This is a genomic window from Mesorhizobium sp. M1D.F.Ca.ET.231.01.1.1, from assembly GCF_003999155.2.
Taxonomy (GTDB): Bacteria; Pseudomonadota; Alphaproteobacteria; order Rhizobiales; family Rhizobiaceae; genus Mesorhizobium.
Genome location: NZ_RZOZ02000001.1, coordinates 1224516 through 1279501, shown reverse-complemented (window position 1 = coordinate 1279501; position 54986 = coordinate 1224516). Strand labels below are relative to the sequence as shown.

General features: G+C 63.0%; 58 protein-coding genes (2 of these 58 cut by a window edge). 32 read left to right on the top strand and 26 right to left on the bottom strand.

Translation table 11 applies throughout. The features are described 5' to 3' along the window. On the top strand, positions 1-2177 hold the 3' portion of the coding sequence (locus EN874_RS06395) for a NosD domain-containing protein (protein ID WP_127424490.1). It extends 475 nt beyond the left edge of the window; the window shows 2177 of its 2652 coding nt (coding positions 476-2652); its start codon lies beyond the left edge, outside the window; its stop codon occupies positions 2175-2177. Between the two features lie 66 nt (positions 2178-2243). On the opposite strand, the gene EN874_RS06390 is transcribed toward EN874_RS06395, so the two are convergent. The 4 genes from EN874_RS06390 to EN874_RS06375 all read right to left on the bottom strand — a co-directional run bounded on the left by EN874_RS06390 (position 2244) and on the right by EN874_RS06375 (position 7459). Next, the gene (locus EN874_RS06390; RefSeq protein WP_127424489.1) at positions 2244-3347 is read right to left on the bottom strand and encodes an acyltransferase; all 1104 of its coding nucleotides are present in this window, start codon (positions 3345-3347) and stop codon (positions 2244-2246) included. 128 nt (positions 3348-3475) lie between these two features. Next, on the bottom strand, positions 3476-4270 hold the full coding sequence (locus EN874_RS06385) for a hypothetical protein (RefSeq protein WP_127424488.1): 795 nt from the start codon (positions 4268-4270) through the stop codon (positions 3476-3478). Continuing rightward, positions 4270-6324 carry a glycosyltransferase gene (locus EN874_RS06380; RefSeq protein WP_127424487.1) on the bottom strand — a complete coding sequence of 685 codons (2055 nt, stop codon included), beginning with the start codon at positions 6322-6324 and terminating at the stop codon, positions 4270-4272. Before EN874_RS06380 ends, EN874_RS06385 begins: the two co-directional genes overlap by 1 nt. A gap of 25 nt (positions 6325-6349) precedes the next feature. Next, positions 6350-7459: a class I SAM-dependent methyltransferase gene (locus EN874_RS06375; protein ID WP_168247376.1), complete on the bottom strand. Its 1110-nt coding sequence runs from the start codon at positions 7457-7459 to the stop codon at positions 6350-6352. 876 nt (positions 7460-8335) lie between these two features. Here EN874_RS06375 and EN874_RS06370 point away from each other — a divergent pair. From EN874_RS06370 to msrA, 7 genes are all read left to right on the top strand, one after another. Further along, positions 8336-9046, top strand: a complete 711-nt coding sequence (locus tag EN874_RS06370) for a glycosyl hydrolase 108 family protein (RefSeq protein WP_127424485.1) — start codon at positions 8336-8338, stop codon at positions 9044-9046. Further along, entirely contained in the window at positions 9043-9246 is a 204-nt protein-coding gene (locus tag EN874_RS06365) for a hypothetical protein (protein WP_127417028.1), read from the top strand. The genes EN874_RS06370 and EN874_RS06365 overlap by 4 nt, the downstream gene beginning before the upstream one ends. Positions 9247-9350: 104 nt before the next feature. Beyond that, positions 9351-9590 carry an ABC transporter permease gene (locus tag EN874_RS06360; protein ID WP_127424484.1) on the top strand — a complete coding sequence of 80 codons (240 nt, stop codon included), beginning with the start codon at positions 9351-9353 and terminating at the stop codon, positions 9588-9590. Next, positions 9575-9769, top strand: coding sequence for a hypothetical protein (locus EN874_RS06355; protein WP_127424483.1), 195 nt, complete (start codon positions 9575-9577; stop codon positions 9767-9769). The genes EN874_RS06360 and EN874_RS06355 overlap by 16 nt, the downstream gene beginning before the upstream one ends. Next, on the top strand, positions 9769-10092 hold the full coding sequence (locus tag EN874_RS06350) for a hypothetical protein (protein WP_127424482.1): 324 nt from the start codon (positions 9769-9771) through the stop codon (positions 10090-10092). Before EN874_RS06355 ends, EN874_RS06350 begins: the two co-directional genes overlap by 1 nt. Before the next feature lie 147 nt (positions 10093-10239). Next, positions 10240-10449: a hypothetical protein gene (locus EN874_RS06345; RefSeq protein ID WP_127424481.1), complete on the top strand. Its 210-nt coding sequence runs from the start codon at positions 10240-10242 to the stop codon at positions 10447-10449. Positions 10450-10613: 164 nt separating this feature from the next. Then, positions 10614-11132, top strand: a complete 519-nt coding sequence (gene msrA / locus EN874_RS06340; protein ID WP_127424480.1) for a peptide-methionine (S)-S-oxide reductase MsrA — start codon at positions 10614-10616, stop codon at positions 11130-11132. Between the two features lie 126 nt (positions 11133-11258). Here msrA and EN874_RS06335 read toward each other — a convergent pair whose 3' ends face one another. Next, positions 11259-11453 carry a hypothetical protein gene (locus tag EN874_RS06335; RefSeq protein ID WP_095778310.1) on the bottom strand — a complete coding sequence of 65 codons (195 nt, stop codon included), beginning with the start codon at positions 11451-11453 and terminating at the stop codon, positions 11259-11261. A gap of 168 nt (positions 11454-11621) precedes the next feature. On the opposite strand from EN874_RS06335, the gene EN874_RS06330 reads away from it, so the two are divergent. Then, positions 11622-11891, top strand: coding sequence for a hypothetical protein (locus EN874_RS06330; protein ID WP_127424479.1), 270 nt, complete (start codon positions 11622-11624; stop codon positions 11889-11891). A gap of 23 nt (positions 11892-11914) precedes the next feature. Here the strand turns inward: EN874_RS06330 and EN874_RS06325 are convergent, their stop codons facing one another. Continuing rightward, a complete protein-coding gene (locus EN874_RS06325) occupies positions 11915-12460 on the bottom strand; it encodes a hypothetical protein (protein ID WP_127424478.1) in 546 nt (181 codons plus the stop codon). On the opposite strand from EN874_RS06325, the gene EN874_RS06320 reads away from it, so the two are divergent. After that, positions 12459-12719 carry a hypothetical protein gene (locus EN874_RS06320; RefSeq protein WP_127424477.1) on the top strand — a complete coding sequence of 87 codons (261 nt, stop codon included), beginning with the start codon at positions 12459-12461 and terminating at the stop codon, positions 12717-12719. The two genes, EN874_RS06325 and EN874_RS06320, sit on opposite strands and share 2 nt — an antisense overlap. A gap of 296 nt (positions 12720-13015) precedes the next feature. On the opposite strand, the gene EN874_RS06315 is transcribed toward EN874_RS06320, so the two are convergent. The 3 genes from EN874_RS06315 to EN874_RS06305 form a co-directional block, all read right to left on the bottom strand. Further along, on the bottom strand, positions 13016-13468 hold the full coding sequence (locus EN874_RS06315; protein WP_127424476.1) for a GFA family protein: 453 nt from the start codon (positions 13466-13468) through the stop codon (positions 13016-13018). A gap of 93 nt (positions 13469-13561) precedes the next feature. Continuing rightward, entirely contained in the window at positions 13562-13849 is a 288-nt protein-coding gene (locus tag EN874_RS06310) for a hypothetical protein (RefSeq protein ID WP_127424475.1), read from the bottom strand. Between the two features lie 50 nt (positions 13850-13899). Continuing rightward, positions 13900-14067: a Thivi_2564 family membrane protein gene (locus tag EN874_RS06305; protein ID WP_127424474.1), complete on the bottom strand. Its 168-nt coding sequence runs from the start codon at positions 14065-14067 to the stop codon at positions 13900-13902. Positions 14068-14671: 604 nt separating this feature from the next. Between EN874_RS06305 and EN874_RS06300 the strand changes: the two genes are divergently transcribed. From EN874_RS06300 to EN874_RS06275, 6 genes are all read left to right on the top strand, one after another. Then, positions 14672-15898 carry an anion transporter gene (locus EN874_RS06300; RefSeq protein WP_127424473.1) on the top strand — a complete coding sequence of 409 codons (1227 nt, stop codon included), beginning with the start codon at positions 14672-14674 and terminating at the stop codon, positions 15896-15898. 160 nt (positions 15899-16058) lie between these two features. Next, positions 16059-17132: a LacI family DNA-binding transcriptional regulator gene (locus tag EN874_RS06295; protein WP_127424472.1), complete on the top strand. Its 1074-nt coding sequence runs from the start codon at positions 16059-16061 to the stop codon at positions 17130-17132. After that, the gene (locus EN874_RS06290) at positions 17129-18646 is read left to right on the top strand and encodes a sugar ABC transporter ATP-binding protein (protein WP_127424471.1); all 1518 of its coding nucleotides are present in this window, start codon (positions 17129-17131) and stop codon (positions 18644-18646) included. The genes EN874_RS06295 and EN874_RS06290 overlap by 4 nt, the downstream gene beginning before the upstream one ends. Beyond that, entirely contained in the window at positions 18646-19698 is a 1053-nt protein-coding gene (locus tag EN874_RS06285; protein WP_126084559.1) for an ABC transporter permease, read from the top strand. The genes EN874_RS06290 and EN874_RS06285 overlap by 1 nt, the downstream gene beginning before the upstream one ends. Positions 19699-19784: 86 nt before the next feature. Next, the gene (locus tag EN874_RS06280) at positions 19785-20771 is read left to right on the top strand and encodes a substrate-binding domain-containing protein (protein WP_127424470.1); all 987 of its coding nucleotides are present in this window, start codon (positions 19785-19787) and stop codon (positions 20769-20771) included. 149 nt (positions 20772-20920) lie between these two features. Beyond that, positions 20921-21151, top strand: coding sequence for a hypothetical protein (locus EN874_RS06275; protein ID WP_127424469.1), 231 nt, complete (start codon positions 20921-20923; stop codon positions 21149-21151). A 401-nt stretch (positions 21152-21552) separates the two neighbouring features. Here EN874_RS06275 and EN874_RS06270 read toward each other — a convergent pair whose 3' ends face one another. Further along, positions 21553-22575 carry an aminopeptidase gene (locus EN874_RS06270; protein WP_127424549.1) on the bottom strand — a complete coding sequence of 341 codons (1023 nt, stop codon included), beginning with the start codon at positions 22573-22575 and terminating at the stop codon, positions 21553-21555. 416 nt (positions 22576-22991) lie between these two features. On the opposite strand from EN874_RS06270, the gene EN874_RS06265 reads away from it, so the two are divergent. From EN874_RS06265 to EN874_RS06240, 6 genes are all read left to right on the top strand, one after another. Next, positions 22992-23591, top strand: coding sequence for a LysE family transporter (locus EN874_RS06265; RefSeq protein WP_168247393.1), 600 nt, complete (start codon positions 22992-22994; stop codon positions 23589-23591). Between the two features lie 116 nt (positions 23592-23707). Then, a complete protein-coding gene (locus EN874_RS06260; protein WP_127424467.1) occupies positions 23708-25813 on the top strand; it encodes an ABC transporter ATP-binding protein/permease in 2106 nt (701 codons plus the stop codon). Positions 25814-26104: 291 nt separating this feature from the next. Continuing rightward, a complete protein-coding gene (locus tag EN874_RS06255) occupies positions 26105-27523 on the top strand; it encodes a polysaccharide biosynthesis/export family protein (protein ID WP_127424466.1) in 1419 nt (472 codons plus the stop codon). Positions 27524-27563: 40 nt separating this feature from the next. Continuing rightward, the gene (locus tag EN874_RS06250; RefSeq protein WP_127424465.1) at positions 27564-28277 is read left to right on the top strand and encodes a hypothetical protein; all 714 of its coding nucleotides are present in this window, start codon (positions 27564-27566) and stop codon (positions 28275-28277) included. Between the two features lie 386 nt (positions 28278-28663). Further along, on the top strand, positions 28664-29071 hold the full coding sequence (locus tag EN874_RS06245) for a DOPA 4,5-dioxygenase family protein (RefSeq protein ID WP_127424464.1): 408 nt from the start codon (positions 28664-28666) through the stop codon (positions 29069-29071). Between the two features lie 327 nt (positions 29072-29398). Beyond that, positions 29399-30280: a metal-dependent phosphohydrolase gene (locus EN874_RS06240; protein WP_127424463.1), complete on the top strand. Its 882-nt coding sequence runs from the start codon at positions 29399-29401 to the stop codon at positions 30278-30280. An 88-nt stretch (positions 30281-30368) separates the two neighbouring features. Here EN874_RS06240 and EN874_RS06235 read toward each other — a convergent pair whose 3' ends face one another. Together EN874_RS06235 and EN874_RS34800 are read right to left on the bottom strand one after the other, a co-directional pair. After that, a complete protein-coding gene (locus tag EN874_RS06235; RefSeq protein ID WP_281061394.1) occupies positions 30369-30797 on the bottom strand; it encodes a cysteine hydrolase in 429 nt (142 codons plus the stop codon). A gap of 4 nt (positions 30798-30801) precedes the next feature. Beyond that, positions 30802-30999, bottom strand: a complete 198-nt coding sequence (locus tag EN874_RS34800) for a hypothetical protein (RefSeq protein WP_281061397.1) — start codon at positions 30997-30999, stop codon at positions 30802-30804. Positions 31000-31392: 393 nt separating this feature from the next. Between EN874_RS34800 and EN874_RS06230 the strand changes: the two genes are divergently transcribed. Beyond that, positions 31393-31983 carry a hypothetical protein gene (locus EN874_RS06230; RefSeq protein ID WP_128261463.1) on the top strand — a complete coding sequence of 197 codons (591 nt, stop codon included), beginning with the start codon at positions 31393-31395 and terminating at the stop codon, positions 31981-31983. Between the two features lie 86 nt (positions 31984-32069). On the opposite strand, the gene EN874_RS06225 is transcribed toward EN874_RS06230, so the two are convergent. From EN874_RS06225 to EN874_RS06205, 5 genes are all read right to left on the bottom strand, one after another. Then, positions 32070-32315: a MoaD/ThiS family protein gene (locus tag EN874_RS06225; RefSeq protein ID WP_126094485.1), complete on the bottom strand. Its 246-nt coding sequence runs from the start codon at positions 32313-32315 to the stop codon at positions 32070-32072. After that, a complete protein-coding gene (locus EN874_RS06220; protein ID WP_127424461.1) occupies positions 32315-34588 on the bottom strand; it encodes a xanthine dehydrogenase family protein molybdopterin-binding subunit in 2274 nt (757 codons plus the stop codon). Before EN874_RS06220 ends, EN874_RS06225 begins: the two co-directional genes overlap by 1 nt. 1 nt (position 34589) lies before the next feature. Beyond that, a complete protein-coding gene (locus EN874_RS06215) occupies positions 34590-35066 on the bottom strand; it encodes a (2Fe-2S)-binding protein (protein ID WP_126084545.1) in 477 nt (158 codons plus the stop codon). Beyond that, a complete protein-coding gene (locus EN874_RS06210) occupies positions 35066-35926 on the bottom strand; it encodes a xanthine dehydrogenase family protein subunit M (RefSeq protein WP_127424460.1) in 861 nt (286 codons plus the stop codon). The genes EN874_RS06215 and EN874_RS06210 overlap by 1 nt, the downstream gene beginning before the upstream one ends. A 227-nt stretch (positions 35927-36153) precedes the next feature. Continuing rightward, positions 36154-36738, bottom strand: coding sequence for a TetR/AcrR family transcriptional regulator (locus EN874_RS06205; protein WP_168247375.1), 585 nt, complete (start codon positions 36736-36738; stop codon positions 36154-36156). A gap of 247 nt (positions 36739-36985) precedes the next feature. Here EN874_RS06205 and EN874_RS06195 point away from each other — a divergent pair, with 247 nt between their 5' ends. Further along, on the top strand, positions 36986-37717 hold the full coding sequence (locus tag EN874_RS06195; protein ID WP_127424459.1) for a class I SAM-dependent methyltransferase: 732 nt from the start codon (positions 36986-36988) through the stop codon (positions 37715-37717). A 61-nt stretch (positions 37718-37778) separates the two neighbouring features. On the opposite strand, the gene EN874_RS06190 is transcribed toward EN874_RS06195, so the two are convergent. The 6 genes from EN874_RS06190 to EN874_RS06165 form a co-directional block, all read right to left on the bottom strand. Next, positions 37779-38093, bottom strand: a complete 315-nt coding sequence (locus EN874_RS06190) for a cupredoxin family copper-binding protein (protein ID WP_127424458.1) — start codon at positions 38091-38093, stop codon at positions 37779-37781. Next, complete coding sequence (locus EN874_RS06185) at positions 38090-38614, bottom strand: DUF4142 domain-containing protein (protein ID WP_127424457.1); 525 nt, start codon at positions 38612-38614, stop codon at positions 38090-38092. The genes EN874_RS06190 and EN874_RS06185 overlap by 4 nt, the downstream gene beginning before the upstream one ends. A 127-nt stretch (positions 38615-38741) precedes the next feature. Next, positions 38742-39440: an RNA polymerase sigma factor gene (locus tag EN874_RS06180; RefSeq protein ID WP_127424456.1), complete on the bottom strand. Its 699-nt coding sequence runs from the start codon at positions 39438-39440 to the stop codon at positions 38742-38744. 84 nt (positions 39441-39524) lie between these two features. Beyond that, complete coding sequence (locus EN874_RS06175) at positions 39525-40610, bottom strand: HPP family protein (protein ID WP_127424455.1); 1086 nt, start codon at positions 40608-40610, stop codon at positions 39525-39527. Positions 40611-40828: 218 nt separating this feature from the next. Then, the gene (locus EN874_RS06170) at positions 40829-41116 is read right to left on the bottom strand and encodes a hypothetical protein (RefSeq protein WP_127424454.1); all 288 of its coding nucleotides are present in this window, start codon (positions 41114-41116) and stop codon (positions 40829-40831) included. A gap of 161 nt (positions 41117-41277) precedes the next feature. After that, positions 41278-42120: an alpha/beta hydrolase gene (locus EN874_RS06165; protein ID WP_127424453.1), complete on the bottom strand. Its 843-nt coding sequence runs from the start codon at positions 42118-42120 to the stop codon at positions 41278-41280. 313 nt (positions 42121-42433) lie between these two features. Here EN874_RS06165 and EN874_RS06160 point away from each other — a divergent pair, with 313 nt between their 5' ends. Beyond that, positions 42434-43057 carry an ABATE domain-containing protein gene (locus EN874_RS06160; RefSeq protein ID WP_127424452.1) on the top strand — a complete coding sequence of 208 codons (624 nt, stop codon included), beginning with the start codon at positions 42434-42436 and terminating at the stop codon, positions 43055-43057. 27 nt (positions 43058-43084) lie between these two features. On the opposite strand, the gene EN874_RS06155 is transcribed toward EN874_RS06160, so the two are convergent. Continuing rightward, the gene (locus EN874_RS06155) at positions 43085-44257 is read right to left on the bottom strand and encodes a cystathionine beta-lyase (protein ID WP_127424451.1); all 1173 of its coding nucleotides are present in this window, start codon (positions 44255-44257) and stop codon (positions 43085-43087) included. A gap of 558 nt (positions 44258-44815) precedes the next feature. Between EN874_RS06155 and EN874_RS06150 the strand changes: the two genes are divergently transcribed. From EN874_RS06150 to EN874_RS06130, 5 genes are all read left to right on the top strand, one after another. Further along, a complete protein-coding gene (locus tag EN874_RS06150) occupies positions 44816-45844 on the top strand; it encodes an amino acid ABC transporter substrate-binding protein (protein WP_127424450.1) in 1029 nt (342 codons plus the stop codon). 62 nt (positions 45845-45906) lie between these two features. Continuing rightward, the gene (locus EN874_RS06145; protein WP_127424449.1) at positions 45907-47094 is read left to right on the top strand and encodes an amino acid ABC transporter permease; all 1188 of its coding nucleotides are present in this window, start codon (positions 45907-45909) and stop codon (positions 47092-47094) included. A gap of 4 nt (positions 47095-47098) precedes the next feature. Then, positions 47099-48256: an amino acid ABC transporter permease gene (locus tag EN874_RS06140; protein ID WP_127424448.1), complete on the top strand. Its 1158-nt coding sequence runs from the start codon at positions 47099-47101 to the stop codon at positions 48254-48256. Positions 48257-48270: 14 nt separating this feature from the next. After that, the gene (locus EN874_RS06135; protein WP_126084530.1) at positions 48271-49074 is read left to right on the top strand and encodes an amino acid ABC transporter ATP-binding protein; all 804 of its coding nucleotides are present in this window, start codon (positions 48271-48273) and stop codon (positions 49072-49074) included. A 103-nt stretch (positions 49075-49177) separates the two neighbouring features. Continuing rightward, positions 49178-49843, top strand: coding sequence for a TIGR02117 family protein (locus EN874_RS06130; protein ID WP_127424447.1), 666 nt, complete (start codon positions 49178-49180; stop codon positions 49841-49843). A gap of 97 nt (positions 49844-49940) precedes the next feature. Here EN874_RS06130 and EN874_RS06125 read toward each other — a convergent pair whose 3' ends face one another. Both EN874_RS06125 and EN874_RS06120 read right to left on the bottom strand, forming a co-directional pair. Continuing rightward, positions 49941-51176 (bottom strand): FAD-dependent monooxygenase, encoded by a 1236-nt coding sequence (locus tag EN874_RS06125; RefSeq protein WP_127424446.1) that lies wholly within the window; start codon positions 51174-51176, stop codon positions 49941-49943. Between the two features lie 29 nt (positions 51177-51205). Beyond that, positions 51206-51451: a zinc-finger domain-containing protein gene (locus EN874_RS06120; protein ID WP_126084527.1), complete on the bottom strand. Its 246-nt coding sequence runs from the start codon at positions 51449-51451 to the stop codon at positions 51206-51208. A 240-nt stretch (positions 51452-51691) separates the two neighbouring features. Here EN874_RS06120 and EN874_RS06115 point away from each other — a divergent pair, with 240 nt between their 5' ends. Together EN874_RS06115 and ppx are read left to right on the top strand one after the other, a co-directional pair. Then, positions 51692-53887 carry an RNA degradosome polyphosphate kinase gene (locus EN874_RS06115; RefSeq protein ID WP_127424445.1) on the top strand — a complete coding sequence of 732 codons (2196 nt, stop codon included), beginning with the start codon at positions 51692-51694 and terminating at the stop codon, positions 53885-53887. Further along, positions 53884-54986 carry the 5' portion of an exopolyphosphatase gene (gene ppx, locus EN874_RS06110; protein WP_127424444.1) on the top strand. 433 nt of this gene lie beyond the right edge of the window, so only the first 1103 of its 1536 coding nucleotides appear in the window; the start codon lies at positions 53884-53886; its stop codon lies beyond the right edge, outside the window. Before EN874_RS06115 ends, ppx begins: the two co-directional genes overlap by 4 nt.

Genomic DNA, 54986 nt, shown 5'->3' with positions numbered 1-54986 from the left:
GGAACGAGGGCGGGCGGAACGGTATCTTTGTGTTTGATGCCTCCAATCAGGCCGTGAATGTCACAAACGATCCCTGGCAGGGTGTGCTGGTCGCGCCGTCCTCCGACGCCAGCGGGGCCTCAGGCGCATGGCGCCGCATCGATCTCGTCTCCGGCTCAGGCGCGGTAAGGGCCATATCGCCGCTGTGGTTCGGCGTCACCTTGAATGGCGCCGACAGCGCCGCCGCGTTCTCGGCCTTCCTGGATTTCCTCGTCTACACCGGCATCGCCGGGGAACTCCCTGCGGGCACCATCACGCTGGGGTCCAGGATCACCAAGTACATCGGCGCGGCTGGCCTGGCTCTTGGCGGGCAGGGCGAGGACATTTCGATCCTCGTTTGGACCAGCAGCGACGGCGGTCTGGACATCACCTCCACCCACGCCGCCGGAAAGGTCCAGTGGTCCCGCCAGGTCGAGCTGCACCATTTCAGCATCAAGACCAGCCAGGCAAGCGGCGGCACGGCGATCTCGCACACCATCAGCCCTATCAGCGCTTCTTCCACCTCCATCATGTTCGACTACCATGACCTGAGCATCCAGGGGCTGGATGTGGACGCCGACTACTGGGACAACTGCATTGTCGTTACGGATGGATGGAACGGCACGATTGAGCGATGTAGCATCAAGGGCATTGCCGGGGATAACCAGTCGCCATTCGAAATGAACGACGCCATCAAGCTGTTGCGGTGCAATGATTGCCATGTGACTGGCAACCACATCTACCACGCCAAAGTCGGCGTCCACTGCACGTCTGACTTATCCTCCTACGGAGATGGATTTGTCGTTTCCGACAACCGTATCGTGGGGGTGGACAAAGGGATTCTCGCAGACAGCAGCGTGGCTAACGCTTGGTTCGGGATCTGCAACAACCATGTGAATGCCTATGTTCGCGGTATTGACCTCACCAATGTCGTCTATACTCCGATCGCCGATAACACGGTGTTTAAGACCAATTTTTCGTCACAGGCTGATTGGCCGGGCATCTACATGTCCAACGCCCACTTCAACATCGTGACGGGCAACACGATCTCAACGCCAGATGCTCCCTCGGGGGTCAACAACTTCGGCATTTTCCTGACCGGCGGTGCAGACAACATCATCGCCGACAATTCATTCAACAACACGACTGGTGGGTTCTTCTGCATCTACCAAGCGTCAAGTACCACTCGAAACACCATTCATGGCAACATTGGGGACGGCACCGTTGACGCGATCGTTGGTGGCGACGGCAGTGCTGGCCAGAGCTACATTAGTGACAACCACCCAGTGACGAACCTCACTACGGCAGCCAGCAACGACACTACGCCTTCCGTTGGGCAAGCCATTAATGGCGTTCTCGTTACAGCCAATGCCATTGCGACCGGCATCACCAACTTTGATGACGGCTACGAAGGGCTTGAGCTTGAGGTCCGCATCGGCGATGCGAACACCACTTTCGTGAATAGCGCATCCCTAGCCTTGCGTGGCGCGCAGAATACGTCGCCACCAAACGGGGCTATACTGACGTTCCGCAAGGTGGGAAGTGCGTGGATTGAGACCGGACGCAGCTATCCTGTGGGCAGCGTCATCATCGGCAGCTACGTCAAGACCGCCCAAAGCCCGATCCATGCGTATGCCTCTGCCAACTCCCTGCAGATCGTGCAAAGGTTGGAGAACGACAGTGGTGCCTCGCCAACTGCGGCGCTGGGCTTTCAGGTCACAAACTCCGGCTCCGAAACGCGCTCCGCCAAAGCCGGCTTTGGGCTCACCCGCAATGCGGCCAACGGGCGGGGACAACTCGGCGTCTATCTCAGGGCCACCAACGATAATTCCGATTTCAATTTGGCCGACCTAAAATCCGGATGGAACGCTGCAGGCCTATTCCATAGCTTCATGGGAACCACGGTGGCCAGCGCCTCAATTATTGTGCCGACCGGCAACCTCTTCCACGTGTCGGGTACAACCAATATCACCACGATTGACGGCACGGGTATTATCGCCGGCACGACAATCCGCATGATCTTCGACGGCATCCTCACGGTCACCACGGGCAGCAATCTGAAGATGGCCGGAAACTTCACCACCTCCGCATCTGACATGCTTCTTATGACCTGGGACGGCACCAATTGGTATGAGGAAGGCCGGTCGGCGAACGCATGATTCTGCCGACTGAAGGATTTTCCGTCATCAAACTTGTCGCCGATCAATATGCGCGCTCACAGTGGACTAGAACAGTGTCCCCGCTAGGCAGATTAGCAAGAATGCGGCGATGTAGGCCGTTCCCCATGCTCGCCTTGTCGCATCGCTTGCAGAGTTCACTCGACGGCGCAGGAGCCTATAAGCTGCAACGTCGAGCGAGCCGAACAGCCAAGTGACGAGAGCGACTGACACAAGGGAAAGCAGCCATATCCGCGTCGGATGCTGATAGCCGGCGAAGGTCTGAAACAGTAGCCACAACACAGTGCAGTGGAGAAGATAGGTGGCGTAGCTCCAGTCTCCGAATTTGATAGCTAGATGGGAAAGCCAATTTTTCCCTTCGATCTGTGGCAACTGAGCGACGGCACCTACCAGTAGGACACAAGCCAACCCGCCCGCCCACCTGAGCGTTGCCTGATTATCGTGGATCGTGACCACCACAAGCGGCAGTCCGATAAGCAGCGTAAGCGGCCAGAAGGCGACTGTTTTCATCAGCCGTGGCAAAAACAGGCCGGCGGCGAATGCTATGTTCATGGACGACAACAACACGGTCGTAAGCGGCGGATTGATCGATTCCTGCCAAGCTGGCGCGAACACAGTCGTTGCGAGCACCGCCGCCAACCAGGCGCCAGCGAACCACTCGACCCATTTCGCGAGTTCCGCCCAGGACAGAGCGAACAAGACGACATAGAATGCCGTTTCGAAGACCAGCGTCCATTCGATGCCTAATGTTCCGGGCGCAAAACCGGGAACCAGGGTCATTCCCAACATGTCAATCTCTGGCCGCCACGGCATGAAGCAGAGCAAGGTTATCGAGAGTGTCGCGGCCATATAGTACGGCGGATAGATCCTCACGGCTCGATGCAGGATGAACGTCCAAGCATCGTTCCGATGGATTAAGTCACCCATGAGGAACCCGGATATCGCGAAGAAGATGGCGACGCCGTAAAAACCCCATTGGCCATCGAACGCGTCGGCAGCGATGCTCGGACCAACAAAAACCTGCAAATAATGTTGCGAGTGATAGAGGGCGACAAATCCTGCAGCGACAGCCCTTAAGACTTGGATGTTATTATATTTTTGTTTTGCCGCTTGTTGGGCTTTAGAGGTTCTTTCCCAAAGTACTTGATCCATTGAAATGCAGGCTGCCTCACTTCTGGCAACGGCCACTAGCACACCCGTCCCCGCAGCCCAAGGGCTACCAAATGGCTAGGTCCATTTGCCCAACAGTTTTGCTCCCATTACCCACAAGTCCGCATCCCCTATATCCAATCATCGGGGAAAATCCCAAACCCCGGCTTGATATAATCGCCCCACGTCGAGCCAGATATCTCTTTTTTACGCTCGAAACTCATTGCGTTATACATCCGCGTGACGTTGTCATGCACCAAGAGGTTCTCTTGCAGCCCTTGGCGGAATGTTTTGCTGTCCGGCCATCGCGGCACCGGATAACCGCGACCATCGCCGCCGACGACGAGAACGGACATACCGCGCTCGAAGAATTGTCGAGTGAAACTATTAGGGCCGCTTTCGACATGGAAGGCGCTTAGCTTATCCGGGATGCGGTTGGGAAACAGGTGTAAAAGATCCAAGCGCCGCATGATCAGCGCGGTTGACCTGAGGTGCACATTGGGGAAAGGCGGGATTCTGGAGTCCAATCCATTTAGCGATTCGAACGATCCAGTTGCGCCAACCGCACCTATGTTCGGCCCCAGATTATTGAAAAGCTTGGCCATCCAGGCATCCGAGTTGGGTTCTGAATTCGAGTTGAGCAGTCCTACATATTCGTGCGTCAGACCCTCTGCGGCGACTCGGTAGGCCCCAAGGTCGAAATTGTCGTCATCGGTCGAGATCGCTTCGTGCCGGATGTTGCTGAAAATTGCCTTGGCATCGCCAAGGTCGGCGTCGTCATCGAATCCCTTGAAGATTATGAACAGGTCATGGTCAGCGCCAGGGTGATGCTTTTTGTACGCTGCCACAAAGCGCCTGAACTTTGACAGCGAGTCAACATCCCGACCTCGGGCGACATAGAAGAACGCAAGTCTACCGTTCGACATCATAGCTGCCTTGGGTTCATGGCGATTCGGTAACTCGCCGGTAATGTGTCGAAGGGTTCTTCGTTATAATAGGGGTCGAACGCCGCCATCGCACCCCATCGATCGCCGAAATAATCAGCCTCTGACGGTTCAAGCTTTGCATCTCGCGACTGGGACTCGAAATGTGTTAGTTCAGCGAATGGGGTATAAACAGCCGTCAGCCCTAAACTGCGGACTTTCAAACAAAAATCGACGTCATTGTAACTGATAGCCAGATCTTCGGTGTAGCCGCCGACCTTTCTATAGACATCGGTGCGTGTCATCATGCAGGCGCCAGTCACGGCCGAATAGTTTCTGACTGCGCAGGTGCTAAAGAAGTAACCGAGGTCGTCGCGCACCATTTTTCGCCGCACGTGGTCAGGACGCCCAGAGTTGATGACTACGCCAACGTGCTGCGTGGTTTCGTCCGGATAGAGCAACTTTGCGCCGACTACGCCAACATGCGGCTTAGCAAATTGATCAAGCATCCGATCTATCCAAACCGGCACCAATGGCTCGATATCGTCGTTCATCAAAAGGAGGTATTCGCCCTGGGCCTGGTCAGCGCCGAGATTCAATTTGGCCGCAACGTTGAATTCCGGTTCGGTGAAGGTGGCCATCTTGCAATTGAATTGCGCAAGCGTCCGGAACTGGTCGCCGGAGAGATCGCCGTTGTCGACTATGATGAACTCGATGTTCTTGTAGTCTGACTGAGCTATCCGCTCGACGCAGTTCACAATGAGGTCAATGGAGCGGCCTTCGACAGTCACCACATTGCCCGCGGTCGGGATTACGATGGAAATGAGCGGCTTTTCGGCCCATGTCAGCTCAGACCTGTAGGCCCCGATGCCATTGCTGATCGCGCGAACTACACCCTGCCGACCGGTTCTCCTTAGTCGCCCTTGGATCGCCGCGACATCTTCTTTCTCATCTACATCGTTGTATCGCGTATGCAACAGCACCCGACGCAAATGCTCGATGTGCTTCGCAGTTTCTGTAAATCGTAGCACGAAGTCGTAGTTTCCCGCCGAGCGTTTGAAAATTTCTATCGCCAGCGGTAGCCGGAAGCATGCAGCGCGGCCAATATAGTTGAAGGACTCAATATAATCAGGGCTCCAGTCCGGCTTGAAGAATGGGTTGAATCTGCGGCCGCCTTCAAGGTGGTCCTCGTCAGCGTAAAACATATCCGCCTTGGGTTGGGCATTGATAGCAGAGGCAAACCGGTAAAGTGCCGTTTTATGGAGCTCATCGCCAGCGCGCAGCCAAATTAGGAATTTCGGGTCCGGCGGGTCGGTTTCGACCGGAAGCAGATTGGCAACGCCGTTGGCGACCGCGAAGCGGTCGTAAACTTGGTTGCGAAGGGATTTTATCGTCATCTCGCGCGAGTCGCTGTCATCACCTTCGATGTAGACAATGAACTTCGGGCGGTAGACCATAACGTCTATATGCCGTCGAAACTCTTCGATCTCATAGGGCAGTTGCTGGGCCTCACGGAGCAGCGAGCGTCGATAATGCCGACCCGGGTCGGCCGGGGGAAGGCCCTGAAACCGACCCACCCGAAGATAATGGGCTAGCGGGAGCTCATCGCCAAGCTCTTCCTTTCCGATCTGATCAGCGTACCAACCGGTATCGAAAGCCGGCGATGGGTTTCGCCTCTCGAGCGATCCGTATTCGACGTAGTGGATGAACGGGTTGACTCCGGCGCGTGGCACATCGGGATACTTGTCCATATACCAAGACGGACTGAAGTATTCATTTGGCTGGCGATGATCCCGAATGCCGCTTGTCCCGTAATGCTCAACAGGATCGATGCCCGACCGGGCAACGTCCGGGTAGGCTATCAGATACCAATCTTTGTCGACCAATCCTGCCTCCCGGAAGCGCGGGTAAAAGCCGGCCAGAACACCAGATGGTTTCCATCGAGACCCGATGGCACGACGGATGACGCGTTTTAATTCGTCAGGCATCGCAGCCCACGTTACCCGCACCGCCGCCCTCGTGGCGCGACGTAGAACATGTTTCAACTTGCCAAGCATTTCCGTCCCTAAAAATCGGAATGGGTTACGTTGACCGCCGACGGATTGCCGTCAGTGCTCGTCGGATCGGCGCGGTTATCTTCCAGGACGTGCTGTTTCTTAAGGCGGCGATCTCGCCTTGCAGCTTCTGCAGCGCCTCGCTGGCAGATTTCAACTCGGAATTGGATAACTTCAACGCCTCGCCGGCGGACCTTAGCTCGGCATTGGATGACTTCAATGATGCATGAAGTTTTTCCATCTCGCGCCGGCCGTCAGAAACCTCGGATCGCAGTCGTTCGATCTCGCCGATGTTATCCAGCGCCGAGGCTGTGACGTTCACGAATTGCTCTTGTTTTTCCGTCGCGCCCGTCAGTCTGTCAGCGATATGAAGGTCCGCAACCAACTCAGGGCCTCCTGAGCGAAAAGCAGCCGCGCCGCCGTTCACTTTGAAAATATGGCCTGCGATGTGGCGCCTGTTCTCTTTGCGCCCGACGCCTTTGCGAACAATGCAGATCGAATTGGCGAAGGCGATCTCATCGATGTCAAGATCGACATCGCTCAAGGCGATACTGTAGCGCTCGGCATAGCTCTTCAGCAGGTTGAAATCGGTGCGGCTGTTTCGCCAGAACTCCTTGTTCACGACATCGGCAAGGAGCTTGAAAAAACCCATGGAGCTGAGTTCGAGATCAGAGCTGCCACCAAAGTCTTCCCAATAGGACGTGTGAAGGTCTTCCACCACGTAGGCGCCGCCAGGCTTGATGCTGGGAAAATACAAGGCGAATGATTGGATGACATCGCTCACCATATGTGAGCCGTCGTCCACTATGATATCGAAGGTCGCCGTATCGGCAAGGATCGCCTCCCTGGTCTCGACAGAGTTCGCGTCACCGATAAAGACAGCTATCCGGTCATCCTGAAATGTGAGTTCGCTGCACCTGTCGTCGATGTCGCAGCCCAAAATACGCGTGGCGCTTTTAAAGTACTTTCCCCAGATTTCCAGGGAGCCGCCGTTCTGCACGCCTATCTCCAACAGCGTGATCGGCTGCTGCCGATAGCGAGCAAAATGACTGTCGTAAGTGGCAAAATATGTGGCCCACTTGTCTGAGCCCAACCCATCGTGAGCGTCGAAAATTTCCTGAAGCGTCGGCAGCTTCATATTCTCTCCCATCTGAGTAAGGGCGACCCTGGAGCCAAGCCGCAGCCCCGCTTAGAACCAAAACCTGGCGCTAAAGCAACCCCGAACGGTTATCAAATCTGACGATCTGGGTCCGCGCTAGTGGTCGATCGATTCCCATTTGACAAGAACTGCCGGTGGATCCGGGCGGGAAGGACACGTCATCGACTGTTCGAATCCGAAGATGGTTGGTCGGGCGACTCCGCAAAAGCGTTGCCTTCAACCGCCAAGGCCGATGCACCAGGCCGATCCGGGGAAGATCACGGGGTGCGCAGATCGCGGCCGTCTATCGGTGCTTGAACCGGGAGGGGATGGCCGGCACTCGAGCTGCCCATGGCGGTTTCAGGCGGTTGCGCCCCGCTCGACCAGGTGTGTTGGAGCCCAAAGTGTGGAAATGCTCTCGGGCGCGTCTGTTTACCCCTGAGAGCTATTCGATGTTGAATTTTGCCGGCGCGGCAGGACCTATCCTTGGGTCACGCTTTCGATCGTACATTCCTCGACCATTCGTGATCCGCCCGTCCCCTCGCACTCGACGCAGCGCACGCTGGTGCCTGGGCATCTAAGCCGATGCGTGCCCGCCGGGCAGCACTGGCCGTTCGAGCTTCGCCATCTCGGGCATTCGAATATCGTGCCGGTGCCGCCGCAGTCTTGGCACTCGCCTGTTTCGAAAAACGCCAAACCCATTTTGCCCAACCCCCAGGCCTTGCAACGCCGCTGCCCATTCAACCCGGCGGAGCCCAACCGCCATTTTCAGACATTACCATGCGGCAATTAAGGCTTTTCTAAAAAGCTAAATCCACGCGAACGCAATTCGCCGGCAAACTTTTTCCACCCCAATCTGCATCCCAGGAGCCTCCCATGAACCGCAATTTCGCGCGCTCGCTTGCGCTCGTGCTCGAATCCGAAGGCGGCTGGTCGGACAAAAAAGCCGATCCCGGCGGCGCCACCATGAAGGGCGTCACACTCGCCAACTTCCGCCGCTACGTGAAAGCCGACGCCGGCAAGGCCGGCCTGAAGAAGATCACCGATGAACAGGTCGCCACGGTCTATCGGCGTTTCTACTGGGAAGCCGTGCGCGGCTCCGAACTCCCCGACGGCGTCGACTACGCCGTCTTCGATTTCGCCGTGAACAGCGGGCCGCGCCAAGCGGCAAGATCCCTGCAGGCCGTGCTCGGCGTTGCGCAGGACGGCTGCGTCGGGCCGGCCACGCTCGCCGCGGCCAGGGCGAAACCCGCCGGCGCCGTCATCGACACGCTTTGCGATGCGCGTCTCGCCTTCCTGCAGCGGCTGTCGACCTGGCCGACGTTCGGCAAGGGCTGGAGCGCGCGCGTCGCCTCGGTGCGAAGCGAGGCGCTGCTCATCTCGGCGCGGCTTGAGGCGCCCGCCCGGCCGCCGCAGACGCCGACCTCCGCCGCGGGGCAGCCGGCCGTCAGCGCCTCTGGCGGCGACGACCGGCCTTCGCCCCGCAAGGCCGTCGGTGTCCTCGCCCTGGTCGCGCTGGCGTTCGGTTCGGCCGCCGCTTGGGCCGCGCATCTTCCCTGCAATCTCCTTGGAGTCCTCTGCCAATGATCGCCGTCATCATCCGCATCGCGCTGCGCTATGGCGCCGGCGTCCTCGTCGCGCGCGGCCTGCTCGGCGCCGGCGACGCCGCGGCGTTTTCAGCCGATCCCGACATCCAGATGGCGCTCGAAACCGCCGTCGGCCTGGCGCTCAGCCTCGCCGCCGAGGCTTGGTATGCGCTCGCCCACAGATTCCACTGGTCGAAATGAGGTTACAAAATGGTCGAGGTCTTCACCGAACTGCTACGCCAGGCTTTGCCCTGGGTCATCGGCGCGCTGCTCCTTGTAGGCGCGCTCGCCGTGTGGTGGCTGGCATGACGGCGTTCCTGTCCTTCCTCTCCGGCAATCCCGCCATCCTGGGCGTGGTCGCGTCCCTCATTGCGGCTCTCGGCTGGGGCTTTCACCAGAGGCGCGCCGGCGCCAGCGCCGAGCGCGACCGGCAGGCGGCCAGCGAAGCGGCGGCCCGCGATATCGCCGACCAGGTCGACAACGATATCGGCGCGCTGCCCGCCGATGCGGTCAAGAAGGAGTTGAAGTCATGGGCAAGGGACTGATCGCCGCCGCCATCGTCGCAGCGCTCTGCGGCTGCACCACGGCCAAGGGCGGCTTCTGCGAGGTTTCCTCGCCGCTGCGTCTTTCCGGCAGGGCTGTCGATACGCTGTCGGACCAGGAGGCGAGGGCGCTCCTTGCCCACAACCGTAAGGGCGAGAAACTCTGCGGCTGGAGGCCTTGATGCACGACATCTTCGATCTGCTCGGCGTCAAGGGCCAGGTGGTGGCCGCCGGTCTCGCCGGCGGGGTGCTGAGGGCGCTGTCGCGCCATCGCTACAAACTGCGCGAGATGGTGGCCTCGCCGATCTGCGGCGCTTTGGCCGCCGCCTATCTGACGCTGCCCGTTGTCGCCTGGGTTCAGGCGAGCGGCCTGCCGATGCCCGACGCCGCCGACGACACCACCACTTTAGCCGCCGCCTTCCTCATCGGGGTGTCGGCCATGTGGATTTCGGACATCGTCTTCGAGGTGATGGCGCGGAGATTCAAGACGATGAGAGACGAGTGACTGGCGACGCCGCCGTTACAGTAAGCAAAAGAAGCTGAAACATCGAAACCCACAGGCCGGCATTTTTTTGAAACCTCCGTGAACCATTTCATGTCCCCAGGCGACACATCGCTGCGAATAGACACCATTCACTCGTGGAGATTCCAGATGACTGCAATTCTTCGTAATACGCTTCTTGCCTTCGTTGCCGCTTCTGCTTTCGCCGGCTCGGCCATGGCTGACCAGACCGTCACCAACGAATGCAACAACACCTCCACCAACAAGCTCTGGGCTGGACGCTGCTGCGGCACCGGTGACAGCAGCTGTCTGGGCGGCGGCCACGATCAAGATCACGGCCGCGACGGTCGCAAGCGCTGAGGCGCCGAATACCGAAGGCCCGCGGGCTTTCTGCCGGCGGGCCTTTACCTTGAAGGATCCTCCACGACCACCGGTTCGTTGCGGGTTTGGGTTTCCAATCGCTTGAGCGGCTGGAAGAAGCAGGCCACAATCCCCATTTATGGAGAAATCCAAGGAGGTTTGATATGGCTTCTTCCGAACGCGCGGTCCTTGCCGGCGGCTGCTTCTGGGGCATGCAGGATCTGATCCGCCGCTTTCCGGGCGTAATCTCCACGCGTGTCGGCTACAGCGGCGGCGACGTGCCGAACGCAACCTATCGCAATCACGGCACCCATGCCGAGGTGATCGAGATCGTCTTCGATCCGGCCAGGACCAGTTTCCGCACGCTGCTCGAATTCTTTTTCCAGATCCACGACCCGACGACCAGGAACCGTCAGGGCAACGATGTCGGCATGAGCTACCGCTCGGCGATCTTTTACACCAGCGACGAGCAGAAGCGGGTGGCCGAGGATACGATCGCCGATGTGGACGCCTCGGGCCTCTGGCGGGGCGTGGTCGTCACCGAGCTCGCTCCGGCCGGTCCCTTCTGGGAGGCCGAGCCCGAGCATCAGGATTATCTGGAGCGCTACCCAAACGGCTATACCTGCCATTTCGTCCGGCCGGGCTGGAAGCTTCCGGTCCGTGAAAAGGCCGCCGCATCATAAGATAGCGGCTACGCAATAGGTTCTCATGCATGATCGCGCCCGCCGTGCCGAAAGGCATGGCGGGCTTTTTGCGTTTCGGGCGCCGGCCGATACCTTGGCGGCACGCTCCCGGCCGGAACAGTGGCCTCAGCCTTTGGCCCGGCGGTTCTCGTTTTCATGGCTGCCGATCCAATGGGCGCGGATGCGGTCGCTGGCTTCGAGATAGGCCATGTCGATGAGATAGGTCAGAAGCTTTTCGCCATCAGCCTCAGCCTTCTGGCGAAGCTCCCGCAAGATCCCCTGCGCAAACTGCAGGTTTTCCATTTTGCTTGGCTGGTCCATCGGTGCCCCCAATGTCTGCATGGGAAGTTTGGCTGACTATACTTGTACGAAGGTTATGGGTCCGACTCACGGTTAGGCTGTACCCGGTTGCACCCACGCTCGATCAACGAAGCTGTTGGACAACACCCGGAAATGTCGATATTTTACGCCCCCAATCGGATAGTGACCATGCACGAAGACGAGGGCAGCACTCCTGACACGTTGCAAGCCATGCTTGACGTGATTGCCAGGAGCGAGCCCTCTAGTGGGAGCGCACAGGCCGATGTGGGAAGGCTGCAGGCCGACGCCGCCAAAGCCGCCAATGTGCTGATCGAGTTCTATGGCGACGCCGCCCTCGAGCGAGCCAGGCTTATCGAGCGCCGCTCGCCCCAGTCGCATTTCGCACGCTTGGTGACGGCCGAGATCGGCCGGCGCGGCAGGCTTCCGCCTAGAAGCTAGCCCAAGACCTGTCAGAGATCGCCTCAGGAAGATTTGCACCTCCTCGATTTCTCTCCAAGCCTCTGCTGGATCTCTTCCTGGATGTTGTCCAGGAGGTAGGACAGCACGTCGTGCCCGCTCGACTGCGCGATTTCCTTGGCCTGCTCGACATGGTTGTGGATTTCGCGCAGCGAGTGCTCCTCGCACGTGGCGTCCTGCGTCAGGTCGACGAACCAGCCGGGATAGAGCGCTGCCTCGCCCATGCCGTCGACATAGCATTGGCCTACGGCCAGGATCTTGCGCAGCCCCATCTTTTCCGAGCGGACCTTGTAGACCTCGCGGAAGCCTGACCTGCGCTCGATTGCCTTGCGGATCGCCAGGCGGACCCTCGGCTGGTCTTCCCGCTCTATGCTTTGCATCCACCGTTCCAGCGGCGCACCGTGCGAGAATTCGTCGAGTGTCAGGTCGAAATAGGCGGACAGATTGGCGTCGCCATAGACGCGATCGCGCTTGATGTCCCAGGTCCAGAACCCGTCGATCGGTGGATACCGCATATGCATGTTGCGGCTGCGTTCAGGCGCCGGCGTCATGAAAACCGCCCCGTTCGGTTTCAAGATTCGCCAGTACTATGTCGCAAAACTCAAAAGAAACAAAGTTGGCCTTTTGTACGAGATCGGAAATCATAAGGCCTGCTGCTGCTTACATGGCCCTGGCCGCCTATTTGACATGACCAGAAATGCGGATTATGAAAGATTTTCTTTTGCCGAAACAATTTTAACTTCTCTGTCGCAACTGAAGCTTGGTGCTTCATGCGATAAGAAAAAACCTTTGAATTTGAAACAACCTTAAAAGTTGTACTCGTTCGGACGCAACGCCGAGGCCGGGCATTCTATCGTTCTTGCAAGGCCGGCGCGGCAATGCTGATGTGTTGCCTGAGCCGCGCCGGCCGAAGCGGCCTCCAAAAGGTTTCGCCGCGCCGAAGATGCTAGCGGCCGTTGCCATACTGGCAAACCGACCGGTGGTTGAAAATGCGCGACATCAAGAAGAAGATGAGGTCCACGCGGCCGGCGTCCGGCCATTTCAGGGCATATTGCCGGGACCGATGGCTCTTGGTCTGGACTTAAGCCTTGCTGCGTTCTGGGAATTTAGGCTGACCTAAGATACGACTCCTGTCCCGTCTCCGGTTCGCCACGATCGGCCGCCGAATCGGCGACGGTCCGGTCATGCTCGAACTGGCGCGCATCAGGCAGGGGATGCAACCATTGCTCGCGTCGACTGATCCACAGTTCGTAACTGGGTTCCAATCCTTCGGTCGGCGCGACATCCAGGCTGCCGATCATCACCTCGACCTCATCCTCGCGGACCGTCGGCAAGCGGCTGCCGCAGGTCGGACAGAAGCTTCGTCCGCCATAGGTGCTGGTGATTCCCTCGCCTTCGAATGCCTGTCGCGGCCATATAGCAAAGGCCTGATAGGCCGATCCGCTGGTCTTGCGGCAGTCCTTGCAATGGCAAAGGCCGACCCTCAGCGGCTCGCCGGTCACCCGGAACTGGACGCCGCCGCACAGGCAACTGCCGCTGCGCATGATATCGTTGGACATGGCCGTTCCTCCTGCAGCCGGGATATTGATATCACCAGTCGCTACAATTCGCGTGCCACCGCAACGGTTCCGCAACGCGGTTGGAAGCGTCGCTCAACCAGGGAAGTCGAAGACCGGTTCCTCGCAGCGGTAGACGCGGCACGGACCGTCACGGGTCGCCGCGACCGACATCGGGACATCCGGCCAGTCACACTCATTGCCGAATTGGCTCACGAAACGATCATAGGTGTTGGGTCCCGTGGTCAGCACTGCGGCGTGCCGGCCCTGAAACAGCGCCTGCGTCTCGGTACAGGTCATGGTGCGCGTGTCGGGCCGCGCATCGGCGGCACCGGCGGTCCACAACATCGTGCCGGCAACAAGGGCGATCCACAGACTTTTCATCGAGGCACCGCTTCCAGTCATGGCTTTGCGGTGACAGATATGGATCGCCGCTAGAACACCGCAAGGTATCTGAGCAGCGAGAGAATGCCGATGATGATGACGATGACCTGGGCGATCTGCCTTGTGCGGCCGTCGAGCGGCAGGCGCTGGATGAGATAAAGCACCAGGATCACCACAAGGAAGGTGATCAGGATGCCGATGAGGATCGACACACCCATTTGCCTGCCTCCAGTTGGCCCAGGTGGGCTGGTTCCAACGTTGCGGATGCTGGAATGGTTCCAGATCCGAGGAAGACGCGTTCACGCGACGACCGAGAACAGGGCAGAGGTGATCAAGCCATAGGGCGGCGGCCGCTTGCGGGCCGGCCCTGCTGGCAAGCTCCCTGAAACGTGACCCGTCAGGTGTTGCGGCCGTCGCGTCCGGCGCATTCCACACAGACGACGCTATGTCCTGGGCAACTCAGGCGATGCGTCCCTTCCGGGCAGCAATGGCCGTTGGAACCGATCCAGCGGGCGCAAAGGAAGACTTTCCTGGCGCCGTGGCAGCGCAGGCATTCCGTTGAGGGCGTCGGATTCCTCCTGGGCGAGACGCGATGGTCCCCGTCAACGACCGTGTTCATCCGTTTGGTCCCCAACGACTGGATTGCCGGTCCGATTTTTTCAGAAAAGGTTACATTAGCTATCTCAAATGTAAAGCTGCGGGGGACGGCTGGCGCAAGTTTCCAGCGGTCAGCGCTTTCCCTTTGCGCAGCTCTTGCTAAAGGTGATCCGGCAAAAGTGCGGCCCGGGCAGATTCTGCCGGGTGGCGAACGGGGATCTCGCAGTGACGTGGACCGGCGCGAGCGCGCTTTTCATCCTGGTAGCTACCTATGCCGGCGTCGCCGTAGGCCGCATTCCGGGCCTCAGGCTCGATCGCGCCGGCATCGCGCTGCTTGGCGGCGCGGCCATGATCGCCGTCGGCGCGATCAGCATCGAGGACGCCTACGGCGCCATAAACTTCGACACCATCACGCTGCTTCTCGGCATGATGATCGTGGTGGCGCATCTGAAAGTGTCCGGCGCCTTCCGCGCGCTCGGCGGCTTTGCCATCGAACATGCGCATGCGCCCTTCATGCTGCTCATCATGGTGACGGTGCTGACCGGGGTGCTCTCGGCCTTCCTGGTCAATGATGCGATCTGCCTGGTGATGGCACCGATCGTCGTCCACGTTACCCGCGTCATCAAACGCAACCCGGTTCCCTATCTTATCGCCACCTGCACCGCCTCCAATTGCGGCAGCGTCGCCACCATCACCGGTAATCCGCAGAACATGGTCATCGGCGCGCTGTCCGGCATTTCCTATCCCGCCTTCGCCGCGGCGCTTGCACCCGTCGCGCTGTTCGGCCTTGTTGCCGTCATTGTAATCGTGCGCTTCGTCTATCGCGTTGAATTTTCGCGGCCCACCGAACTCAGCCTCGAGGTCTATCGCGGCCGCATGCTGCCCGGCCAGGTGCTGAAGGCGACCATTGTCTGCGTCGCGCTGGCGATAGCCTTCTTCGCTGCTGTCCCCGTCGCCAAGGCGGCGCTGATCGCCGGCGCCTTCCTGCTCGTCACCCGGGCGATCAAGCCGCATCGCATCTACCGCGAGATCGACGGACCGCTGCTCTTCATGTTCGCAGGCCTGTTTGTGGTTGTGGCGGGCGCTGAAAAGACGCTGCTCACCCCCGACATGATCGCCTGGGCAAAGACCATCGGGCTCGACGATGTCTGGCGGCTCTCCGGCTTCACCGCCGTGCTTTCCAACATCATGAGCAATGTGCCGGCGGTGCTGGCGCTGCGGCCCTTCATTCCCGGCCTGGAAAACCCCGAGCGCGCCTGGCTGGTGGTCGCGATGAGCTCGACGCTTGCCGGCAATTTCACGCTGCTCGGCTCGGTCGCCAACCTCATCGTCGCCGAACAGGCAAAAGCGGCCGGCAAGGAATTGGCCTTCACGGCCTTCTTCAAGGTCGGACTGCCGCTGACATTGCTGACGCTTCTTGCCGGCACCGCCTGGCTCGCTTTCACCTCCTGATTTAGGACTTTTCCGCCCGTGGCAAAAATCTGTCATGAGCATCTATCGAATCGATTGCGCAAACGTTTCGATGTCTCTATGGTTTCATCAGATCCGCCGCAGAGCGGACGGGAAACGCAATTCAGGGAGGAGAGCTTGCGGGCACTCCATAAGAGCCGTCATGCCGACAATGGCTGAGGTCGCGCGCCGCGCCGGCGTCTCGGTTTCGACCGTCTCGCATGTCGTCAACCGCACCCGCTTCGTCTCGCCCGAGAAGGCGCAGCTCATCAACGACGCCATCGCCGCCATGGGCTACCAGCCCAACGAATTGGCGCGCTCGCTCAAAGTCGCCTCGACCAACAGCGTCGGGCTCGCCATCTCGGCGATCTCCAATCCTTATTTCACCGACATCATCTGCGCGGTCGAGGCCGAATGCGCGCGGCTCGGCCTGATGGTGTTTCTCTCCGACACGCAGGAAGACCCCGACCGCGAGTTGTCTGTGGTGCGCGCCTTCCACCAGCGCCGTGTCGACGGCGTTATCCTGGCGCCCTCCGGCGCGCCTGAGCGAGCGATTGCCTATCTTGCCGAAAAGAAGCTGCCTTGCGTTTTGATCGACCGCTTCGCCGACGACCGCTTCGACCAGATCGGCGTCGAGAACGAGACGGCGATGCGCGCCCTGATCGACCATGTCGCCTCCTTCGGCCACCGGCGCATCGGTTACATCGCCGGTCAGCCAGGGCTGGCCACCACGCGCGAGCGCGTCGACGCCTTCCGCGCGTCGCTGGCCGCCAATGGACTTGAATGCCCGCCGCACTATGTCTCGCCCGAGAATGTCGACACGGCGAGCGCCACGGCATCGACGCATGCGATCCTTTCGCTGCCCGCGCCGCCAACCGCATTGGTCACCGGCAACAACATGACGACGATCGGGGCAGTCCGCGCCATCCGCGAGAAAGGTCTATCGATCCCGCGCGACCTCTCGCTGGTCGGCTTCGACGATTTCGAATGGGCCGATTGCTTCGAGCCGCGCCTGACGCTGGTCGAGCAGCCCTGCACCGAGATCGGCCGCCAGGCGGCGGCGCTGCTTAGCGCCCGCATCGCCTCGAGTGACGCGGCACCCCACGCCGTGCGCCTGCAGGCGACGCTCAAGGCACGCCAATCCTGCGCGAGGCCGGCCCAAACGAGGCCGTCCGACACGAGGTCGGCCCAGGCGAGGTCCGCCCAGGCGAGGTCGGCCCACGCGAGGCCGGAATGAGCGCGCCGCTGCTTTCCGTCACGGGCGCGGTGAAACACTTCGGCGGGGTGCAGGCGCTGCGCGGTGTCGACTTCGACCTCAAGGCTGGCGAGATCCATGCGCTGCTCGGGGAGAACGGCGCCGGCAAGTCGACGCTGATGAACCTTCTGTCGGGCGTCTACACGCCGGACGAGGGCGAGATCCGCATCGACGGCAGGCCGGTCACCTTCAGCAATCCGCGCGAGGCTCAAGGCGCCGGCATCGCCACCATCTTCCAGGAACTCGATCTCGTGCCCTCGCTCGACGTCGCGGCGAACCTCTTCCTCGGTCGCGAGCTGATGCGGCCGGGCGGCATGCTCGACATGCCGGCGATGCGCCGCGAGGCGAAACGGCGGCTGGAAGCGATCGAGCTCGCCATCGACCCCGCGCGCCTCGTCGCCGACCTCTCGATCGGCCAGCGCCAGGTGGTGGCGATCGTCAAGGCGCTGTCCTACGCCTCCCGCGTGCTGATCATGGACGAGCCGACGGCCGCGCTTACCGTCGGCGAGGTCGAGCGCTTGTTCGACATCATGAGGAAGCTTGCCGCGACCGGCGTCGGCATCGTCTACATCTCGCATCGGCTGGAGGAAGTGCCTGATATCGCCGACCGCGTGACGGTGATGCGCGACGGCAGAATTGCCGGCATCACCGAGCCGCACGCGCCGCAGGCCGAGCTGGTGCGCCTGCTGGTCGGCCGGCCGCTGGACGAGCTTTATCCCGGGCGCGCCAAGAGCGCCGGCAAGACGCTGCTCAGCCTCAAGGATGCGAGCTTCAGGCTCGCCCGCGAAAGCGCCGGCTGGCAGCCGCCGAGCGGCATTTCGCTGGAGGTCAAGGAAGGCGAGATCGTCGGGCTTGCCGGCATCATGGGGGCAGGGCGCACCGAGCTGCTTTCCGCGCTCTACGGCACCGGACTTGCCGGCCGCTGGCAGGGCGAGGTTGCGGTCGGTGGCCGGCCGGTGAAGCTTGCCTCCATCAGCGCGGCGCGCAAGGCCGGCATCGCCTTCGTCACCGACGACCGGCGCGGCAGCGGCCTGATGCTTCGGATGGCAGTGGGCTTGAACCTGGTGATGTCGGTGATCCGGCGCATCTCGCCGGCCGGCCTGATGTCGCCGCGCCGCCAGGCGGAGGCAGTGGGGCAATCCTTCGGCCAGTTCGACATCCGCCCGAAGAACCCGGACATCGCTGTCGGTGCGCTGTCGGGCGGCAACCAGCAGAAGGTGGTGCTGGCGAAGGAAATCCTCGGCAATCCGCGGCTGTTGCTGCTCGACGAACCGACGCGCGGCGTCGATGTCGGCGCCAAAGGCGAAATCTATGCGCGCCTGCGGGCTCTTGCAGCGCAAGGACTGGGCATTCTGGTCGCCTCCAGCGAGATGCCGGAGCTGATCGGCCTCTGCGACCGGATCGTGGTGCTGCGCCGGGGGCGCAATGTGGCGGAATTTATCGGCGGCGTCGACGAGCACACCGTGCTTGCTGCGGCAAACGGCAGGGAGGCCTGATGTCGGACCAGAAGATTTCGGTGGCGGCGAACCCGCCCGCGGCGGCGCCCAAACATCGCGTCGACCCGCTGGCCATCATCGTGCGTTTCCAGAGCCTGATCGGGCTGGTGCTGGTGGCGATCGGCGGCATCATCTTCTCTCCCCGGCGCCATGGCGAGATCCTGTTCCTCAACCCCGACAACATCGCCAACATCGTGCGCGCGGTGTCGGAGACCGGCATCATCGCCATCGGCATGACCTTCGTCATCATCACCGCCGGCATCGATCTCTCGGTCGGCGCGGTTCTTGGCCTTTCCGCGGTGGTGACCGCCACGATGATGATCTCCGGCGGCTTCGGGCTGATCTCCACGATCCTCGCCGTGCTTGCCATGGGCGTCATCTTCGGCGTTGTCCAGGGCACGATTTCCACCCGCTTCCGGCTGGAGCCCTTCATCGTTACCCTTGCCGGTTTGCAGGCGGCGCGGGGTCTCGCGCTGATCGTCTCCGGCAATCAATATATCAACATCTCCTATGGCGACGGACCGGGCCTCGCGCCGCCGGTCTTCGCGGTGCTTGGCGAGCGCCTGTTCGATAACACGGTGCCGGTGGCGACCATCGTCTTCATCATCTTTGCCGCTTTAGCCACGCTGGTGCTCAACACCACGCGCTTCGGGCGTTACGTCTACGCCGTCGGCGGCAACGAGCGCGCCGCACGCATTTCCGGCGTGCCGGTGTCGATGGTGAAGATCTCGGTCTACGCCATCACCGGCTTTGCCTCCGCGCTTGCCGGCATCGTGCACGCCGGCCAGTTCAACTTCGGCAGTGCCAATGACGGCATGGGCTATGAATTGACGGCCATTGCCGCCGTCGTCATCGGCGGCACCAGCCTGTTCGGCGGCGCGGGCTCAATGGTCGGCACCGTTGCCGGCACCATCATGCTCGGCGCGCTCGCCAACATCCTTCAGCTCAACAACATCACCCCCGCCACGCAGTTGCTCGCGACCGCCGCGATCATCGTGCTCGCGGCAGTGCTTCAATCCCTTGTTCGCCGCCGCGAGGGATTGGGACGATAGGAGGCCGGCGGCAGCATTCGGAAAGAGCAACCCCAGGAACCGCAACGAAGGTCTGGCCCCCGGGCCAGACGAGGAGGAGACTGAGCATGAGAACCACACTGAGAGGATCGCGCGTCCTGCGGGCCGCGCTGCTGGCAGGCGCCGGCCTATGCGTGGCCGGAACGGCCCAGGCGGCCGACCCGATGGTGAAGGCCTGCGCCAAGGACGGCCAGTTCGTCATCGGCTTTTCGCAGGCAAACAACGCCGAGCCCTACCGCCAGCACGTCAATGACGAGCTGACGGCGGCCGCCAAGGAGGTGCCGGGCTTCACGCTGCAGATCGCCGACGGCGCCGGCAACGTCAACACGCAGACCTCGCAGGTCGACAATTTCATCACCCAGAAGGTCGACCTCCTCTTGATCTCGCCCTTCGAGGCAGCACCGCTGACGCCCGCCGTGAAGCGCGCCATGGATGCCGGCATTCCGGTGATCGAGCTCGACCGCAAGACGGTGGGCGACCCCGGCAAGGACTACACGGCCTTCATCGGCGGCGACAATTTCAAGATCGCCGAGGAGGCCGGCAAGTTCACGGCCTCGAAACTCTTGCCCGATGGCGGCGAGGCGGCGGTGCTGGAAGGCCTGCCGAGCTCGACCCCGGCGGTGGAGCGCTTGAACGGCTTCAAGGAAGGCGTGAAGGCCAACCCGAAGATCCAGATCGTCGCCGAGCAGGCTGCCGACTGGGTTCCGGATAAAGCCCAGACCGCCTTTTCCGCCATGCTGCAGGCGCACCCCGACATCAAGGTGCTCTATGCCTCGAACGACATGATGGCGGCAGGCGCGCTGCTGGCCGCCAAGGGCGCCGGCAAGGACGTCAAGATCATCGGCACCGACGGCCTGCCGGGCCCGGCAGGCGGCATCGAGGCGGTGGCCAAGGGTGACTGGGCGGCGACCTTCACTTACCCGACCGGCGCCAAGGAAGCGATCGAGATGTCGAAGAAGATCCTGCTCGACTGCGCGACCTCCGTGGATGCAACCGTAACGGTGGACACCACCGCGATCACGCCGGAGAACGCCAAGCAACTGGCCGGAAAATAGGGCAGGGGTCTACCATCGAAGCTTTTGCGACAAGGCCCCGTACGGGGCCTTGTTTTTGTTTTCAGGCCCGGGCGCCGTGCTCTCATCGGTATCGCTGCGCCGCGAATCTGTGTTAAGCCGCCGTTCCACCAAATTAAGGAACTACACAAGTGAGTGAACCGACCGTGGCCCAGGCGACCGAGAACATCTATGCCTCGCTCAAGGCGGACAATGCCGACATCGACGCGCATATCGCGACGCTCAAGGTGGCGCTGGCACGCGAAGGAATGAAACAGGCGGTGTTCGATCCAGCCAAGTTGGCGCACAACAACCGCGCGGGCCGCAAGTTGATGCAGGCTTATTTTCGGCAGCGCGGCGTGACCGTTGCGTTTTCGAGCTAGAGCAATTCCAGGAACGTGTGAGCGGTTTTCCGTCCGGAATTGCGTAAAAATAAGGAGATAGGGCGTTTCGCAGTTTCCGTGAAACGGTGAAACGCAGTAGTGGAGCTGTGCGCCGACCGGGCGCAAAGGATGTTGCGATAAGGCCCCGCAAGGGGCCTTTTTTTGTTTTTCGGCTTCGTCGCGGCCTCGCGTGGCTAACCACGGGGCAATCGCATATGGCAGCGCTGCCCGCTCCGTCTCGGCGCTGCGCGCCGTGCCACCTCTCCGCCATTTCATGGGAGCGAGGAAACGCCAACCACTGACATCTCAACCTTGGAAAGCCTGGGTAAGTCGCCCTGGGCGAAGCTGGGGAAGAGGTGGCGCGGCGAAGCCGAGACAGGCCAGGCTTGCGCTGGTCAAACTCAATTGCACGTCGCCGCGGTCTTCAACGCCTCCGCTCGGGAAGCTGCGGGCAAGGCGGCGATCCGTCGAACGGAAGCATAGAATCTGGGATAGTCGGCTGAGCACAAGTCGAACAAGTGAAGGAACGCCGGAACCTGCTCGCCGTAGACAGCAGTCGCGGCGAGCTTTGCGTTGTTGATCGGGCTATCGAACCAGGCGTCGTATCCGCGGTATCCGGCCCAGCGCTTGTCGCGCAGGTGCCGGTAGCGCATCCGCAGCCTGTCGATTGCGGCGTCTTTGGCGGCCGCCATCTGCTCCGGGCTACGCGGACTGCCATAGACCTGCCTCAACTCGTCCCGGGTTTTCGCTATCAGCTCGAGAAAATCGGCGCTGCGTATGCGATTGGCTTCGTAGCGGCGCAGTCCGGCGCGGTTGCCGGTGGCGCGAAGCCATTTTCTGGCGCCGCTGGTTTCGACCGAAACCGCGAAAGCCTCGTTGAAGGCGGAGTCGTTATTCACATAGATTTTCTGATGCGCCAGTTCATGAAAGACAAGGGTGGCGATGTAGGTGTCGTCGTGCCGGAGCATGGTGCTGAGCAACGGATCGCTGAACCAGCCCAGCGTGGAATATGCGGTGACGCCTGAGACGTAAACGTCCAGCCCTTGTCGCTGCAGTTCGGCAGCGCTTTCAGTCGCGGATTTCCGTGAAAAGTAACCCCGGTAGGGAACGCAGCCGAAAACCGGAAAACACCATGTCACCGGCGCGAGCGAAAATTGCGGCGCGGCAAAAACGGCATAGGTCACATTGTCCCGGCCGATGTCGACATAGCTGCGGTAGCTGCTGTTGTCGGGCAGCGCCAGTTCATCGGTGGCAAAGCGGCGTATGGCGGCGGCCGACGCCAACTTGGCGCGCAATGGCTTTGGCGTCGAAGGATCGCGGATCAGCTTCCCGACATTCCTGCGCGCCGCCATGATCTCGACATGGCCCTCCAGCGACTGCGCGTAATAGGAAATGCTGGTGCACCCGGCCACGGCGAACGTCATGACCAGCGCCGCAAGCAATCGAAACACGCCCGTCACAGCTTGCCCCCGCTTGCTCGTCGCCGCATTGAGCAAATGTCCCATTTGCCCCCCGTCTCAAACAGGCCGGCCAATTTTCGTCAAGACCTCGAAGGTGTGGGATTGGGCTTTGGCGGGATTGGCGATGCGGCCGTACGCCTATGAATCTGCGGATGGCGCCTTGTTTTGTTTTTGGGGCTGCCGCGGACCCTCGGCGAAATCCCAATTGCCAGGAACTGGAAGGAACAGGCTCTTCCAGCCAGGTGGATGAGGCCACCAGGGAGTGACAAGGCGCACGGCGCGTGCATTGTTTGCGCGGCGACCGACATCGACCTGGGAGAAGAGCCTTGACCGAGCTTGCAACCATCCTGTCCATCCTTGGCGTTTTCCTGCTGGGAGCGATGAGCCCCGGGCCGAGCTTCGTCGTCGTCTCGCGCATCGCGGTGGCCGGCGAGCGCGCCGACGGCCTGGCGGCGGCGATCGGCATGGGCATCGGCGGCTTCATCTTCGCCACCATCGCCATGGCCGGCCTGACGGCGCTGCTCGTCCAGGTCGCCTGGCTGGACATTGTCCTGCGCATCGCCGGCGGCGCCTATTTGTTGTGGATCGGCATCAAGATCTGGCGCGGCGCGAATGAGCCGATCGAGATCGCCAGCGATGCATCGGCGCGCGCCGGCTCGTTCTGGCGGGCGCTGCGCCGCGCGCTTCTGGTGCAGCTCGCCAATCCCAAGACCGCTATCTTCTACGCCTCGATGTTCGCGGCCATGCTGCCGGCATCGCCGCCGCTCTGGATGCTCTTCGTGCTGCCGCCGCTGCTCTTCCTCAACGAATTCGCCTGGTACGCCATCGTCGCCTTCGCCTTTTCCGCCAGCCGGCCGCGCGCGGCCTATCTCGGCACCAAGCACTGGATCGACCGCGCCGCCGGCGCCGTCGTCGGCGCGCTCGGCCTGAAGCTGATGTGGGAAGGCATGGCCGCCGCGCGCCGCGGCTTCGCCGGATGAGGTGAGGTCTGGAATCGCGGCCATTCGCGACTGTCCGACCGGTCGGATGACCTGGCTCGGAGCGATGCATCCGCGTGCGCGGTGAAACCTTCTGAATTTTAAGCCGTTGTCGGCTGATGTCAGAGGCTGAATTCAAACCGAAACCGACCGACGCCGCCAAACCGCGCGATGCCCGCAAGGCGCGCGAAGAGACGTCGCGCCAAGACGAAGCACGCGAACCGAAGCGGCGCCCGGAAGAGTCGACCTCACCAAGGAAATCGGGCCCAAAGAAGCCAAGCGCAGGGAAAACAAGTGGCGAGAGGGAGCCGCCCGCCGAAGCCGTGCCCGAGGTCAACGGCCAGGCCGCGCCGCCCCCGCCCGAGTCCGTCGAGCCGGATCCCGAGCTGACGCCGCAAGCGGCCGAGCAGGCGCGCAAGAAATACCTTCTGCGGCGTTTCTGGATCAGCGGGCGAGGCTATTGGGGCCAGCACGGCGACCGGCTCGCCTGGCCGTTCACGGTTCTGCTGCTGGTTCTGATCGTCGTCAATGTCGGCTTCCAGTACGGCATCAACGTCTGGAACCGCGCCTTCTTCGACGCCATCGAGCAGCGCAACGTCCGCACCGTCTATATGCTGAGCGCTATTTTCCTGCCGCTGGTGGCCGGAAGCGCCAGCCTGGTCGTCGCGCAGGTTTACCTGCGTATGACGATCCAGCGCCGCTGGCGCTCCTGGCTCACCACCGGCGTCATCGCGCGCTGGCTGGCCCACGGCCGCTACTATCAGCTGAACCTCGTCGCTGGCGACCACACCAATCCCGAAGCCCGTCTGACGGAAGATTTGCGGATCGCCACCGACGCGCCCGTCGATTTCATTTCCGGCGTGCTCAACGCCTTCCTGTCGGCCTCGACCTTCATCGTGGTGCTGTGGACGATCGGCGGTGCGCTGACCTTGCCGTTCGGCGGCGCGAGCGTAACCATTCCCGGCTTCCTCGTCGTCACCGCGGTCATCTATGCCGCCATCACCTCAACCTCGATGGTGGTCATCGGCCGCCATTTCGTGCGGCTCTCCGAGGTGAAGAACCAGGCCGAAGCCGAATTCCGCTACGTGCTGACGCGTGTGCGCGAGAACGGCGAGAGCATCGCGCTCCTCGGCGGCGAGGAGGAGGAGCGCAGCGGCATCGACAGGACTTTCGGCCATGTGCTGAGGCAATGGGCGCTGCTGACGGGACAGCACATGCGCACGGCGGTGGTGTCGCAGGGGGCGAGCCTGTTCGCGCCGGTGGTGCCGGTGCTTTTGTGCGCGCCGAAATTCCTCGAAGGCTCGATGTCGCTTGGCGAGGTCATGCAGGCCGCGTCTGCCTTCGCCATCGTGCAGGGCGCGTTCGGCTGGCTGGTCGACAACTATCCTCGCCTTGCCGACTGGAACGCCTCGGCGCGCCGCATCGCCTCGCTGATGATGTCGCTCGACGGGCTGGAGCGCGCCGAACGGAGCGAGGCCTTCGGCCGCATCAGGCATGGCAAGACGGAAAACGGTGCGATGCTCTCGCTCGACGATCTCTCCGTTACGCTCAACGACGGCACCGGCGTGGTCAAGGAGACCGAGGTCGAGATCGAGCCGGGCGAGCGCGTGCTGGTGGCCGGCGAATCCGGTACCGGCAAGTCGACGCTGGTGCGGGCGATCGCGGGCCTGTGGCCTTGGGGCGGTGGCAGCGTCAATTTCCACGCCGACAGGCGGCTGTTCATGCTACCGCAGCGCCCCTACATCCCCACCGGCACGCTGCGCCGCGCGGTCGCCTATCCCGCCTCCGCCGACAACTGGGCGGTCAAGAAGATCAATGCAGCCCTCGACAAGGTCGGCCTCGCATACCTGAAAGACCGGCTGGAGGAAGACGCGCCCTGGGACCAGACGCTCTCCGGCGGCGAAAAGCAGCGCCTCGCTTTCGCGCGCCTGCTTCTGCATTGCCCCGACATCGTCGTGCTGGACGAAGCGACCTCGGCGCTCGACGAGAAGAGCCAGGACAGGATGATGCAGACGGTGATCCGCGCCTTGCCCAAGGTGACCATCATCAGCGTCGCCCACCGCGCCGAGCTGGAAGCGTTTCACAGCCGCAAGATCACCCTCGAGCGGCGCGAGGGCGGGGCGAAGCTGGTCAGCGACGTGGAGCTTATTCCGCGCAGGAGGACGCGGGGCCTGGTCGCGCGGGCTCTGTGGGGGAGCGGGCGGCGGCGCCGAGGGCCAGGGTGAGGGGACGGCGCGATCTACTCGGCCGCAGACACGACCGCACATTAGGCAAAACCAATTTGCAAGTTACCCCTTAACGGCGCGGTGGGCGAGCTCAACACATGCCATGGCCGCCCACGTCGGATCGATAATCACAAAGTTAAAAGGTGACGGTCCCCTAAGCCTTTTGCGGTACTTGGCGTTGCCGAGATAGTGCTTTTCTATCATGGGTCTTTGGTGCGGCATCCAGCCGCCGAGCACGGGTTTACGGATCGTAGATGGCGGTGAGGGGCGCGCAGCCGGTGGGGTTCAGTGATGAACCATGTACAGGGCACCCAGTCAGCATGCATCCATCGTGACTCCACCTTCATTGGGCGACGGGTTTCCAGTTCACTCCTTGGAATGCGCGGCAGGGGCTGCACCTCCGCGCTTTGTCTCATTTCGCTATGCCTCATTCTGCTGCTGGGACTTCCGGCGAGGAGCCAGTCGACGGTTGACGACATACTAGGCCCAGGAGACAGGATCGAACTGCACGTTTGGCACTGGACCGCGCTGCGCGGCGGCGTTGTGGAGGGGTTGCAGCTCAACCGAGACTTCGGCATCGACTCGACCGGCAGGCTTGATCTTCCAAATATCGGGAGCATTGCCGCTGCAGGCCTGCGTACGGACGAATTGGCAAAGATGATTGCCGATCGCCTGCAAGCCAGGAGTGGCCTGTCCGAGCGGCCGGAGACGATCGTCCAGCGCATCCTTAAACCGGCCGCGGAAACGACAGGTTCCGTGGGATCCCAAGGCGAGCAAGCAGCGTCCGCAGATATGGCGCCCACGGCGCCAGGAGCACCCGAGCAAGCTGCGCAGACGTGGCCTGGCGAGCATGAGCAGGCTTTGCGCCGCGAATTGGCGGCGGCACGAGCGGCGCTGGACGTCATGCAGCGCAACGCGCGCGACGCAAGCGCCGAGGCGCATGCAGTGGCCGACAAGGCGGCCAAACAGGCACAAGACCTGCAAAAGCAGCGGCAGAAAGCCAAAGCGCTCGCGCTCGATCTGGAGGCGGCGCGGCGCGTTATCGAAGGCTTCAAGGCCAGGGCCATTGTCTGGGACAATGAAAAGGCCGCCATGCTTAAAGCGGGTCGCTCGGCAGAGGCCTCTCAGGTTGCTGTTCAGCGAGCGCTTGATGAGGAGCGGCACAGGGCTGAGCTCCTTGAACAGCAACTCGCCGCGTCCCGCCGGGCCGCCGAGGATCTGAAGACAGGCGCAGCTCAGGCCGCGATCGAGCAGGCCGACGCCATAAAGGACCGCCAGGCGGCCGAGGCCGCATTGAAGCAGACCGGCGAGGCGCTGGCGCTGGAACGCCGAAGGGCGGATGCCGCCGCGCGGGATCTCGACAGCGTGCGCAAGGAACGCGACGCGTCAAGAGAGGCCGCGGCAGCGTTGAGCGCGGCGTTGGAACAAGAGCGCGAAAGATCTATCGGCCTGGCCCGCAGCCTCAATGCAGCGCGGCAGGCAACTGGCATCGTCAAGGCGGAGCATCGCCCGGTGAGCATGAAGCGCATACCCAAAGCGACTGTCCCCGCAAGGCGGCATGCAAGCATGTCGGAGCGCTCCGCGTCTGCGAATAGGGCGCCGGACAGGCAGAGGGTTAAGCTGCAAAAGTCGCCGCAACCCGATCTGTTGGCGACCATAGCTCTTCCCGCCGCCTTGCTGCCGACGCGACCACTGAAGCAGGACCCGTGAAGAGCAGCGACCCGCAACGATACCGCGGGGAGGTATGGCCATGAAGAAATACGTCGCAGCTGCCTTGGTGATCGGGATCACGATCGGACCTGCCTCGGCTGTCGACGTCGGCGTAGGCGGCACGGTTGGCGGTGTCGGGGCCAGCGCTGGATTGAGCGCCGGTTCGCAAGGCGTGTCGGCGGGGGTGGGCGCGAGCGCCGACGGTGTCGGTGGCGCAAACGCTGGCGCATCGGCCAGCGGCGGCGGATCACCCGGCGCCAGTGCCGGCGGCAAAATGGGCGGCAAAGGCGCGGGCGTGTCTGCGGGCGCCCGTGTGGGCGACCATCCTTCCGCCCAAAGAGGACGGGCTCATTCTGCCCGGCGCCCGGCCGCAGTCACGACAGCCCCCGCTTTTGCCAGGACCGCGGCACAATCCATCACTCTGCCTCCCGCGCTGCGGCCTTCCGGCAACGGTAACCTCCGGCGGCTCGCCGAGGGGCATCCGTTTGCGGTCCTGTCACCTCTGAAAGCGATACCCGGCACGCCGGCTGCCGTGGTGCGCGCCTGTCACGCGGCGATAATGAACGCCGCGAAGCCCCTTGGCGCCGTGCGTGTGTACGCGGCAAGCGCAGGTCCCGCGCGTCGAGCTCAAAGCGGACTCAACGCCCCGATCGCGGTGCGCATAGACTATGAAAGGCAAGGCGGCATTGAAGTCAGGCAGGCGCGTGTCGACTGTCGCCTCAATGCGGCGGGGACGGTCACCGCGGTGATTTAGCGCGCAAGGGACATCGGCCCCAATCTCGGCTATTTGGTCTTCTCGAAAAAAGGCACCGCATAGGCCGCGTTTCCGCGGCCGCGGACAGGCAATCGCAGATGCTACTCTCCCGCTCCGTCTCGGCGCTGCGCGCCGATCCACCTCTCCCCCATTTCATGGGGGAGAGGAAACGCCAACCGCCGAGGCCGCGCCCCGGGAAAGCTTGGGTTCCTCGCCCCCACAACGTTGGGGGACGAGGTGGCTCGGCGAAGCCGAGACGGAGCGGGGGCTGGCGCTGCCGTGGCGCGATTGCCTTCCTGAACCGCGGGGGACCGGTTGCAGACAAGGCGCCTGCACCTCGGCTACAGTTCCGCCGGGTGCAAAAATCATCGAAAGGGAGCATCGCGATGAACGAAGTCAGGCCGATCGCCGAGATCGCCAGCTATCACGCCCATATCTACTACGCCGGGCCGGCCGAGCGGCACCATGCCGAATGGCTGCGCCTGCGCATCGGCGAACGTTTCCGCGTGCGCCTGGGCAACTGGCGCGACGAGCCGGTCGGCCCGCATCAGCAGGCGATGTACCAGGTCTCGTTCGCAACCGAGCTTTTCGCCTCGCTCGTGCCGTGGCTGATGCTGAACCACGGCGGCCTGAGCATCCTCATCCACCCCAACACCACCAACCCCAAGCGCGACCACCTGGTCGACCCGATCTGGATCGGCCGGCCGCTGGGCGTGAACGGCGAGGTGCTTGGCGACGAGGATGAGGCGGAAGAGGCGCTGGAGGTGAATACGGAGCCGACGCTGGGGGCGTAGGGCGGGCAGCTTTCACCGCCACTAGCTTCGACCTGCCGCGGTCATGACTTCAGCTCCCAAGCCCAGAGTGCCAGGTCCAGAGGTCCCGATGCCCGGTCAAGAGAGCCTCGAAACATGGGCGAACATGGCCCGCGGCAGTCGCCGACGGCGCAGTCGGCACCGGCGGCGGCCACGGTCTCGCGAGTGGCGATGGCGACCGCCGGCAACGGCCGCCAGTCCCCGCCGGCTTAGGGCCTTGGTCTGGCACAAATCTGCGACGGAACCGTGCTAGGATGGCCGCCGCGCGGCGCGACTTGTCATGCTTCAAAGCGGTCAGGAACGATTGTCATGCTCAATCCGATCTCCATCATGGCCAACCGGCTCGGCGACTATCTGTCGGAACTCTATCTGCAGTATTTCTCGCATCGCAATCCGGAATATGCGAGCTACCTGGGCGGGGCGGCGCGCCTTGTGTTGGAGCGCATCGGCAGTTCGAACGCGCTCTACCACAACATCGAGCACACGCTGATGGTCACGCTCGCCGGCCAGCAGATCATCCGCGGCCGGCTGCTTTCGGAAGCCCTGACCCCTGATGACTGGCTGCATTATACCTGCGCGCTGCTTGTCCACGACATCGGCATGGTGCACGGCGTGTGCGAGGGCGACACCGACGAGAGCTTCGTCATCAACGAGGCGGGCGACCGCTGCACGCCGCCGCGCGGCGCCTCCGACGCGGTGCTTGGGCCCTATCATGTCGACCGCGCCAAGATGTATGTGCGCCAGCGTTTCAAGTCCTCGAAGTTCATCGACGAGGAGCGCATTGTCGCGGCGATCGAGATGACGCGCTTTCCGGTCCCGAACGATCCGGCCTACCACGTCACCAACACCGAACCGGCGCTGGTCAGGGCCGCGGACCTGATCGGCCAGCTCGCCGATCCCTTCTACCACCGCAAGCTGACGGCGCTGTTTGCCGAGTTCTCCGAGATCGGCATGGTGGAAAAGCTCGGCTGCAGGACCGCTGCCGATCTCGGCGCCATCTTCACCAATTTCTTCACGCTCGAGGTCGAGCCCTATATCGGCGACGCGCTGCGCTATCTGGAGCTGACGACGGAAGGCAAGCAGTGGATCGCCAACCTCCACAGCAACCTGTTCCAGTCCGGGCATCGCCCGGCCAGGATCGGACCATTCCCGGGCGCGTTGCAGCCGGCGAGCCTTTCGGTGGTGACTTAGAGCGTGCGGCATTTGACGAAGTCGCGACGGGCCGGTCGGCCCGCACCGGCAGGCCAGCAGCGCGCGGTCTCGCCGAGGTCACATCAGCTCATTTGGCTAGTGCCAGTTCAACACGCTCCTGAACTCGCTCCTCGATCGCCTTCAGGAAATGGTCGGACGTGGATGTCCATCCAAAGAGTATCTGCACGAGCGCGATAGAGGCATCATGATTGCTCCTTGACGTGTCCCACGCGATGGGCTCGCTGGTGCAATCCGTCAGCAGCATGCAGTGATAATCCCTGAAGAAAGCATCCCGAATTGTCGATTCCACACATACGCTGGTCGTGCAGCCTGTCACCACGAGGAATTTTATGCCTGCGTTCTTCAGAACAGAATCGAGTTCGGTCTCGTAGAAACCGCTGAACCGTGTTTTGTAGAGGACGACATCTCCTGCCTCCGGCCTGAGGTCGCTGACGATATCTGTTCCCCAGGTGTCGCGGATCAGAATCCGACATTCGCTGCCATCCGGGGCTGTCATGCTCTCATCGACGCGAAAGATCTGGAGATGTCGGGTACGGTTGGGCGCATCCGATTGTTCCAAGGTCCGAAAGGTCAGAAGAATACCCCATCTTCAGATAGACGACCGGCATCCTCAAGTCGCGAGCGGCAGCTATTACGCGGGCAGTAGGGCCGACAGCCCGTTGAATTCCGGAGATATCGATTCCGGCTCTGTCGAACATTCCACCTTTGGAGCCGAAGTCATTCTGCATATCCACGACGAGAACTGCAGCGCGAGATGGATCAACTGAAATAGGTTGAGGCTTCGCGTCGATGACAAGTGGATACATTTTTGTCGTCCCACCAGAGGTGTCGCTATTTTGCGCCCTTGCTATACTCATCCGCCACCTAAATCGCGTCAACAAGGTTTACACCCCTGCTTGGCGGCCTCGGAACAGCGCTTACACTCCTTCGGCCACGTATCGCGATAGATCGTCCCGTCGATCGCGACGGGATGCCGCGATCGATCGGATCGCGGTCCGCGCTACCCCGACCAGTTTGTAACGTGTGCGGTAATCCCCGAATAACCTGTTTAGTAGTATCGCGAATCGACTTTGAAAATTTTGGAGATTCCATTGCTTCGCCGCAGTCTTATTGCCCTTGTCGCGATCGCTCTTACCGCTTGCGTCGCGTCCTCCATCGACCCGCAGAGCAAGGCCTCCATGGGCTCCGTCTACGTGGAGCCTGTGCAGCTGTCGAAAGCCACTGTCTTTGCGCCAAATTCAAGTGAGGCAAATGCAAGTTCCGGGAACGTGCCCGCCACGGTGTCAGAGGCCAGTTCTCGTCTTCAACAGGTCGTGGATACGCGCACCAACCTCCGCGAGCTCATCGAGAGTCAGGCGAAGGAAGACCTCATTAGCAAGGGATATCGCCTGACAGATGCGGCATCGACCGCCTCCGCCAGGCTGAAGATCAACGTCTACCACGCATTGAGCGTACCAGTTGGCGATGGGCGAGGGATTGCAATGACCGTCAGCGCTGAGATGGTTCGTTCGTCGGACGGCAAACGGCTAATGTTCGCCGGCGCCAGCCAAATCAAGGATGCTGAAGCGAAGGGCGTTCGCATGGCACCCTATGCCGAATGGTTCACCAATGACGATTTCCTCGTAGAGCAGTACCGCTTGGTAGCTCGGCTGCTTGCTGCTCAGGCTCTGGCGGGCCTATAGGGAAAAACTCGGTGGAGGCGACGTCCAGCACCGGATCTAACCCGCGCGAAAACTGTGCATGCGAGCGATTGCGAACACCGCTCTGCCTATCCCCCCGCCAGCCGCGGCAGCAGAAAAATCTCCGCCCCCGGCGGCAGTTCCTTCGACCACGTATCGCGATAGATCGTCCCGTCGATTGCGACAGCGATGCCGCGATCGATCAGGGGCTCGAAGGCGGGATACTGTTCCGAAAGTTTCCGGAACAGCTCCCTGATGTCCTTGGCTTCGATGTCGAGCTTGCTCTGGCCTCCGGCGGCAGCGCCGAGCGAACCCCAGAGCGTCACTTCGACCATTAGCGCGAGAACCTCTCCCGTTCGGCCTCGAGCGCGGCGAGAATCCGCGGCGGCGACATCGGGATGTGGCTCATGCGCACACCCACCGCGTTCGACACCGCATTGGCGATCGCCGCCAGCGGCGGCACGATCGAGGTCTCGCCGACGCCGCGCACCCCGTAGGGGTGGTTGGGGTTGGGGATCTCGAGGATCTGCGTGTCGATCATCGGCAGGTCGGAGCATACCGGGATGCGGTAGTCGAGGAAGCCCGGGTTCTGCAGCCGCCCGTCCTTGCCATAGATATACTCCTCGTTGAGGGCCCAGCCGATGCCTTGCGCGGCACCGCCCTGGTACTGGCCCTCGACATAGGTCGGATGCACCGCCTTGCCGGCGTCCTGCACCACCGTGTAGCGGATCACCCTGGTCGAGCCGGTCTCGGGGTCGACCTCGATGTCGCAGATATGGGTGGCGAAGGACACACCCGCGCCGTCGGCGACGAGCTCGCTGTGGCCGGCGATCGGCCCGCCGGTCTTGCCGGACTGCGCCGCGATCTCCTTCAGCGACAGTTTGCCGAGATTGCCGTGCTTCTCGCCCTTGGCGACCGCATGGCCCTTTTCCCACACAACGTCATCGACCGAGATGTCCCATATCTGCGCGGCGCGTTCGCGCAGGATCTTGATCGCGTTGCGGGCGGCCGAGATGGTGGCCATCGAGGAGGAGAAGGTGCCGCGGCTGCCGTCGGTCATGTCGTTGTAACCGAGGGAAGAGGTGTCGGCGACGATCGCCTTGACATGGCCATAGTCGATGCCGAGCTCCTCCGCCGCCACCAGCGACAGCGACGCGCGGGACCCGCCCACATCCACCGTGCCGACGGCCAAAGAGACCGAGCCGTCCATGCCGATGTTGAGATCGGTGCAGGTCTGGCCGCCGAAATTGAACCAGAAGCCGCAGGCCATGCCGCGCCCCTGGTTCGTGCCGAGCGGCGCCTTCATGTGCGGATGGTTCTTTACCGCTTCCAGCGTCGGGCCGATGCCGATCGGGCCGTAGACCGGGCCGTAGGAGGCGCGCGTGCCTTCCTGCGCGGCGTTCTTGATGCGGAAGTCGACCGGGTCGATGCCGATCTCCTTGGCGAGCTCGTCGACCGCACTTTCCACCGCGAAGGCCGCCATGGGTGCGGAGGGCGCGCGATAGGCCGCGGTCTTCGGCCGGTTGACCAGCACCTCGTAGCCGACGGTCTTGACGTTCTCCAGTCTGTAGCAGGCGAAGGCCGTCATGGCGCCGATCTCGGCCCACATGCCGGCATAGGGGCCGCAGCTATAGCGCAGCGTCGCTTCCGCCGCGGTGATGGTGCCGTCCTTTTTGGCGCCGATCTTGACGTCGATCGATGTGGCGCTGGTCGGGCCGGAGGCGCGGAACACCTCGTCGCGGGTCATTACCAGCTTCACCGGCCGTCCAGCCTTGCGCGACAGCGCGAGCGCGACGGGTTCGGCCCAGACATGGGTCTTGCCGCCGAAACCGCCGCCGATCTCGGAGGAGGTGACGCGCAGCTTCGAGGCTTCCAGCCCAAGCAGTTGCGCGCAGTGCTGGCGGTAGACGAAATGCCCTTGCGTGCAGACCCACAGGTCCGCCGTGCCGTCGGGGTTGACGCTCGCCACGCAGGCATGCGGCTCGATATAGCCCTGGTGCGTCTGCTCGGTCTTGAAGGAGCGCTCGATGATCATGTCGGCCTGGGCGAAACCCTGATGGACGTCGCCATGGCCGTATTGCGTGCGCTTGCAGACGTTGGAGGGCTTGACCGGCTTTTCCTCGAGGCCCTCGGTGAAGATGGCGTCGTTGATCAGCGGTGCCGAGTGTTTCATCGCCTCGTCGACATCGGTCACATGCGGCAGCACCTCGTAGTCGACCTCGATCAGCTTCAGCGCCTGCCTGGCGGTGCGGGCGTCGATCGCCGCGACCGCGGCCACCGCGTGGCCGTCATAGAGCGCCTTGGTGCGCGCCATGCAGTTGTCGAGGATGTCGAACATCGCGGCATCGCCGTCGGTCAGGTCCGGCAGGTCGGCCGCGGTGATCACCGCCTTCACGCCGGCGAGCTTTTCCGCCTTCGAGGTGTCGATCTTCCTGATGACGGCGTGCGCATGCGGGCTTCGGAGAACGCGCCCGACCAGCTGTCCGGCCATGTTGAAGTCGGCGCCGTAGCGCGCGCGGCCCGTCACCTTGTCGACGCCGTCGGGGCGGATGGGGCGCGTGCCGACGGAAGAGAAATTGCGTCCGGAATAGCGCGGATCGAAATTCATCTCAGGCTCCCTTCATCACGTTTGCCGCGTCCTGGACGGCGCGCACGATCTTGTCGTAGCCGGTGCAGCGGCAGAGGTTGCCGGCCAGCCCGAAGCGGATTTCCTCCTCGGTGGGCGAGGGGTTCTTCGCCAGAAGGTCCTTGGCCGCGATCAGGAAGCCCGGCGTGCAGATGCCGCATTGCAGGGCGGCATGCTCCAGGAACTTCTGCTGCAGCGGATGCAATTGATCGCCATGCGCCATGCCCTCGATGGTCTCGATCTGGCGGCCTTCGGCCTCCGCGCCCAGCACCAGGCAGGAGCACACCAGCCGGTCGTCGACGATGACGCTGCAGGCGCCGCAGTCGCCGGTTCCGCAGCCTTCCTTTGCGCCGGTCAGCCCCAGCCGGTCGCGCAGCACGTCGAGCAGCGTCTCGTCAGGCTGGCAGAGATACTCGACGTGATCGCCGTTGATTGTCGTTGAAACCGCTACACCGGCCATCACTTGCCTCCTGCACGTTCATAAGCGATTGCTGCGACCCGTCTGGCCAGCACGCCCGCGACTTTCCGTCTGAATTCGATGGTACCCCGTTTGTCGTCGATGGGACGGCAGGCGCCAGCGCAGATTTTTGCCAGCCGCTCAAGCGTGCCTTCATCGAGCTTCGAGCCAATGAGGACTTGGGCAGCTTCCTCGACCAGCAGCACCGTGGGCGCGGCGGCGCCCAGCGTCACGCGGGCCGCCTTGACGACGCCTTTGTCATCGAGCGTCAGGTCCACGCCGGCGCTCACCACGGCGATGTCCATCTCGGTGCGCGGGATGAAGCGCTGATAGGCATCGCCCGCATGCGGCGGGCGCTTGTCGAGCAGGATCGCCTCGATGATCTCGCCCTTGGCCAAAGAGGTCCGGCCAGGCCCGGTCGGCACGCTCTCGACAGGAATGGTGCGCTTGCCGGATGGCCCGGCGACAACCGCCTTGGCGCCGGCGGCCACCAGCGCCGGCACGCTGTCGGCGGCGGGCGAGGCGTTGCAGAGATTGCCGACGATGGTGCAGCGTCCCTGCACCTGCTTGGAGCCGATCAGCTTGGCCGCCTCGACGACGCCGGGCCACGCCTTCTTCAGCGCCGCGTTCTCGCCCAATACGGCGCAGGGGACTGCCGCGCCTATCCTGAAGCCGTCGGCCGCTTCCGTGATTTCGCCTAGACCCTCGATCGCCTTGATGTCGACGATCAGCTCCGGCTCGACAAAGCCGCCCTTCATCCTGACCAGGAGATCGCTGCCTCCGGCAAGAATGGCTGCCGGGCCGGCCGCGCCGGCCAGCAGGCCCACGGCATCTTCCATTGATTGCGGACGTATGTAGCGCATCGTCTCCCCTTGGCTAAGTCGGAAATCTCGGCGACCGTTATAAAGGGTCTCCCTATAATGACCATCCGCTTCCTGCATTGCACCATCCAAGTCAGGCGGACTGGCCCTAATCCTTTCCAGGTTTTTTGGTCCAGGGCGTCAGAGCTGCCCGTTAGCGACGAGCCCGGCCAAGCCTCCAACATAGCGTCTGGCGCGCGAGGGACGCTGCCGCGCTCCGCCGGTGAAGTCTACGCCGGCGCTGCCATCCGCGCCCGCACCAGCGTCGCGGCGGCGTGGCCGGCGGCGGTGATGTAGTCGGGATCGTGATGGATCAGCATGCTGGAAAAGGCGCCGTCCATCAGAAGCACGATCTCGCGAGCCAGCATCTTCGGCTCGCGCACGCCATGGCTTGAAAGCTCGCCCGCCAGCCATTTCTCGAAATTGCTCTTGTGGCGCGAGCCGGCCTTGACCGCCGGGTGGCCGGGCATCGCGGCGAGTTCGGCGGCCGTGCGCAGAAAGCCGCAGCCTTTCCATTTGACGTGCCGCGCCACGCGCGCCAGATGGGTGAAGATCGCCGTGACCTTCTTGTCCGCGCCGCCTTCCGCAGCCTCGAACCAGTCGGCCATCTGCTTGAGGTTGGGCTGGTCGCGGCTGTCGAGATAGGCCGTGATTAGCTCGTCCTTGCTCTTGAAGTGGTAGTAGAGCGTGCGCTTGGTCAGCCCCGCCTTCTCCGCCACGGCATCGACGCTGACGCGGCCGATGCCTTCGGCATAGAACAGCTTCGCCGCCGCGTCGACGAGGCGCTTCCTGGTGGGATTGGTTTTTTCGCTCACCCAGAAAGTATACCGACTGGTGGATATACTAACAAGCCGAAAGCTGATCCCTTGCGGCCGTTCACGCCGGAAAGGAATAGATGATGACCGAGCTTGTGCCGTGCGAGATCCGCGACCGCGTCGCGATGCTGACACTCAACCGCCCCGAAAAACTCAACGCCTTGAGTTTGCCCCGATCGACCGCATGCCTGACGGCGCTTGCCTGGGGCGTCGCGCAGCCTAATTACGTGGGATTGGAGGACACGATATGGAAGGGTTCAGGCCTGAAGACAGCTTTCGCGGCGACGTCGCAAGGCGCTACGACGACGAGTTGCGCGGCGATGAAGAGGAGACGGTTCAATTCCTGAAACAGATCGCGGCCGGACGGGATTGCCTGGAGCTTGCGATCGGCACCGGACGAATTGCATTGCCGCTGGCGGCGACCGGCCTGCGCGTCGATGGCATCGAACTTTCGCCTGACATGATCCAAGTGCTGAGGGCCAAACCGGGCGGATCGGAGGTCGGCGTCGTCAATGGCGACATGACCGCGGCTGATATGGGTCGCCGGTACGGGCTAGTCTATCTGGTGTTCAATTCCATCGGCAACGTGATTACCCAGGATGGCCAGGTCAAATGCTTCGAGAATGCGGCCCGGCACCTCGATGAAGGTGGCGTTTTCCTGCTCGAATGCCGGATTCCCACCGCGCCGAAGCAGGCCGACAACGGGTTCGTCGAAGTCTCTCACCCTGGAACCGCATCGGTCCACATCACCGCGTGCCGGTATGATCCGATTAGTCAGGTGCTGGACCTGTCGCATATCGATATCGGCAACGACATGGTCCGCATGGTTCCGCTCAGGCTCAGGCTGGCGCACCCGCCTGAGTTTGACCTGATGGCGCGATGCGCCGGCCTGGTGCTCGAGCAGCGATATGGTGGCTGGAACCGCGAACCGTTCGATGCCCGCAGTTGGCGCCACATCAGCATCTATCGGAAAAGATAGCGAACGCCGCACCTGGCATTAGCGCGGAGAAGCCGGTGGCGTGCGCCGCCGGCTTCGAAAGTCAGGGCGCGACCTCCACATGACCCTTCATATTGGGGTGGAAGCGGCAGAAATAGTCGACCGCTCGCGCTTGCCCGAGCGTGATCCTGCCCTTCGATTTCGGCGGGATCATCACCTCCCAGCCACCCTTCACCGTCGCGGTGTGGACGAACGCATCCTTGTTCGTCCACTCGATCGTGTCGCCGACCTTTGCTTCGACGCTCGCCGGCGAGAAGACCAGCTTGTCGATTGTCACCTCGATCGTGGCGGCGAGCGCCGGCGAAGCGACGAGCGCCAGCGCCAGCGAGCTGAGCAGCGACAACGCGCTCGCCCTCATTTCAGCGCGCCGGCGACATGTTCGGCATGCTGCTCATGGCCCTGGAAGATCTTCAGCCCTGTCTCCAGCAGGCTCTTCAGCTCGGCATTGCTGGCCGAGGGGATGAGCAGCGTCTCGAGCGCGCCGTTGACCTGTTTGTGATAAGCCACCTCGTTCTCGATATAGGCCTTGTCGAAGGCGGCGCCCTTGAGCTTCGCCAGCTTGGCGCGCTCCTCCTTCGCGGCCTTCGCCAGCGCCTGGCTGGTGGCATTGTCTTCGGGCTTGACGTTCAGCTTCTTCACCAGGGCGAGCGCCTGGCTGTTCACCGCCTCATGGTCGCGCTCCATGTCCTTGGCGAAGTCGACGACCTCCTTGGTCTTGGACGTCTTGATCGCCAGCTTGGCCGCCTCGATGTCGAGCGTGCCGGCCGTGTAGGCGATATGGGCGATCTGCGGATCGGTGGGCTTTTCGGCGGCGCCGGCCAGCGGCGTGGCGCTGACAAGGAGGAAAGCGGCGAGGGCGGCGGTCTGTCGGATAAACATGGCATCTCCTTCGCCCGGCGCAAGGCGTCGGGCTTGTCTGGGTTGACGGCCATTGGATGCGGAAAGGGGCGAAAGGTTTCCGGGAAAGGGTGGCGCTGGGGAGCCGGGCACTGGTCCCGTCGACCTATCAGCCCTCGAACCCCAGCCTCTTCATCACCGCTTGCGTCAACTTTTCACACCGGCGCCCGGCGAAAGGAAAGGCGTCGAGCAGCACCGGGCCGATCTCGTCGTCCAGCGCCTTGCGCACCAGCGCGCGTGCCCGGTGCAGCCTGGTCTTCACGGTTTGCGGCCTGACGTTGAGTAGGTCGGCGGTCTCCTCGATGCTCAGGCCCTCGATGACGCGGGCGACGAACACGGTGCGATAGACATCGGGAAGGCTGTCGGTCGCCCGTTCGACAAGCGCCAGGATCTGTCGCTGCGCCATCGTCCGCTCCGGATCGTCGCCAGGGTTCAAGTCGCTTGGGTTCAGGGGAAACCGGATGATCTCAGCCTCCGGGTTTTCGGGCATCGCCGCCATGCGCTTTTTCTTGCGCAGTCGGCCGAGCGCCTCGTTGATGACGATCCGCGACAGCCAGGTGGCCAAGGAAGCATCGCCGCGAAAGGCGTCGAGGCTGGCGAAGGCGCGCATATAGGCCTCCTGTACGACGTCCTCGGCCTCGGCGTCGTTGCGCACCACGCCGCGCGCGATGCGGTAGAGCCGCTGGTTGTGCGTCTTGATGATTGCGCGGAAGGCGCCCGCTTCCCGAGCGAGCGCGCGGCGCACCAGCGCCATGTCGCTGGCCTCCGCCGCCGAAATCGCGGCGGCCTGCAGTGCGGACTTTCTCATCGCGTCCCGATCTCCCGACAAGTTGCATCCGGCAATTGGATGCGCCCGCCGGCAAAAGGTTCCGGGGTCTTCGGCCGCCGAACCCTATGCTACAGCTTTCAACTGCGGGCTGTCTGCAGTCTGAACGCGCGCCGCCGCCGCGAGGAGATCGGTCTGGGTGATGAGGCCGAGGATGTGCCGCTCGGCATCAATGATCACCACCGCGTGGCTGCGGCCGTCGGTCAGCACCGGCAGCAGGCTTATCGCCGGCGCCTCGGGCGAGGCCGTGCCGGCCTTCGACATCACGTCCTTCACCGTGTCGGTCGCTCCCGTCAGCTCGCGCAGGCCGACCGCGCCGACCAGCTTCGCCTCGGCGTCAACCACCGGCAAGGTGCGGATGTTGTGGTCGAGCAGCTGCTTGCTCGCCTCTTCGGCGGTGGCGTGCTCGGGCACCGAGATCACGTCGCGGGACATGATGTCCTGGCAAAGCAGCGTGCGCTGCGCGCGCACCATCGCCTGCAGCTCGACCTGGCGCAGCAGTCTCTCGATGTCGTCGCGGTCGATGTCGAAGGTCTCGTCGAGCGCCGCAAGCGCGGCATCGACATCCTCGGGCCGGAAGCCAACCCGCTCCGCCGGCGGCCGGTCGGCGGTGCCGTGGCTGTTGGCCACGGGCACATGCACGTGCGGATAGTTGCGGCGCGACAGCTTGTGGAACAGGAAGCCGAGCGTGACCAGTATGATCGAGTTCAGCGCCACCGGCACGAACGGAAAGAGGAAGCCGGCGCTGACCACGGCCGGTCCGCCGAGCACGCCGGTGAGCGCGGCGGCACCGCCCGGCGGATGCAGCGAGCGCGTGAACGACATGGCGGCGATCGCGAGTGCCACCGCCAGCCCGGAGGCGATCACCGGGCTGTGCACGTAATGCGCCACCGTCACGCCGACCAGCGCCGAGATGGTGTTGCCGCCGATGATCGACCAGGGCTGCGCCAGCGGGCTCGACGGCACGGCAAAGAGCAGCACCGCCGACGCGCCCATCGGCGCCACCAGCAGCGCCACATGCGGGCCGCTGCCCATCGCGAGCCCGCTGATCACCCCGGTCAGCGCGATGCCGATGGTGGCGCCGATGCAGGCGGCGAGCCGCTCGCGCAGCGTCGCGCCGGCAAGGATCGGAACGAAGAGACGGAACGCCATGGCAAGTCCTGGAACCTGTGCGAATTTGCGGTGCCCGCAATGCCGCCGAAGCGGCCGATTTGGAAGCCAAACCAATCCGTCTATTCGCGGTTGAAGAGAATATTATTGCGCGTCGCCGTCCGGCGGGATGCCGCCAACGGCCTTCGCTTTGTCAATCGCGCCAATGCCTTGCGGCCGTTCGCGGATCTAGGTTCCGCGGCCCGTTATCCGCGACCCGCTTATTTCGCTTGCTTTGCGTGGACGGTGAAACCCAGCTTGCCGAGCACCTTGACGGCACCGCTCCTGCCGCCCTCGAAGTCGCTCGAACCGAGCCGCTCGCTCGTAGCGAACTCATAGGCCGTGCCGAGGATCGCTTTCGGCGGGTAGAGGCGGTTGCCCGCGACCAGCTCGTAGGTCGTGGTGGGCGCAAAGCCGTGCTCGGCGAAGAAGCGCTCGGGCCCCAGCCGGTCATATTCTTCGATCGCGTGCAGAACGTGGGCGCGGGTCACCCTGTCCCAGTCAATCATGTGTGTAGCCTCAAGGGTTCGATCATCGCATTTCAGATAGATTTCGCTTCGCCGCCGTCCATGCGTACAGTCAGCACCACCGAACTCTTTGCCGGCTGGCGCCGGTGACGATGGCGACGGATTTCGCCATGGGAGTTTGTCCTTGATTCTTCGAGGCGGGATCAGCGCAGGAAGTCGTCGATTGCCGCCGCGATTTCCTTGGCATGCGTCTCCAGCGCAAAATGGCCGGTGTCGAAGAAGCGCACGACCGCCTCGGGGATGTCGCGCTTGAACGCCTCGGCACCTGGCGGCAGGAAGAATGCATCGTTCCTGCCCCAGGCCGCCAGGAAGGGCGGCTTGTGGGTGCGGAAATAGGCCTGGAAGGCAGGATAGAGCGCGATGTTGCTTTTGTAGTCGCCGAAGAGGTCCAACTGCACCTCATGCGCGCCCGGCCGGGTGAGATAGAAATTGTCGAGCGAATAGCCGTCGGGAGAGACCGCGTTCTCCGGGGCGCCATGCATGTACTGCCACGCGGTCGCCTCGGGCCTCAGGAAGCCGCGCAGCGCCTCGCGATTGGCCCGCGAGGGGTCCTGCCAATAGGCGCGGATCGGATTCCAGCCGTCGCTCAGGCCTTCCTCATAGGCGTTTCCGTTCTGCGAGATGATCGCGGCAATGCGTTCGGGATGCTTCAGCGCCAGACGGAACCCGGTCGGCGCGCCATAGTCGAAGACATAGAGGGCATAGCGATCAAAGCCGACCACCTCGGTGAAACGGTCGATGATGTCGGCGATATGATCAAATGTGTAGGTGAATGTGCGGGCTTCAGGCATGTCGGAGCGGCCGAAGCCCGGCAGGTCCGGCGCGACGATGTGGAAACGGTCGGCAAGCAGGGGAATGAGATCCCGGAACATATGGCTGGAGCTTGCGAAGCCGTGCAGCAAAAGCAGTTTTGGCGCGCCGGGCTTGCCCGCCTCGCGATAGAAGATGCTGAAGCCGTCGACATCGGCCGTGCGGTAGGCAGTCATCTTTCTCTCCTTGTCTATAACCGAAATATTGGCGAGTGAAGGATTATTCTCGGGTGCCGGACTGACCGGCGACGCTATGCCCGCTCGGCCTCGAGGATGATCTCGACGACCGCATCCGGCGCGCGCCTTTCGATGACATTGCCGCTTCCTTCCGTATCGGGGTCGCTTTGGTCGATAACCTAATTATCCGATACAGAACGGTTATGATTGAAGAAGGTAACTTGTAAACCGTATTTAAACCGGTTATCACAGACTCGTGTTCATGGATGGATGCCCCGCGGCGGACTGCTGCCAGCGTCAGATTGGAGTTGCGATGGACCGCTCACCTGCGCTTTTCGTCGGCGACGCGCTTGGCCTGGATTTCCTCAATTCGATTGCGACGCCCGTCGATACGCCTGTCGACTGGTTGGACGGCGGCGAAGGCTTGCTGGACTGGCTGCGGCAGGCGCGGCTCGTGCCGGCCGAGGTGCTGGAAACTGTCCGAAGAAACGCGCTGCCGGGGGAACTCGACAAGGTCGCCGATCAGGCAAGGCATCTCAGGGAATGGTTCAGAGGCTTTGTCCGCGAGCACAAGGGGCGGGCTCTGGCTGCGGCGGACCTGGCGGAATTGGAGCCGCTCAATCGCTTGCTCGAGCGCGATGAGACGTCGAGCCGGATCACCGCGGTGCACGGTGGCAAAGTCGTGCCATTTGCACTTCAGCCGGTTCGCAGGTGGCGGACGCCCGAGTCCCTCTTGCTGCCGGTCGGGGAGGCTCTGGCCGAGCTTGTCTGCATCGAGGACTTCTCGCATGTGAAGGCCTGCGAGGGTCCGGCCTGCACGCTGCTCTTTGTCGACCATACGCGCGGGCACAGGCGCCGCTGGTGTAGCATGGCGCTATGCGGCAACCGGGCAAAGCAGGCTGCCCACCGGCATCGCCTGAAGGAACATCATCATTAGGCAGGTCGTCCCCGCCGGTTCGGGCCGTTACTCGGCGGCCGCTGCAGCTTCGAGCCCGCGCAAAATGTCGGCCTTGAGGTCCTCGACATCTTCCAGCCCGATCTGCAGGCGGATCAGCGGCCCTTGATAGGAACCCTTGGCGATGGTGCGGTCGCCGAGGAAGACCGGCACGGCAAGGCTCTCATAGCCGCCCCAGGAATAGCCGAGGCCGAAGATCGTCAGCGCATCGAGGAAGGCGTGCTGCGCCTTCTGCCCGCCGCCCTTGAGCACGATCGAGAAGACGCCGCTCGAGCCGCAGAAGTCGCGCTTCCACAGCTGATGGTCGGGGTGGCTTTCCAGCGCCGGATGCAGCACCTGCGCCACGCCCGGCTGCTCCTCCAGCCAGCGCGCGATTTCAAGCGCGCTCTTCTGGTGATGCTCGAGCCTGACCCCCATGGTGCGCAGGCCGCGCAGCACCTGGTAGACGTCGTCGGGCCCGGAACAGCAGCCCAGCGTGCAGAACCCTTCATAGAGCCGCTTCCAATGCGCTTCATTGGCCGAGACCGTGCCGAGCAGCACATCGGAGTGGCCGGCCGGATATTTCGTCGCCGCATGGATCGAGATGTCGACGCCGTGGTCGAGCGGCTTGAAGTAGAGCGGCGTCGCCCAGGTGTTGTCCATCATGACAATGGCGCCCGCGGCATGCGCCGCCTTCACGATGGCGGGGATGTCCTGCACCTCATAGGTGTTCGATCCCGGCGATTCGGTGAACACCACCTTTGTGTTGGGCTTGATTAGCGAGGCGATGCCGGCGCCGACGCGGGGGTCGTAATATTCGATCTCGACGCCGAGGCGCTTCAGCATTGTGTCGGCGAAATTCCGCGTCGGGTGATAGACGGAATCGACGATCAGCAGATGGTCGCCGGCCGAGACGAAGGTAAGCAAGGGAATCGTCACCGCAGCCAGGCCGGACGGCACGGCGATTGTGCCGGCCGAGCCTTCGAGTGCGTCGACGGCGAGCGTGAGCGCATCCATCGTCGGCGTGCCGCGCGTTCCGTAGGTGTATTTCTGGCTGCGCGAGGCCATCGAGGCGGCGTCGGGATAGAGCACCGTCGAGCCATGCACCACCGGCGGATTGACGAAACCGAAATAGTCGCGCGGGTTGTTGCCGGAATGGGCAAGCTGCGTGTTGATGCCGATCTTGCTGCCGTCTGTCGCCATGGTTCGTCGCTCGTCGAGATGTGTCAGGAGCCCAGCCATAGAGCGGTGGACCTGGCCGCGCAACCGCTCCGAATCCGCCAAGCGGCGGTGTTTGGATGGGCCAAATAAGAGGATTGCCGCCCTTATCGTTTGCGCGCCCATTGGCGCTTCCGGCGGATATCTGCCGAACGCAGCCGGTGCGCCTTGCCCCGCCATGAATCGCGCCAGTCCTTCCATCGCCGTCGACAATAGTAATGGCTGGGAATTCTCGTAATGTTCAAAATTTCCGGGGGTTGGGACTTGCCGGTTCCGGTTGCAGCTCTTGACCAATTCGCGGGCGCTTTTGTCTGCAATTCAGGCATTTGCGGCAATCGGTTTTCAAACCCGTCGCAATTCGGTCATTTCCCTTGACCTCACAGGAATAATCGCCTTCGATGCGTTTCGTGAATGGGAGGCAGCGCATCGGCTAACGATGCGGGTCCGGGAGCGGACCCAAATGGGAGCTGCATTCACACACGGAAAAAGATCAGGGCTGCCTGGGAAGCAGGGGCGCCTGTAACAGAAAAGGGTCTGTGGGTCATGAAACATATTGCATTGGGTATCCTTGGCGCCGCCGCGCTCGGGTTCACGGCGTCAGCCGCTACGGCCGGCACGCTCGATACCGTGAAGCAGAAGGGCTTCATCCAGTGCGGCGTCTCGACCGGCCTTGCCGGCTTCTCGGCGCCGGACGACAAGGGCGACTGGAAGGGCATCGATGCGGATTTCTGCCGCGCCGTCGCGGCCGCCGTCTTCGGTGACGGCTCCAAGGTCAAGTTCACGCCGCTCAGCGCCAAGGAGCGCTTCACCGCCCTGCAGTCGGGCGAGATCGACATCCTGTCGCGCAACACCACCTGGACGAGCAACCGCGACAGCGCGCTCGGCCTGGATTTCGTCGGCGTCACCTACTATGACGGCCAGGGCTTCATGATCAACGCCAAGAAGCTGCCGGGCGTGAACTCGGCGCTGCAGCTTTCGGGCGCCGCCGTCTGCGTGCAGAGCGGCACCACGACGGAGCTCAACCTCGCCGACTACTTCAAGAAGAACAAGATGGAGTACAATCCCGTCGTGTTCGAGAAGCTGGACGAGGTCAACGCTGCCTACGATTCCGGCCGCTGTGACGCCTACACCACCGACCAGTCCGGCCTGTATGGCATCCGCCTGACGCTCTCCTCGCCGGCCGACCACGTGGTGCTGCCCGAGATCATTTCCAAGGAGCCGCTCGGCCCGGCCGTGCGCCAGGGCGACGACCAGTGGGCCCATATCGCGCGGTGGACGTATTTCGCGCTGCTCAACGCCGAGGAAGCCGGCATCACGCAGGCCAATGTCGACGAGATGAAGTCGTCCACCGACCCGAACATCCAGCGCCTCCTTGGCACTGAGCCCGACGGCAAGTACGGCGCCGATCTCGGCCTCTCCAACGACTGGGTCGTCAACATCATCAAGGCTGTCGGCAACTATGGCGAAATGTTCGAGCGCAATGTCGGCTCGGGCAGCCCGCTCAAGATCGCGCGCGGCATCAACGCTCTGTGGACCAAGGGCGGCCTGCAATATGGTCCGCCGGTTCGCTGATTGAAACGTGATCCGGGGGGCAGACAGTCTGCCTCCCGGCTTCTCTTTCCAGGGGATCGTTCATGGCTTCGCAGGAAATCCTTCGTGAGGAGCCGAGTCGCGGCTCCTTCATCAATGACCCGAAAATACGCGCCCTGTTCTTTCAGACGCTGGTGGTGATCCTCCTGTTCGGCTCGGTCTGGTGGATCGTCCATAACGTTATCGAGAACCTCCAGCGCCTTCACATCGCTTCCGGCTTCGGCTTCCTGAGGGGCAGGGCCGGCTTCGACATCTCGGACACGCCGATCGCCTACACCTCCGATTCGACCTACGGCCGTGCCATCCTCGTAGGCCTCGTCAACACGATCATCGTGGCCATCGCCGGCATCATCACCGCGACCATCATCGGGTTCGTCATCGGCGTCGGCCGCCTGTCTCATAACTGGCTGATCCGCAAGATTTGCACGGTCTACGTGGAAATCTTCCGCAACATCCCGCCGCTGCTGGTCATCTTCTTCTGGTATTCGGGCGTGCTCGCGGTGCTGCCGCCGCCGCGCGAGAGCTATCACCTGCCGTTCGGTTCGTTCCTTAACCAGCGCGGCTTCTACTTCCCGAGCGCCGTCTGGGGCGACGGCTCCTGGCTAATTCTGGTCGCTTTCGTGGTGGCGCTCGCCATGGCGTGGTTCGTCGCGCACCGGGCGCGCCAGCGGCAGATGGCGACCGGTCAGCAGTTTCCGGTGTTGTGGACATCGGTCGCGCTGATCGTCGGTCTGCCCGTGCTCGCCTTCCTGCTTGCCGGCATGCCGCTCACATTCGATTTCCCGAAGCAGTCGACCTTCAATCTCACCGGCGGCTTCCAGGTCAAACCCGAATTCCTGTCGCTCTACCTGGCTTTGTCCTGCTACACGGCGGCCTTCATCGCCGAGATCGTGCGCGCCGGTATCAAAGGCGTCAGCAAAGGCCAGAGCGAGGCCGCGGGCGCGCTTGGCCTGCGTTCCGGTCCGATCCTGCGCCTGGTGGTGATCCCGCAGGCGATGCGCATCATCATCCCGCCGCTGACCAGCCAGTATCTGAACCTGACCAAGAACTCGTCGCTGGCGATCGCCATCGGCTATCCCGATCTCACCGCCGTCGCTGGCACGGTGCTCAACCAGACGGGGCAGGCGGTCGAGGGCGTGTTCATCATGATGATCGCCTATTTGGTGCTGAGCCTCATCACCTCCGCGGTGATGAACGTCGTCAACGCCAGAATGGCGCTGGTGGAGAGGTAGAGCCATGCAGGAGCACGACTTGTCCTGGGTGCGCACCGAGATGGCGCTGGCGCAGCCGGCGCCGCCCACCGAACGCGGCGCCTATGCCTGGGTGCGCAAGAACCTCGTCGGTTCGGTCGGCGATGCCATCCTCACCATCCTCGGCATCGCCATCGTTGCCTGGATCCTGCCGCAGGTCCTCAACTGGGCCTTCATCAACGCGCAGTGGACCGGGCCGGATCGCACGGTTTGCACCACCGCCTCCCAGGGCGGCATTCAGCCCGACGGCTGGACCGGCGCCTGCTGGGCCTTCGTCAACGCCAAGTTCGGTCAATTCATGTTCGGCACCTATCCGGTCGAGGAGCGCTGGCGGCCCATCGTGGTCGCCATCCTGTTCGTGGCGCTTTTGGCGCCGATGCTGATCCCGCGCGTGCCGCGCAAGGGGTTGAACGCCATCCTGCTCTTTCTGGCGCTGCCTGTGGTCGCCTTCTTCCTGCTGACTGGCGGCGTTTTCGGGTTGCCGGCTGTCGAGACGTCACGCTGGGGCGGGCTGCTGGTCACGCTCAGCCTCTCCTTCGTCGGCATCGCGGTGTCGCTGCCGCTCGGCGTGGTCCTGGCGCTCGGCCGACGCTCCAAGATGCCGATCATCAAATGGCTTTGCGTCGTCTTCATCGAAACGGTGCGCGGCATCCCGCTGATCACCGTGCTTTTCTTCGCCAGCGTCATGCTGCCGTTGTTTCTCCCGGCGGGCGTCACTTTCGACAAGTTTCTTAGGGCGCTGATCGGCGTGTCGCTGTTTGCCGCCGCCTATATGGCGGAGGTGGTGCGCGGCGGCCTTCAGGCGATCCCGAAGGGCCAATATGAAGGCGCCGATTCGCTCGGCCTCGGCTATTGGCAGAAGATGGGGCTGATCGTATTGCCGCAGGCCCTGAAGCTGGTCATTCCCGGCATCGTCAACACCTTCATCGGCATGTTCAAGGACACCAGCCTGGTGCTGATCATCTCGATGTTCGACCTGCTCGGCGTGGTCAAGCAGAACTTCGCCGACCCCAACTGGGCGACGCCGCAAACCGCGAAATCCGGTCTTGTCTTCGCGGCCTTCGTGTTCTGGCTGTTCTGCTTCGGCATGTCGCGCTATTCAATGTACACTGAACGCCGGCTCGACACCGGCTACAAACGATAAAAGGGGAATTGGCCATGAGCACCGAAAACGCCGTCAGCGCGGAAGACATCAAGGTCGATGCCAAGAAGATGCATGTCTCGACCACCGATGTCGCCATCGACATCGTCGGCATGCACAAATGGTACGGCGAGTTCCATGTGCTGAAGGACATCAACCTCAAGGTGATGCGCGGCGAGCGCATCGTCATCTGCGGTCCGTCCGGCTCGGGCAAGTCGACCATGATCCGCTGCATCAACCGGCTGGAAGAGCACCAGAAGGGCAAGATCATCGTCGACGGCAAGGAACTCACCAACGATCTGAAGAAGATCGACGAGGTGCGCCGCGAGGTCGGCATGGTGTTCCAGCACTTCAACCTCTTCCCGCACCTCACCATCCTGGAGAACTGCACGCTGGCGCCGATCTGGGTGCGTAAGACGCCCAAGAAGCAAGCCGAGGAGATCGCCATGCATTTCCTCAAGCGCGTCAAGATCCCGGAACAGGCCAACAAATATCCGGGACAGCTCTCCGGCGGCCAGCAGCAGCGCGTGGCGATCGCGCGCTCGCTGTGCATGAACCCGCGCATCATGCTGTTCGACGAGCCGACCTCGGCGCTTGACCCCGAAATGATCAAGGAAGTGCTGGAGACGATGGTCGGCCTCGCCGAAGAAGGAATGACCATGCTTTGCGTCACCCACGAGATGGGCTTTGCCCGCAAGGTCGCCAACCGGGTGATCTTCATGGACCAGGGCCAGATCGTCGAGCAGAACACGCCGGCCGAGTTCTTCGACCATCCGCGCCACGAGCGCACGAAACTGTTCCTGTCGCAGATCCTGCACTGAGCGGATCGGACACCCATTTGCGAAGCCCGGCCGCGAAACGGCCGGGCTTTTCTGTTGTTCGGGGCGATCGACTGGCTCGATTGAACGAGGGCGCCGCATCTTGATGAGAAAGCTCCAGCGTTTCCCGGCCATGCTGGGCGTCGCGGCGGTGCTTGCCGCGATGCTCGGCACGCTGGTGCCGCGTCCGCTCTGGCCGGCGGCTGCCGCGGGTGAGGGCACCCGTCACATACTGGTGCTGAGTAACCCGATCCACACCGACATCGCGATACCGGTCGACGACGGCGTGCGCCGGCGCTTCCATTTCCTCGCCGATGCCGGCCTGCCGGTCGATGCACCGGAGGCGCGCTACGTCGTCTTCGGCTGGGGCGGTCGCGCCTTCTATCTGGAGACGCCGACCTGGTCGGATTTGAAGGCCGCGCCTGTCTTCAAGGCGCTGACGCTCGATGCCTCGGTGATGCATGTCGATGTCGCCGGTGCGATTGCCGAGCCGCACCCGGACGTCGCCGGTTTCGACGTCGACGAGCAGCATTTCTTCGCACTTCTAGACTATATCGCCGCGAGCTTCCGACAGGGCTCGAACGGGCCGATGCTCATCGACAATGCCGGCTATTCCAGCTTCGACCGCTTCTACGAAGCCAAGGGCCATTTCAACGCGCTAGTCGGCTGCAACACCTGGACGGCGGCCGGCTTGCGCGTTGCCGGCCTGCGCACCGGCTGGTGGAACCCGCTGCCGGTGTCGCTGGGGTGGTCGTTGGAGTTGCATAATTGAGAGCTGGCGGCCAGGACGGGAAAACGGCGAGCGCCTCGTTCCTTCGCGCCCCCCTTTGTCCCGCCAGCCTATCCAACTTTCTCGCCCGTCAGACGTCCTACCGTCTCACAACCTTGCTCTCCTCCCACCCATACAGCCAGTCCAGATCCGCCGCGAGCTTCTCCGCCGGCCGCGTCGCCAGCACCAGGTTGCGCGCGATGGCCACCGGACCCCAGGCATGCCACGCCAGCCGGTTGAGCGCGCCGCGCCTGAGCACCGCTTCGACGCGCGGTCGCCTCAGGTTTTCCCAGACGGTGAGGCTTTGCTTCACATCGCCGGGGAAGTCGGCGACCAGATTGGCGAGCATCGAGGCGTCTTCAATTCCCATCGCCGCGCCTTGAGCCGCGAACGGCGTCATGGCATGCGCGGCGTCGCCGATCAGCGCGATTCCCTCCGGCATCGTCCAGCGTCGCTGTTCGACGGTGTGGATCGGAAACGCCGTCCATGGCCCGGCCAAGGCGACAAGCCTCGCCAGTTCGGGCGACGTGCCGCGCATGGCTTTCGCGAGAATTGCGGGATCGGCATGGCCGGACCAGCCTTCGGCGATGCGTTCGCCCTTGGTGAAGGCGGCGAGGTTGAAGGCGCTGCCCTTGCTCACCGCATAGGCGACCATATGGAAGCCGGGATGGAGGAATGTGGTGACGCAGGCGGCGGCGCCGATCGCCGCAAAGGTCTGTCCGGCGGCGCTTTCGGCCGCCACCGTGGCGCGCCAGGCCAACTCGCCGGAGAACCGGCTTCTCGTGAAAGCGGGATCCTTGCCGGCAAGCTGTGACCTGACCGACGACCATACGCCGTCGGCGCCCACCAAAAGGCCTGTGGCAACCTCCGCGCCGCCGCCGTCTCCTTGCGCCGTGACGACGATATTTTGCGGTGCCACCGCGATGCCTGTAACCCGCGCGCCGGTGACAAGCTGGATCTCGGGACGCTCCGCGATCCGCGCCGTCAGGGCCGCTTGCAGGTCGGCGCGATGCGCCACCAGATAGGGCGCGCCCCAACGCCGTTCGCCGGCCTGACCCAGCGGCACGCGCGCCAGCTCGCGCAAGGTTGCGGCGTCCTTCAGCACCACCGCTTCCGGCCTGACCGCGCTCAGCCGCAACCGGTCGAGCGCGCCAAGCCGGCGCAGGATGCGCGTCGCGTTGGGAGAAAGCTGGAGCCCGGCGCCCGCCGCTTCGAGTTGCCTGGCCTGTTCCAGGACCGTGACGGCATGGCCGAGCTCGGCAAAGGCCAATGCCGCGGTCAGCCCGGCGATGCCGGCCCCGGCGATGACGACCTGCCGGGACCGCGCCTCATTCATGGTCTAGCAGTCAACCAGGCGAAGCGGGATCAGGCGGCCTGGTCGATAAAGAGGCAGCCGGCAGGCTCGGTTTCCGTCGCCTTCAGCTTGGCCGAATAGCGGTAGAGCGTCGAGCAATAGGGGCAGACCTTCTCGTTGTCGTCGCCCATGTCGAGGAACACATGCGGATGATCGAAGGGCGGATTGGCGCCGGTGCACATGAATTCCTTCACGCCGATATCGATCGCCGGATGGCCCGCGTCGTTCTGGAAATGGGGAATGGTACCGCCTGCCATCGTCGTCTCCTTCAGTTCGGCCCGTTTGCATCTGGATCATAACCGGGCAGTTTGCAAGATCGATGAAATGAAACTGTCGCAAAAGGCTGGCAGAGGATAAGTTGAGCCGGTTAAACGCATGACCTTGGGAATCGGAGCGATTCCGTGACCGATCATGCGTCACAAAAGCGTGTTAGAGCGTCGATCATGCGCGCCCTGCGGTGTATGGCGCTCAAAGAGAAAGGTTGCGGACGAGGAACCATGAGCGAACTGAGGCCGGTGCAGAGCGAGTTCATCAGCGTCGAGGCGGCGAGCCCCGAGGGCGGCAATCCCGACCGTTTCGTCAATCGCGAATTCTCCTGGCTGCAGTTCAACCGTCGGGTGCTGGAGGAATCGCTGAACGAGCACCATCCGCTGCTCGAGCGTGTCCGCTTCCTGTCTATTTCGGCCGCCAATCTCGACGAGTTCTTCATGGTCCGCGTCGCCGGCCTCGCCGGCCAGGTCCGCGAGGGCATCGCGCTGAAGAGCCCGGACGGCCGCACGCCCGAGCAGCAGCTCGAGCAGTTGCTGCGCGAGGTCGAGCGCCTGCAGGAGGACCAGCAGAAGAGCCTGTCGACGCTGATGGAGCTGCTCAACAAGGAAGGCATCGAAAGCATCACCCGCGATGGCCTGACCAAGGACGAGAAGGCTTGGCTGGAGGAGCATTTCCAGGAGCAGGTTTTCCCGGTGCTGACGCCGCTGTCGATCGATCCGGCGCACCCGTTCCCGTTCATCCCCAATCTCGGTTTCTCGATGGCGCTGCAACTGCGCCACCGCAAGAACGGCGAGGAGATGAGCGCGCTGCTGCGCCTGCCGGTGGCGCTGCGGCGCTTCATCCGACTGCCCGACCGCAAGCATCTTGTGCGCTTCATCCCGCTGGAGGAAGCGGTCGGCCTCTATATCGGCAAGCTTTTCCCGGGATACGAGGTCAAGGGCTCGGGCACGTTCCGCATCATCCGCGACAGCGATATCGAGGTGGAAGAAGAGTCGGAAGACCTCGTGCGCCTGTTCGAGACGGCGCTGAAGCGCCGCCGCCGCGGCTCCGTCATCCGCATCGAATTCGACACGCTGATGCCCGCCGAGCTGCGCGACTTCGTTGCCGGCGAGCTCGGCGTCTCGTCGAGCCGCATCAGCGTGCTCACCGGCCCGCTGGCGCTCAACCAGATTTCCGAGATCGTCGCCATCCCGCGCGACGACCTCAAATTCACGCCCTACAATCCGCGCTTTCCCGAGCGCATCCGCGAGCATGGCGGCGACTGCCTGGCCGCCATCCGCGAGAAGGACATCATCGTCCACCACCCCTACGAATCTTTCGACGTGGTGGTGCAGTTCCTGCGCCAGGCGGCGGCCGATCCGGAAGTCGTCGCCATCAAGCAGACGCTCTACCGCACCTCGAACGACAGCCCGATCGTGCGTGCTCTGATCGACGCGGCCGAGGCCGGCAAGTCGGTCACCGCGCTTGTCGAGCTCAAGGCGCGTTTCGACGAAGAGGCCAATATCCGCTGGGCGCGCGACCTCGAGCGCGCCGGCGTCCAGGTCGTGTTCGGCTTCCTGGAATTGAAGACCCACGCCAAGATGTCGCTGGTGGTGCGCCGCGAGGACGGCAGGCTGCGCAACTACGTGCATCTCGGCACCGGCAACTACCATCCGGTCACCGCGCGCATCTACACCGACCTGTCCTTCTTCACCACCGACCCGACGATCGCGCGCGACGTCGCGCAGGTCTTCAACTTCATCACCGGCTATGCCGAACCGGCCGAGGAGATGCGGCTTGCCGTGTCGCCCTTTACCTTGCGCAACCGCATCCTGAAGCACGTCGGCGAAGAGATCGTCCATGCGCGCGAGGGCCGGCCGGCCCGCATCTGGATGAAGATGAACGCGCTGGTCGACCCGACTATCATCGACGCGCTCTATGACGCCAGCCGTGCCGGCGTCGAGGTCGATCTCGTCGTGCGCGGCATCTGTTGCCTGAGGCCGCAGGTGCCGGGTCTGTCCGAGAACATCAGGGTGAAGTCGATCGTCGGTCGCTTCCTCGAGCACAGCCGTATCTTCTGTTTCGGCAACGGCCACGGGCTGCCGTCCGACGAGGCGATCGTCTATATCTCGTCCGCCGACTTGATGCCGCGCAATCTCGACCGCCGTGTCGAGACGCTGGTGCCGATCACCACTCCAACTGTGCATGAACAGGTGCTTGGCCAGATCATGCTCGGCAACGTCATGGACAACCAGCAAAGTTTCGACGTATTGGCTGACGGCACCTCCCGGCGCGTCGCGCTGGATGAGGGCGAGGAACCGTTCAACGCGCAGGAATATTTCATGACCAATCCGAGCCTTTCCGGACGGGGTGACGCGCTGAAATCGCATGCGCCAAGGCGCATTGCCCAGTTCAAGCGCCGCAAGAAGAACGGCGCCGCGTGATTTCAATTTCCCAGGGCCGGCTCCAGGACCGGCGGCCGCTGTCGATCATCGACATCGGATCGAACTCGATCCGCCTCGTCGTCTATGAGGGCCTGGCGCGCTCGCCGACGCTTTTGTTCAACGAGAAGATGTTGGCCGGCCTCGGCCGCGGCATCGTTTCGACAGGCAAGCTCGATCCCGAGGCGGTGACGCGCTCGATGGAGGAGTTCCGCCGTTTCCGCGCGCTTTCGGATCAAGCCGGCGCCGAGCATATGTATGTGCTGGCAACCGCGGCCGCCCGCGAGGCGGTCAACGGCCCGGATTTCATTCACCGCGCCGAGGATGTGCTGAAGACCGAGATCCGGGTGCTCTCCGGCCGGCAGGAGGCGCATTACTCGGCGCTCGGCGTCATCTCAGGCTTCCACCCGGCCAACGGCATCGCAGGCGACCTTGGCGGCGGCAGCCTGGAACTCATCGACATCAATGGCGAAACGATCGGCGACGGCATCACGCTGCCGCTCGGCGGCCTGCGCCTGCAGGACATGGCGAAGAACTCGCTCGTCCAGGCGCAGAAGATCGCGCGCCAGGAACTGGCGCGGGCGAAGCTCTTGAAGGGCGGGCAGGGCAGGGTCTTCTACGCCGTCGGCGGCACCTGGCGAAATCTCGCCCGGCTGCACATGGAGATGAACAATTATCCGCTCGGCGTCATGCATCATTACGAGATCGCCGCCGACAGCACCCAGACCTTCCTCAGGCAGGTGGCCAAGGGCGAAGTCGAGAAGGTCAAGGGCATCGAAGGCGTTTCCAAGAACCGCCGCTCGCTGCTGCCCTACGGCGCCGTCGTGCTGCAGGAGATCATGGCGGCGATGCAGCCGTCGAAGATCGTTGTCTCGGCGCAGGGCGTGCGCGAAGGCTTCCTCTATTCCCTGCTCGACGCGGCCGAGCAGAGGGCCGATCCGCTAATCTCGGCGGCGGAAGAGCTGGCGCTCCTGCGCTCGCGCTCGGTCCACCACGCGCATGATCTCGTCGAATGGACCGGCAAGGCTTTCAAGGCCTTCGGCATCGATGAGACGGTGGACGAAGCACGCTACCGCCACGCCGCCTGCCTGCTCGCCGATAT

What these genes read in the sequence shown, in the direction of transcription:
- EN874_RS06255 (WP_127424466.1), top strand. Translation starts at nt 26,105, where the DNA reads ATGAACCATGTACAGGGCACCCAGTCAGCATGCATCCATCGTGACTCC.
- EN874_RS06315 (WP_127424476.1), bottom strand. Translation starts at nt 13,468, where the DNA reads ATGTCCAACGATATCATGCGCAGCGGCAGTTGCCTGTGCGGCGGCGTC.
- EN874_RS06335 (WP_095778310.1), bottom strand. Translation starts at nt 11,453, where the DNA reads ATGGACCAGCCAAGCAAAATGGAAAACCTGCAGTTTGCGCAGGGGATC.
- EN874_RS06175 (WP_127424455.1), bottom strand. Translation starts at nt 40,610, where the DNA reads ATGGCGTTCCGTCTCTTCGTTCCGATCCTTGCCGGCGCGACGCTGCGC.
- EN874_RS06295 (WP_127424472.1), top strand. Translation starts at nt 16,059, where the DNA reads ATGCCGACAATGGCTGAGGTCGCGCGCCGCGCCGGCGTCTCGGTTTCG.
- msrA (WP_127424480.1), top strand. Translation starts at nt 10,614, where the DNA reads ATGGCTTCTTCCGAACGCGCGGTCCTTGCCGGCGGCTGCTTCTGGGGC.
- EN874_RS06130 (WP_127424447.1), top strand. Translation starts at nt 49,178, where the DNA reads ATGAGAAAGCTCCAGCGTTTCCCGGCCATGCTGGGCGTCGCGGCGGTG.
- EN874_RS06115 (WP_127424445.1), top strand. Translation starts at nt 51,692, where the DNA reads ATGAGCGAACTGAGGCCGGTGCAGAGCGAGTTCATCAGCGTCGAGGCG.
- EN874_RS06290 (WP_127424471.1), top strand. Translation starts at nt 17,129, where the DNA reads ATGAGCGCGCCGCTGCTTTCCGTCACGGGCGCGGTGAAACACTTCGGC.
- EN874_RS06365 (WP_127417028.1), top strand. Translation starts at nt 9,043, where the DNA reads ATGATCGCCGTCATCATCCGCATCGCGCTGCGCTATGGCGCCGGCGTC.
- EN874_RS06305 (WP_127424474.1), bottom strand. Translation starts at nt 14,067, where the DNA reads ATGGGTGTGTCGATCCTCATCGGCATCCTGATCACCTTCCTTGTGGTG.
- EN874_RS06135 (WP_126084530.1), top strand. Translation starts at nt 48,271, where the DNA reads ATGAGCACCGAAAACGCCGTCAGCGCGGAAGACATCAAGGTCGATGCC.
- EN874_RS06260 (WP_127424467.1), top strand. Translation starts at nt 23,708, where the DNA reads ATGTCAGAGGCTGAATTCAAACCGAAACCGACCGACGCCGCCAAACCG.
- EN874_RS06370 (WP_127424485.1), top strand. Translation starts at nt 8,336, where the DNA reads ATGAACCGCAATTTCGCGCGCTCGCTTGCGCTCGTGCTCGAATCCGAA.
- EN874_RS06170 (WP_127424454.1), bottom strand. Translation starts at nt 41,116, where the DNA reads ATGATTGACTGGGACAGGGTGACCCGCGCCCACGTTCTGCACGCGATC.
- EN874_RS06140 (WP_127424448.1), top strand. Translation starts at nt 47,099, where the DNA reads ATGCAGGAGCACGACTTGTCCTGGGTGCGCACCGAGATGGCGCTGGCG.
- EN874_RS06160 (WP_127424452.1), top strand. Translation starts at nt 42,434, where the DNA reads ATGGACCGCTCACCTGCGCTTTTCGTCGGCGACGCGCTTGGCCTGGAT.
- EN874_RS34800 (WP_281061397.1), bottom strand. Translation starts at nt 30,999, where the DNA reads ATGTTCGACAGAGCCGGAATCGATATCTCCGGAATTCAACGGGCTGTC.
- EN874_RS06310 (WP_127424475.1), bottom strand. Translation starts at nt 13,849, where the DNA reads ATGAAAAGTCTGTGGATCGCCCTTGTTGCCGGCACGATGTTGTGGACC.
- EN874_RS06285 (WP_126084559.1), top strand. Translation starts at nt 18,646, where the DNA reads ATGTCGGACCAGAAGATTTCGGTGGCGGCGAACCCGCCCGCGGCGGCG.
- EN874_RS06145 (WP_127424449.1), top strand. Translation starts at nt 45,907, where the DNA reads ATGGCTTCGCAGGAAATCCTTCGTGAGGAGCCGAGTCGCGGCTCCTTC.
- EN874_RS06120 (WP_126084527.1), bottom strand. Translation starts at nt 51,451, where the DNA reads ATGGCAGGCGGTACCATTCCCCATTTCCAGAACGACGCGGGCCATCCG.
- EN874_RS06245 (WP_127424464.1), top strand. Translation starts at nt 28,664, where the DNA reads ATGAACGAAGTCAGGCCGATCGCCGAGATCGCCAGCTATCACGCCCAT.
- EN874_RS06125 (WP_127424446.1), bottom strand. Translation starts at nt 51,176, where the DNA reads ATGAATGAGGCGCGGTCCCGGCAGGTCGTCATCGCCGGGGCCGGCATC.
- EN874_RS06320 (WP_127424477.1), top strand. Translation starts at nt 12,459, where the DNA reads ATGAAAACCGCCCCGTTCGGTTTCAAGATTCGCCAGTACTATGTCGCA.
- EN874_RS06380 (WP_127424487.1), bottom strand. Translation starts at nt 6,324, where the DNA reads ATGCTTGGCAAGTTGAAACATGTTCTACGTCGCGCCACGAGGGCGGCG.
- EN874_RS06375 (WP_168247376.1), bottom strand. Translation starts at nt 7,459, where the DNA reads ATGAAGCTGCCGACGCTTCAGGAAATTTTCGACGCTCACGATGGGTTG.
- EN874_RS06330 (WP_127424479.1), top strand. Translation starts at nt 11,622, where the DNA reads ATGCACGAAGACGAGGGCAGCACTCCTGACACGTTGCAAGCCATGCTT.
- EN874_RS06165 (WP_127424453.1), bottom strand. Translation starts at nt 42,120, where the DNA reads ATGACTGCCTACCGCACGGCCGATGTCGACGGCTTCAGCATCTTCTAT.
- EN874_RS06220 (WP_127424461.1), bottom strand. Translation starts at nt 34,588, where the DNA reads ATGAATTTCGATCCGCGCTATTCCGGACGCAATTTCTCTTCCGTCGGC.
- EN874_RS06325 (WP_127424478.1), bottom strand. Translation starts at nt 12,460, where the DNA reads ATGACGCCGGCGCCTGAACGCAGCCGCAACATGCATATGCGGTATCCA.
- EN874_RS06210 (WP_127424460.1), bottom strand. Translation starts at nt 35,926, where the DNA reads ATGCGCTACATACGTCCGCAATCAATGGAAGATGCCGTGGGCCTGCTG.
- EN874_RS06355 (WP_127424483.1), top strand. Translation starts at nt 9,575, where the DNA reads ATGGGCAAGGGACTGATCGCCGCCGCCATCGTCGCAGCGCTCTGCGGC.
- EN874_RS06195 (WP_127424459.1), top strand. Translation starts at nt 36,986, where the DNA reads ATGGAAGGGTTCAGGCCTGAAGACAGCTTTCGCGGCGACGTCGCAAGG.
- EN874_RS06235 (WP_281061394.1), bottom strand. Translation starts at nt 30,797, where the DNA reads ATGACAGCCCCGGATGGCAGCGAATGTCGGATTCTGATCCGCGACACC.
- EN874_RS06390 (WP_127424489.1), bottom strand. Translation starts at nt 3,347, where the DNA reads ATGGATCAAGTACTTTGGGAAAGAACCTCTAAAGCCCAACAAGCGGCA.
- EN874_RS06215 (WP_126084545.1), bottom strand. Translation starts at nt 35,066, where the DNA reads ATGGCCGGTGTAGCGGTTTCAACGACAATCAACGGCGATCACGTCGAG.
- EN874_RS06270 (WP_127424549.1), bottom strand. Translation starts at nt 22,575, where the DNA reads ATGACGTTCGCCGTGGCCGGGTGCACCAGCATTTCCTATTACGCGCAG.
- EN874_RS06225 (WP_126094485.1), bottom strand. Translation starts at nt 32,315, where the DNA reads ATGGTCGAAGTGACGCTCTGGGGTTCGCTCGGCGCTGCCGCCGGAGGC.
- EN874_RS06345 (WP_127424481.1), top strand. Translation starts at nt 10,240, where the DNA reads ATGACTGCAATTCTTCGTAATACGCTTCTTGCCTTCGTTGCCGCTTCT.
- EN874_RS06265 (WP_168247393.1), top strand. Translation starts at nt 22,992, where the DNA reads ATGAGCCCCGGGCCGAGCTTCGTCGTCGTCTCGCGCATCGCGGTGGCC.
- EN874_RS06350 (WP_127424482.1), top strand. Translation starts at nt 9,769, where the DNA reads ATGCACGACATCTTCGATCTGCTCGGCGTCAAGGGCCAGGTGGTGGCC.
- EN874_RS06240 (WP_127424463.1), top strand. Translation starts at nt 29,399, where the DNA reads ATGCTCAATCCGATCTCCATCATGGCCAACCGGCTCGGCGACTATCTG.
- EN874_RS06150 (WP_127424450.1), top strand. Translation starts at nt 44,816, where the DNA reads ATGAAACATATTGCATTGGGTATCCTTGGCGCCGCCGCGCTCGGGTTC.
- EN874_RS06360 (WP_127424484.1), top strand. Translation starts at nt 9,351, where the DNA reads ATGACGGCGTTCCTGTCCTTCCTCTCCGGCAATCCCGCCATCCTGGGC.
- EN874_RS06280 (WP_127424470.1), top strand. Translation starts at nt 19,785, where the DNA reads ATGAGAACCACACTGAGAGGATCGCGCGTCCTGCGGGCCGCGCTGCTG.
- EN874_RS06180 (WP_127424456.1), bottom strand. Translation starts at nt 39,440, where the DNA reads ATGAGAAAGTCCGCACTGCAGGCCGCCGCGATTTCGGCGGCGGAGGCC.
- EN874_RS06250 (WP_127424465.1), top strand. Translation starts at nt 27,564, where the DNA reads ATGAAGAAATACGTCGCAGCTGCCTTGGTGATCGGGATCACGATCGGA.
- EN874_RS06190 (WP_127424458.1), bottom strand. Translation starts at nt 38,093, where the DNA reads ATGAGGGCGAGCGCGTTGTCGCTGCTCAGCTCGCTGGCGCTGGCGCTC.
- EN874_RS06385 (WP_127424488.1), bottom strand. Translation starts at nt 4,270, where the DNA reads ATGTCGAACGGTAGACTTGCGTTCTTCTATGTCGCCCGAGGTCGGGAT.
- EN874_RS06185 (WP_127424457.1), bottom strand. Translation starts at nt 38,614, where the DNA reads ATGTTTATCCGACAGACCGCCGCCCTCGCCGCTTTCCTCCTTGTCAGC.
- EN874_RS06155 (WP_127424451.1), bottom strand. Translation starts at nt 44,257, where the DNA reads ATGGCGACAGACGGCAGCAAGATCGGCATCAACACGCAGCTTGCCCAT.